The sequence below is a fragment of the Arachidicoccus rhizosphaerae genome (assembly GCF_900107765.1).
Classification (GTDB): Bacteria; Bacteroidota; Bacteroidia; order Chitinophagales; family Chitinophagaceae; genus Arachidicoccus; species Arachidicoccus rhizosphaerae.
Genome location: NZ_FNQY01000009.1, coordinates 115,343 through 173,013, shown reverse-complemented (window position 1 = coordinate 173,013; position 57,671 = coordinate 115,343). Strand labels below are relative to the sequence as shown.

At 39.0% G+C, this 57,671-nt stretch carries 42 protein-coding genes, 1 tRNA gene and 1 riboswitch (2 of these 44 running past the window's edge); of the genes, 8 read left to right on the top strand and 35 right to left on the bottom strand.

The window, feature by feature from the left end; all coding sequences use genetic code 11:
• The 10 genes from BLU80_RS09675 to thiS form a co-directional block, all read right to left on the bottom strand.
• Positions 1–628: the 5' portion of a deoxynucleoside kinase gene (locus tag BLU80_RS09675; protein ID WP_091397284.1), read on the bottom strand. Its footprint begins 14 nt before the window's first position; only the first 628 of its 642 coding nucleotides appear in the window; it begins with the start codon at positions 626–628; its stop codon lies beyond the left edge, outside the window.
• A gap of 77 nt (positions 629–705) precedes the next feature.
• A complete protein-coding gene (gene trpS, locus BLU80_RS09670; protein WP_091397282.1) occupies positions 706–1,713 on the bottom strand; it encodes a tryptophan--tRNA ligase in 1,008 nt (335 codons plus the stop codon).
• Between the two features lie 74 nt (positions 1,714–1,787).
• A complete protein-coding gene (locus BLU80_RS09665) occupies positions 1,788–2,579 on the bottom strand; it encodes a HesA/MoeB/ThiF family protein (protein ID WP_211481802.1) in 792 nt (263 codons plus the stop codon).
• Positions 2,580–2,601: 22 nt separating this feature from the next.
• Positions 2,602–3,771 carry a 2-iminoacetate synthase ThiH gene (thiH, locus tag BLU80_RS09660; RefSeq protein ID WP_091397280.1) on the bottom strand — a complete coding sequence of 390 codons (1,170 nt, stop codon included), beginning with the start codon at positions 3,769–3,771 and terminating at the stop codon, positions 2,602–2,604.
• Positions 3,772–3,824: 53 nt separating this feature from the next.
• Positions 3,825–4,679 (bottom strand): thiazole synthase, encoded by an 855-nt coding sequence (locus BLU80_RS09655; protein ID WP_262482923.1) that lies wholly within the window; start codon positions 4,677–4,679, stop codon positions 3,825–3,827.
• A 26-nt stretch (positions 4,680–4,705) separates the two neighbouring features.
• Positions 4,706–5,491, bottom strand: a complete 786-nt coding sequence (locus BLU80_RS09650; RefSeq protein WP_091397277.1) for a thiamine phosphate synthase — start codon at positions 5,489–5,491, stop codon at positions 4,706–4,708.
• A gap of 21 nt (positions 5,492–5,512) precedes the next feature.
• A complete protein-coding gene (locus tag BLU80_RS09645; protein WP_091397275.1) occupies positions 5,513–6,418 on the bottom strand; it encodes a bifunctional hydroxymethylpyrimidine kinase/phosphomethylpyrimidine kinase in 906 nt (301 codons plus the stop codon).
• Positions 6,394–7,128, bottom strand: coding sequence for a thiamine phosphate synthase (locus tag BLU80_RS09640; protein WP_091397272.1), 735 nt, complete (start codon positions 7,126–7,128; stop codon positions 6,394–6,396). Before BLU80_RS09640 ends, BLU80_RS09645 begins: the two co-directional genes overlap by 25 nt.
• On the bottom strand, positions 7,128–8,966 hold the full coding sequence (gene thiC, locus BLU80_RS09635; RefSeq protein WP_091397269.1) for a phosphomethylpyrimidine synthase ThiC: 1,839 nt from the start codon (positions 8,964–8,966) through the stop codon (positions 7,128–7,130). The genes BLU80_RS09640 and thiC overlap by 1 nt, the downstream gene beginning before the upstream one ends.
• A 58-nt stretch (positions 8,967–9,024) precedes the next feature.
• Complete coding sequence (gene thiS / locus BLU80_RS09630) at positions 9,025–9,261, bottom strand: sulfur carrier protein ThiS (RefSeq protein WP_091397267.1); 237 nt, start codon at positions 9,259–9,261, stop codon at positions 9,025–9,027.
• A gap of 71 nt (positions 9,262–9,332) precedes the next feature.
• Positions 9,333–9,428: riboswitch (TPP riboswitch) on the bottom strand.
• 412 nt (positions 9,429–9,840) lie between these two features.
• Between thiS and BLU80_RS09625 the strand changes: the two genes are divergently transcribed.
• Entirely contained in the window at positions 9,841–10,587 is a 747-nt protein-coding gene (locus BLU80_RS09625; protein WP_091397264.1) for a DNA-formamidopyrimidine glycosylase family protein, read from the top strand.
• Between the two features lie 33 nt (positions 10,588–10,620).
• Here BLU80_RS09625 and ligD read toward each other — a convergent pair whose 3' ends face one another.
• The gene (gene ligD / locus BLU80_RS09620; protein ID WP_091397262.1) at positions 10,621–13,518 is read right to left on the bottom strand and encodes a DNA ligase D; all 2,898 of its coding nucleotides are present in this window, start codon (positions 13,516–13,518) and stop codon (positions 10,621–10,623) included.
• 272 nt (positions 13,519–13,790) lie between these two features.
• On the opposite strand from ligD, the gene BLU80_RS09615 reads away from it, so the two are divergent.
• Entirely contained in the window at positions 13,791–15,068 is a 1,278-nt protein-coding gene (locus BLU80_RS09615) for an NAD(P)/FAD-dependent oxidoreductase (protein ID WP_091397260.1), read from the top strand.
• Positions 15,069–15,128: 60 nt separating this feature from the next.
• Here BLU80_RS09615 and BLU80_RS09610 read toward each other — a convergent pair whose 3' ends face one another.
• Together BLU80_RS09610 and BLU80_RS09605 are read right to left on the bottom strand one after the other, a co-directional pair.
• The gene (locus BLU80_RS09610; protein WP_244518853.1) at positions 15,129–15,746 is read right to left on the bottom strand and encodes a low affinity iron permease family protein; all 618 of its coding nucleotides are present in this window, start codon (positions 15,744–15,746) and stop codon (positions 15,129–15,131) included.
• A 48-nt stretch (positions 15,747–15,794) separates the two neighbouring features.
• Positions 15,795–16,286, bottom strand: coding sequence for a DUF421 domain-containing protein (locus BLU80_RS09605; RefSeq protein ID WP_091397256.1), 492 nt, complete (start codon positions 16,284–16,286; stop codon positions 15,795–15,797).
• A 183-nt stretch (positions 16,287–16,469) separates the two neighbouring features.
• Here BLU80_RS09605 and ku point away from each other — a divergent pair, with 183 nt between their 5' ends.
• Both ku and BLU80_RS09595 read left to right on the top strand, forming a co-directional pair.
• A complete protein-coding gene (ku, locus tag BLU80_RS09600) occupies positions 16,470–17,285 on the top strand; it encodes a non-homologous end joining protein Ku (protein ID WP_091397254.1) in 816 nt (271 codons plus the stop codon).
• A gap of 55 nt (positions 17,286–17,340) precedes the next feature.
• Positions 17,341–17,844, top strand: coding sequence for a CinA family protein (locus tag BLU80_RS09595; RefSeq protein WP_091397251.1), 504 nt, complete (start codon positions 17,341–17,343; stop codon positions 17,842–17,844).
• Positions 17,845–17,881: 37 nt separating this feature from the next.
• Here the strand turns inward: BLU80_RS09595 and BLU80_RS09590 are convergent, their stop codons facing one another.
• The 6 genes from BLU80_RS09590 to BLU80_RS09565 form a co-directional block, all read right to left on the bottom strand.
• Positions 17,882–18,580, bottom strand: a complete 699-nt coding sequence (locus BLU80_RS09590; RefSeq protein WP_091397248.1) for a histidine kinase dimerization/phospho-acceptor domain-containing protein — start codon at positions 18,578–18,580, stop codon at positions 17,882–17,884.
• A gap of 20 nt (positions 18,581–18,600) precedes the next feature.
• Positions 18,601–18,963 (bottom strand): response regulator, encoded by a 363-nt coding sequence (locus BLU80_RS09585; RefSeq protein ID WP_091397246.1) that lies wholly within the window; start codon positions 18,961–18,963, stop codon positions 18,601–18,603.
• Between the two features lie 11 nt (positions 18,964–18,974).
• Positions 18,975–22,970 (bottom strand): chemotaxis protein CheB, encoded by a 3,996-nt coding sequence (locus BLU80_RS09580; RefSeq protein ID WP_091397244.1) that lies wholly within the window; start codon positions 22,968–22,970, stop codon positions 18,975–18,977.
• A gap of 136 nt (positions 22,971–23,106) precedes the next feature.
• A complete protein-coding gene (locus tag BLU80_RS09575) occupies positions 23,107–24,453 on the bottom strand; it encodes a sigma-54-dependent transcriptional regulator (RefSeq protein WP_091397241.1) in 1,347 nt (448 codons plus the stop codon).
• 184 nt (positions 24,454–24,637) lie between these two features.
• Positions 24,638–26,650, bottom strand: coding sequence for a transketolase (gene tkt / locus BLU80_RS09570; RefSeq protein ID WP_091397237.1), 2,013 nt, complete (start codon positions 26,648–26,650; stop codon positions 24,638–24,640).
• A gap of 111 nt (positions 26,651–26,761) precedes the next feature.
• Entirely contained in the window at positions 26,762–27,298 is a 537-nt protein-coding gene (locus BLU80_RS09565) for a DUF892 family protein (protein ID WP_091397234.1), read from the bottom strand.
• 376 nt (positions 27,299–27,674) lie between these two features.
• Here BLU80_RS09565 and BLU80_RS09560 point away from each other — a divergent pair, with 376 nt between their 5' ends.
• The gene (locus tag BLU80_RS09560; RefSeq protein WP_244518851.1) at positions 27,675–29,867 is read left to right on the top strand and encodes a bifunctional alpha,alpha-trehalose-phosphate synthase (UDP-forming)/trehalose-phosphatase; all 2,193 of its coding nucleotides are present in this window, start codon (positions 27,675–27,677) and stop codon (positions 29,865–29,867) included.
• A gap of 36 nt (positions 29,868–29,903) precedes the next feature.
• Here the strand turns inward: BLU80_RS09560 and BLU80_RS09555 are convergent, their stop codons facing one another.
• From BLU80_RS09555 to BLU80_RS09540, 4 genes are all read right to left on the bottom strand, one after another.
• Positions 29,904–31,652 (bottom strand): glycoside hydrolase family 15 protein, encoded by a 1,749-nt coding sequence (locus tag BLU80_RS09555; protein WP_262482926.1) that lies wholly within the window; start codon positions 31,650–31,652, stop codon positions 29,904–29,906.
• 588 nt (positions 31,653–32,240) lie between these two features.
• Complete coding sequence (locus BLU80_RS09550; RefSeq protein ID WP_091397228.1) at positions 32,241–33,731, bottom strand: sigma-54-dependent transcriptional regulator; 1,491 nt, start codon at positions 33,729–33,731, stop codon at positions 32,241–32,243.
• Positions 33,732–34,003: 272 nt separating this feature from the next.
• Complete coding sequence (locus BLU80_RS09545; RefSeq protein ID WP_091397225.1) at positions 34,004–34,435, bottom strand: hypothetical protein; 432 nt, start codon at positions 34,433–34,435, stop codon at positions 34,004–34,006.
• Positions 34,435–34,854, bottom strand: a complete 420-nt coding sequence (locus BLU80_RS09540) for a hypothetical protein (protein ID WP_091397222.1) — start codon at positions 34,852–34,854, stop codon at positions 34,435–34,437. The genes BLU80_RS09545 and BLU80_RS09540 overlap by 1 nt, the downstream gene beginning before the upstream one ends.
• A gap of 147 nt (positions 34,855–35,001) precedes the next feature.
• Here BLU80_RS09540 and BLU80_RS09535 point away from each other — a divergent pair, with 147 nt between their 5' ends.
• Positions 35,002–35,235, top strand: a complete 234-nt coding sequence (locus BLU80_RS09535; protein ID WP_091397219.1) for a hypothetical protein — start codon at positions 35,002–35,004, stop codon at positions 35,233–35,235.
• A gap of 90 nt (positions 35,236–35,325) precedes the next feature.
• On the opposite strand, the gene BLU80_RS19395 is transcribed toward BLU80_RS09535, so the two are convergent.
• The 6 genes from BLU80_RS19395 to recD all read right to left on the bottom strand — a co-directional run bounded on the left by BLU80_RS19395 (position 35,326) and on the right by recD (position 45,247).
• The gene (locus tag BLU80_RS19395; protein WP_139188120.1) at positions 35,326–35,481 is read right to left on the bottom strand and encodes a lmo0937 family membrane protein; all 156 of its coding nucleotides are present in this window, start codon (positions 35,479–35,481) and stop codon (positions 35,326–35,328) included.
• 38 nt (positions 35,482–35,519) lie between these two features.
• Complete coding sequence (locus BLU80_RS09530; RefSeq protein WP_091397217.1) at positions 35,520–35,858, bottom strand: hypothetical protein; 339 nt, start codon at positions 35,856–35,858, stop codon at positions 35,520–35,522.
• A gap of 59 nt (positions 35,859–35,917) precedes the next feature.
• A complete protein-coding gene (locus tag BLU80_RS09525) occupies positions 35,918–36,106 on the bottom strand; it encodes a DUF6496 domain-containing protein (RefSeq protein WP_091397215.1) in 189 nt (62 codons plus the stop codon).
• A 566-nt stretch (positions 36,107–36,672) separates the two neighbouring features.
• Entirely contained in the window at positions 36,673–40,134 is a 3,462-nt protein-coding gene (locus BLU80_RS09520) for a UvrD-helicase domain-containing protein (RefSeq protein ID WP_091397212.1), read from the bottom strand.
• Positions 40,135–40,163: 29 nt separating this feature from the next.
• A complete protein-coding gene (recC, locus tag BLU80_RS09515; protein WP_091397209.1) occupies positions 40,164–43,442 on the bottom strand; it encodes an exodeoxyribonuclease V subunit gamma in 3,279 nt (1,092 codons plus the stop codon).
• 32 nt (positions 43,443–43,474) lie between these two features.
• A complete protein-coding gene (gene recD, locus BLU80_RS09510; protein WP_091397206.1) occupies positions 43,475–45,247 on the bottom strand; it encodes an exodeoxyribonuclease V subunit alpha in 1,773 nt (590 codons plus the stop codon).
• A gap of 202 nt (positions 45,248–45,449) precedes the next feature.
• Between recD and BLU80_RS09505 the strand changes: the two genes are divergently transcribed.
• Complete coding sequence (locus tag BLU80_RS09505) at positions 45,450–45,761, top strand: Dabb family protein (RefSeq protein ID WP_091397203.1); 312 nt, start codon at positions 45,450–45,452, stop codon at positions 45,759–45,761.
• Between the two features lie 378 nt (positions 45,762–46,139).
• On the opposite strand, the gene BLU80_RS09500 is transcribed toward BLU80_RS09505, so the two are convergent.
• From BLU80_RS09500 to BLU80_RS09490, 3 genes are all read right to left on the bottom strand, one after another.
• Complete coding sequence (locus tag BLU80_RS09500) at positions 46,140–50,189, bottom strand: T9SS type A sorting domain-containing protein (protein WP_091397200.1); 4,050 nt, start codon at positions 50,187–50,189, stop codon at positions 46,140–46,142.
• A 470-nt stretch (positions 50,190–50,659) separates the two neighbouring features.
• Positions 50,660–50,733, bottom strand: a tRNA-Arg gene (locus tag BLU80_RS09495).
• Positions 50,734–50,840: 107 nt separating this feature from the next.
• The gene (locus BLU80_RS09490; protein WP_091397197.1) at positions 50,841–52,439 is read right to left on the bottom strand and encodes a S41 family peptidase; all 1,599 of its coding nucleotides are present in this window, start codon (positions 52,437–52,439) and stop codon (positions 50,841–50,843) included.
• Between the two features lie 155 nt (positions 52,440–52,594).
• Here BLU80_RS09490 and BLU80_RS09485 point away from each other — a divergent pair, with 155 nt between their 5' ends.
• Positions 52,595–53,437 carry an N-acetylglucosamine kinase gene (locus tag BLU80_RS09485; protein WP_091397194.1) on the top strand — a complete coding sequence of 281 codons (843 nt, stop codon included), beginning with the start codon at positions 52,595–52,597 and terminating at the stop codon, positions 53,435–53,437.
• A gap of 86 nt (positions 53,438–53,523) precedes the next feature.
• Here the strand turns inward: BLU80_RS09485 and BLU80_RS09480 are convergent, their stop codons facing one another.
• The 3 genes from BLU80_RS09480 to rplI form a co-directional block, all read right to left on the bottom strand.
• Positions 53,524–54,777 (bottom strand): PepSY-associated TM helix domain-containing protein, encoded by a 1,254-nt coding sequence (locus tag BLU80_RS09480; RefSeq protein WP_091397192.1) that lies wholly within the window; start codon positions 54,775–54,777, stop codon positions 53,524–53,526.
• Between the two features lie 46 nt (positions 54,778–54,823).
• On the bottom strand, positions 54,824–57,229 hold the full coding sequence (locus tag BLU80_RS09475; RefSeq protein WP_091397189.1) for a TonB-dependent siderophore receptor: 2,406 nt from the start codon (positions 57,227–57,229) through the stop codon (positions 54,824–54,826).
• A gap of 193 nt (positions 57,230–57,422) precedes the next feature.
• Positions 57,423–57,671: the 3' portion of a 50S ribosomal protein L9 gene (gene rplI, locus BLU80_RS09470; protein ID WP_091397186.1), read on the bottom strand. The gene runs 201 nt beyond the window's last position; the window shows 249 of its 450 coding nt (coding positions 202–450); its start codon lies beyond the right edge, outside the window; the stop codon is at positions 57,423–57,425.

The window sequence follows — 57,671 nt, the reverse complement described above, 5'->3', positions numbered from 1 at the left end:
AGAGCAGGCTATCAATTTTATTGATAATCTCTCCTAAATGTTCGCTGTTTTCAGCAAAGTTGACGTTATCAACATCAATCACCAATAACGGGCCTTCTTTATAACCGTCAATCCACTTATCGTATAACTGATTCAGTTTTTTCAGATAATCCAACCGGATATTATCCTCATATTCTCTGCCCCGCTTTTGAATCTGTGCTACAAGTGCCGGCACCGACGCTTTCAGATAAATTAATAAATCAGGAGGCCTGATCATTTTTTTGAGGGTTTCAAAAAAATGATAATAGTTGTTAAAATCCCTGCTGCTCATCAGGCTCATGTCATGCAGGTTAGGGGCGAAGATATTGGCATCTTCGTAAATGGTCCTGTCCTGAATGACCGTCTCGGTTCCCTGATCAATCTCAATGAGTTGTTTTAAACGGCTGTTTAAAAAATAAATTTGCAGTTCAAAACTCCACCTGGACATATCTTCATAAAAATCCGTCAAATAAGGATTATGATCCACGTCCTCAAACTGTGGAATCCATTTATAATGTTTACTGAGCAGTTCGGTAAGGGTCGTTTTGCCCGCTCCGATATTACCCGCAATCGCAATATGTTTAGGTTTTTGTTTTGCTGCTTTTGCCATCAGGTTGATTTAGGTTACCGTTAGAAATATGAGGCCGGCAAGATTTACACCATTGCCGGCCATAAACTCATGCTAATTTAATACTTTATTCCCATTGCCTCGCGGACAATTTTAATGGTTTGGGAAGCGCTCTGGCGCGCTTTTTCTGCCCCTTGTTTCATGATTTTTTCCAGATACACCTTATCTTCTTGAATCGCTAAGGCTTTATCACGGATAGGCCCTACAAAACGGGCCATATCCTCTCCTAACTGCTTTTTAAAATCTCCGTAACGAATCTGGCAATTATTGTAATCGGCTTCAAACTTTTCTGACACAGCCGGCTCACTGACTAAAGAAGCCAAAGTAAAAAGATTCTGAATAAAGTCAGGCTTCGGTTGTCCGGCCTCTGTAGGGCCCTGATCGGTGGTGGCTTTTTTAAGTTTTTTCAGAATCAACTCATCGGAATCGCTCAAATAAATGGTGGCCATCTGGTTCTCACTCTTACTCATTTTGCCTTTTCCGTCCAGACTCATAATTTTAACCAGATCGCTGTTAAAATTAAAGGCTCTGGGCATCGGAAAGACATCGCCATACCGGTGATTGAATCTTTCCGCAAAATTCCTGGCCATTTCCAGGTGCTGTTCCTGGTCTTTGCCTACTGGCACCTTTACAGCCCGGTGGATCAGGATATCTGCAGCCATTAATACCGGATAGGTTAAAAGTCCGGCATTGACATTATCTGGACTTAATCGGACTTTATCCTTAAAGGTGGGCACTTTTTCCAGTTCTCCTTTATAGGCCAGCATATTTAAATAGAGGTATAATTCGGCGATTTCCGGCACATCACTTTGTACATAAATAGCAGCCTTATCAGGATCCAGGCCGCAGGCCAGGTTCTCTGCAATGACTCTATGTACACTATTGCGAAGTTCTTTGGTATCAGGATGCGTGGTCAGACTATGCCAGTCTGCCACAAAAAAATAGCAATTATAATCTTCCTGCATGCGCACATAATTGCGCATTGCTCCAAAATAATTACCCAAATGCAGGTAACCTGTGGGTCTGATCCCACTTAGTACAATTTCCTTTTTTGTGTCGTTTTGCATAGGGGGCGAAGGTAAGAATTTTGCCTATTTGCCACGCGGTCCTATGTCAAAAAATTAAAATTTGTGCTTCCGGGTTAAAAATTCAGCTTCCGGCATTCAAATCTTAGGGTATCTAACAGAACCAATTGATTATGAAGCACCGGAAGCCCCATTATTAGCTTTAAGGCTTCCTGAGCCATGATCAGGCCGATAATCCCGGGCAGGGTGCCTAACACGCCGTTCTCGGCGCAGTTGGGTGCATTGTCAGCTGAAGGAGGGCCGGAAAACAAATCTCTCAGGGTTTTTCCTCCATTATGCCCAAATACGGCAATCTGCCCTTCAAATCCTAAAATACTGCCATACACAACGGGAATATCCAACGCCTTACAAGTGTCGCTGACTATATATCTGGTCTTAAAATTATCTGAGCCATCTACGACCAAATCATAACCTTCCAGTAAGGACATGGCGTTAGCTGCCGTCAGACGCTCGTTTTTAAAATCCAGTGACAATGCGGGCCGCTTTGCGGCCAATACTTTTTTAGCCTCTTCTATTTTCTGCCTTCCCACGGATGCGGGATCATATAATAGTTGACGGTGTAAATTATGCAGTTCAATACGGTCAAAATCCACACATCCTAATTTTCCCACACCCGCACCGCATAGGTACTGCAGGACCGGACACCCCAGGCCGCCTGCACCCACTACCATAATTTTAGCCTGGCGAAGTTTCAGCTGGCCTTGAGCGCCGATTTCCGGTACCAGCATCTGGCGGCCATAATACATAAAATCCTCTTTAGTTAACTGATCAGAACAAATTCCACTTTTTTGCATCCTTTTATAGTCTATTGCTTTTACAAAACCATAACCAATTCTTTCCCCAGGCATTACATATATTTATAACTAACAATTATCTCCCTGTTATGCCATTATCCCAATCTTTAAAAACAGGATTGTAACCTGCAGCCTGAATCATCCGGCAGATCTGGGCAACTGAGCGTTCATCACTAATCTCAAATTGTTCCAGAGAGTCTTTAGCAGCACTATACCCTCCCGGATTGGTTTTGGATCCCGCACTCATGGTCGTAATCCCCAGCCTGATTAAATGATTCCTGAATGTTTCTGATTCTCTGGTAGACAGACTTATATCCAGATCCGGTTCCACCAGACGGTAGGCCAGAATCAATTGCACCAGTTCCTTATCTGTTACGGGGTACGCCGGTGGCAGAGCTCCTGCTGCCGGCCTAAGTCTGGGAAAGGATAAGCTGAACTGTGTCTGCCAATAATTTTTCCGCAAAAACTTCAGGTGCATCATCGTCATAAAACTATCTACACGCCAATCCTGCAGACCCAGCAGGACACCCATGCCTATTTTATGAATGCCGGCCTTACAAGCTCTTTCAGCAGTCTCCAGACGGAAGTCGAAATTCGCCTTGCGGCCTTTTAAATGATACTCCTTGTAAGCCTCTCTATGATAGGTTTCCTGATAAACTGTAATACCATATGCCCCGGCCATATGCAGCGCTTTATACTGATCCTCATATAGCGGTTGGACTTCCAGGGAAATCTGGGTAAAGTGTTTTTTCAACTGTGAGACCGCCCTTATAAAATAATCATTATCCACCTCCCTCGCAGCTTCCCCTGTCACCAGCAGTATCTGATCGAAACCATTTTGTTTTAATACGGCAGCCTCAGCTTCAATTTCTAGCGAAGTCAATGTCTTTCTTGGAATTTTATTATCCAGACTAAATCCGCAATAGGTACATATATTCTGGCATTTATTGCTTAAATACAGCGGCGCAAACAGCCGTATGGTTCTTCCAAAACGTTTTTGTGTCAACTGCGTGGCCTTTCTGGCCATTGGCTCCAGGTAGGCAGTAGCGCGCGCTGAAAGCAGTGACATAAATTCACTCAACCCGGGATGAGGATGATGGAGTGCCCGAAGGACATCCGCATCCGTTGTTGCTTGTATTCTCTTTTGAACTTCCACCCAGTCCCAGGCATTAAAAATTTTCAAAAAGGAGGAATCACTGCCTTGTGAGATCTTTTGAGTCTGTTTGCGTTCTTCTATTGTTTCCATTATCACACTTAAATTAGAAGTTATAATAAGCCCTTTTAATCAACCAATTTTAATCAACCAAGAAAATCCGTAAGCGGACTGCTACCCTCTCCTATCTGTCCCTTTAGGCCCAGTCCGGCCAGAAAGGCCATTCTTCCTGCTTCAACTGCCTTCTTAAAGGCAACGGCCATTTTTACAGGATCTGCGGATGTCGCAATAGCAGTGCTTATCAGTACACCGTCAGCCCCCAGTTCCATGGCCAGCGCAGCATCTGAAGGACTCCCGATACCTGCATCTACGATAACCGGCAACTTAGTACCCTGAATGATTATTTCCAGAAAATCCCGGCTCCTAAGCCCAAGATTGCTGCCTATCGGCGCCCCCAAAGGCATCAGTGCGGCAACGCCAACATCTTCCAGCCGTTTGCCAAGAACGGGATCTGCATGAATATAGGGCAGTACCTGAAAGCCCTTCTGTACAAGTTTCTCTGCAGCATGGAATGTTTCCACAGGATCAGGCATCAGATGCCAGGGATCGGGATGAATTTCAAGTTTAATGAAATTGGTACTCAGCAGTTCTCTGGCAAGTTCAGCAGCCAGTATGGCCTCCTTTGCATTACGGGCACCAGACGTATTGGGCATAAAATGCACCGGCCTGCATGCCGCGTTTTCAAGTTGTTTACTGCGGGGAATAAAATCAAGCAATTGTTCCTGCTGATTTTGCCCGTCCTGCGACTCATGAGATTCAATTCTTCGCAGTGCCATGGTAACCATTTCCGTTCCGGAAAGCTCAATAGCTCGCTGCATTTGGGATAAATTTCCATATTTGCCCGTACCCAACAGCAGTCTTGAATGAAACTCAGATGATCCGATTGTTAGCGGATCATGTTCCATAAGGTTGGTCTGCTCAGAGACAAGAGATAATTCCATTTTTTACAATTTATGAATAAAATAAATTATTGAAGTCCAGCCGTTGTTTGAACGCTGGTATTCTTTCCCAGAAGAGCAATCTTGGAGAGTATCTTTTCAGCGTCTGCAGCATTAGATATTTTCCATTTATTGTATTGTTCCACCACATTCTCAATGGTAAGAAGGGTTCCTGTCAGATGCTGCCACTCATCAAGTGCTACCATAGAGGTTACCCAACCGGAAACTGCGACGCCATCCACACCGCAGTTCAATAACTCCGGGATATCTTCAGGTGTTATACCACCGATCGCAAACACAGGGATATTCCTTTGCCCCATACCATTCTCAGATTTCAGTATCCGGTAATATCCCTGCAATCCGAGCACAGGACTTAATTGTTCCTTTGTCCGGGTAAAACGAAAAGGACCCAGACCTATATAATGAACCCCCTGCATAATTCTGGAGGCAACATCCGCTTCAGTATTAGCTGTCCCACCAATAATACAATGCTTATTTAATAGGCTTTTTGCTTCTGCAATCAGCATATCACTTAATCCCAGATGTACACCATGAGCCGTTACCTGGTCGACCAGATGCACATGATCATTTAAAATAAACGTAGCATCATAGGCTTCACAAAGTCTGTATACCTCCAGACCAGCCTTTATAATTTCTGGTTCACTAAAACCTTTAAGTCGGAGCTGCACCCATCTGCAGCCTCCCTCCAGAGCCAGTTGAATATAAAACAGATGTTCTGCAGTTGTATTGCCCTGAGAAATAAACTGCCAACCGGGAACACTGTCTCTAAGTATATTCCTATTCAGATGATGCATGACTGGTATTTATTTATTATACTAATAAAAATTATCCGGACAGACACTAAAAAAGGGGAGCCTGCCGTGCAGGCCCAATAATAGTTCCGTTGACTGTAAAAATTCCTCTATATAACACTTTGCCTGAAAGGCCGCTTCTTTCAGCGATTTATTTTTGGCGAGCATGGCGGTCAGCACACTGCTATGCACGCATCCAGAGCCGTGTTTTTCTTTTAGTAGACTGCGGCCTTGTCCGTGCACGACCTGAATTCCCTGCTTTAAACAACTACTTTTTTCAAACAACCAGTCAGCAGAGGCACCTTCCGACAGGTGGCCGCCTTTAAGTAGGACACTGGTGACTCGGGCCAGATGTTCCATACAGGGATTCAAAGCAGAAAGTGTAGGTGTTGAATCCGGCCCGATAGAAAGTCCTAAAAGCTGACCCAGTATAATGGCTTCATGGGCGTTTGGCGTTATCACGTCAATCAAGTTCAATATATTTTGCCAATCTGTTTTATTCTGCCCTTTCCGGTCTTGCTCGCTGAGATAAAAAAAGCAAGGACCTGCAGAAGCTTTTAAAACAGGATCCCATGCAATTCTGGCATCCGGCAAAAAACCGCGTATCGCGTTAACCACCTCTCGGAGCATGGCAAAATCCTGCATTGCCCCGACTTTCACGGCACGGATAAAATATCTGTTCTGTAATTTTTCAAGGGCAGCCACCATCCTTTTGGATGATTCCCAGTGGATATGATATAAAGCACAATCCGTCTGTACCGTATTGCAGCTCATAATCCCTAATCCGTAGACACCGCAGGATTCAAAGGTTTTGATATCAGACAAGAGACCTGCGCCTCCACTGGGATCCATCCCCCCGATACTTAGCACAAAAGGTATAGCAATTCCACTTCTTTTGAGATCCGTTAATCTTGCTCCATTGATTCCCATAGGTCAACGCATTTTTTAAATTGACAAATTATCTTCTCAATACTGTCCGTAAGGGCCTTCTGAAAACACCCCGCCCAGATGGCTCCCAGCATGGCAGCTCCCGCAAAACCGGCACGCTTTACCCTCCTTAGGTTATCTGGCCCAATGCCACCCAGGCCCACCAGTTTTTCTGAAATTGTATGATTAAAAGCAGTATCCAATTGGAGCAGATCGGGATTGCGCTTATATCCCGGCTTGGAAATACTGTCAAAAATGGGGCTGACAAAAATATACTGGTAATTTATTAAATCATTGTGTCCGCCCTTCAGTGCCCCGAGCTCATTTAGGTGATGTATGCTTGCGGATAACAAAAAGCCGCTTTGCTGCATTTTACAACAGAAGGGCACAAAATACGCTCCCAGTAATTTCCTAAACCAGGAAGAGATATGTATCCGCTCAAGATTCTGACTGTTCATAAAAGATTCCAATATAGTTATAGCTTCCATTAAAGAACATGATTGAAATAGCCATAATGGAGGATGTAGGGCTATGCGGCTGCGTTGAAGCATCGTAAAACGGCTCATTAAAGATGACAGATCTTCAAGACTTGCGTCCGGCTTTCTAAGATGTAATACGGGAAGGCCCTGATCCAGCAATGCAGCCATCATGGCGAATTCTTTATAACCGGCGTCTTGCTGTTCCCATTCTGGCTTGGTAAGAACAAGTATCATCAGCGGTAAATTTCCTTGCCCTCTTCTTTAAACCTCCCCGCCATTTGTTCCATTCCGGCTTTTGCCGTATTTCTTATTTCTTCTGTGATTTTCATAGAACAGAATTTTGGACCACACATGGAGCAAAAATGCGCCAGCTTTGCTCCGGCAGCCGGCAGCGATTCATCATGAAAAGAACGGGCCGTATCCGGATCCAGGGACAGGTTAAACTGATCTTCCCACCTGAATTCAAAACGGGCTTTACTAAGTGCATTGTCCCTGTACTGAGCACCCGGATGTCCTTTAGCCAAATCAGCTGCATGCGCTGCCAGTTTATAGGTGATCACTCCTGTTTTTACATCATCCCTGTTAGGAAGCCCCAGATGCTCTTTCGGAGTAACATAGCAAAGCATGGCTGTCCCAAACCATCCGATCATAGCGGCTCCGATGGCGGAGGTGATATGATCATATCCGGGCGCTATGTCTGTGGTCAGAGGCCCCAATGTATAAAAGGGCGCTTCATCACAGCATTCCAGTTGTTTTTCCATATTCTCCTTTATCATATGCATCGGTACATGTCCCGGACCTTCTACCATTACCTGAACATCATGCTCCCATGCAAATCTTGTTAATTCACCCAATGTTTCCAGTTCAGCAAACTGAGCCGCATCGTTGGCATCCGCAATACTGCCGGGCCTGAGGCCATCTCCAAGAGAAAAGGCAACATCATAGCGTTTCATAATCTGGCAGATTTCTTCAAAATGTGTATAAAGGAAATTCTCCCTATGATGAAACAGGCACCATTTAGCCATAATCGAACCGCCTCTGGAAACGATGCCCGTGACGCGGCTGGCAGTCAGATGAATATATCTAAGCAGCACACCGGCATGTATGGTAAAATAAGAGACTCCTTGTTCTGCCTGTTCAATCAATGTATCTTTGAAAATCTCCCAGGTAAGCGCTTCTGCTATCCCGCCCACCTTCTCTAAGGCCTGATAGATCGGCACAGTTCCGACGGGAACCGGAGAATTTCTGATAATCCATTCTCTGGTTTCATGAATATCATCTCCTGTAGACAAATCCATAATCGTGTCGGCTCCCCACCTGCAGGCCCATACAGCTTTCTCCACCTCCTGATGCATATCAGAAATGACAGCGCTGTTGCCAATATTAGCATTTATTTTAACCAGAAAATTGCGACCAATAATCATCGGCTCCAGTTCCGGATGATTGATATTGGACGGTATAATGGCTCTGCCAGCCGCAATTTCAGAGCGTACAAATTCAGGAGTAATGATATCAGGGATTTTCCCGGATTGAAAGGATTCACCTGCATGCTGACTATAAAGGGCATCGGTAAAGTCTCTATTCATGGCCAGGTGCTGATTTTCACGTATAGCCACATACTCCATTTCCGGCGTAATAATCCCTCTTTTGGCATAATGCAATTGGGTTACATTCGTACCCGGCGTTGCACATTTTGGTAAGTTCGTTTCAGGAAAAACAGGAATTTTCAAAGTACCGGATTTCAATGCACGAACCTTTGAATATTCAGCACTGGACGCTGACAAATTTTCAATATCCGGATTCTTATTCAGCCAACTTTCCCTGATACGCTTCAGCCCTTGATAAATATCGATCTCAACATCCAGGTCCGTATAAGGGCCTGAACTATCATATATAATTACGGGTTCATTCTTATGCAAATCTCCTTGAGAAGTCCTGGTATCCGACTGGGCAATGGCACGCATGGGTACTTTAATATCATGCAGACTTCCTTTTACATATACTTTACGGGATCCCGAAACAGGGCCGGTCGAAACGCCGCTACCAGACAATATCGTTACGTCTTTTTTCATAAATAAATGGTTGAATAAATTTTAATTATGGCCAAAGGAAAATTAAAAGCAGAACGACTCAGCCACCCTGCGAGGCGGTAAGAATCAATAACTTATCCTTAGTTTTAAGAAAGGTATTGGACCAGTCCGCTCTTGCTATTACCTGGTTATCAACCGCAACAGCTAGTCCTTGCTGATTATCCTTATATAAAAAAGCCATCACCTGTTTCAGGGACAGGCCCACATCCCCAGCCCCATAACTGACCGCTAAATTGTCAGGAAAATAATGTATTGTCTGATTGATTTCCAGTTCCATTCCTAAAGTTTTTATTTGCCGAATATAATTTCAGTACTTTAGGAATGACTACAGTATGCCGGACGGCACATAGAAGTATTTTCACTTTTCCCTACGCTAGTATGAACTAGATCAGGTTCAGAGGGTAAAATCTCAGCCTGCAATAGCAGACACCCCTAAAGCGCTTCAAAGATAGGAATCTTTCAATATCCACCAAAAACAATTACCCGTATTTTTAAAACAAGGATACGCTGGCTTGCAAATTCCGTTCTATGCAAAACAGTGAATACACCCATTACTTGTGAGGTGTAAATTCCGCATCCTGTTCCTTTAGCACCTCAACATCTATTCAAAATAAATAGGAAAAACTCCCCGGAAATCTTGCTATTGATAATATAAAAATAAAAAGCAATGGAAATCAAGCTCATGTTTCAATAAAATCTCCTGATCATTTAAAATGATATCATAATTATTTCGAAGTAGATAAAATTGGTTAATTATTCGCAATATGATGGGAAAGATGCCTACAAAAAACAGCATCCATGGAATTTTATGCATCGCAATTATAAGAAGAACTGAAGTACACTAAAAAATATTAAAATGCCGGAAGGCCCTACCCTAATCATATTAAAAGATTTATTACAGCCTTTTAAACACAAAAAAATATTAAAGGTAGAAGGCAATAGTAAACAACCCATTGAGCAGTTGCAGGGAAAATTCCTTCAGGATGTCAGAACATGGGGCAAGCAACTACTTTTATGTTTCAGTGGTTTTACCCTACGTATTCATTTTTTATTATTCGGCTCCTATTCTATTAATGAGCCAAAAGAAAACAGAGCTCCCAGACTTAGCCTTCATTTTAATAACGGCTCGATTTTCATTTATGCAGCCTCTGTCCGGTTTCTAACCGGGGATTTAGATTCCTTATATCCCTGGCAGGCTGACATCATGAGTGATCAATGGAATCCAGCCAGAACAAGAAAGCTACTTAAAGAACAACCAGAGCTATTCATATGTGATGCATTGCTGACTCAAGAATTATTTGCAGGCTCCGGAAATATTATTAAAAATGAAGTTCTTTTCAGAAGGCGGCTCCATCCGCTAAACAAGGTAAAGGATTTAACGCCCAAACAACTAAGTGCCTTAATTATGGATGTAAGAACTTATAGTTTCCTTTTCTTACAATGGAAGCAAAAATTTGAGTTACGCAAACACTGGTGCGTTCATAACAAATCCATTTGCCCACGATGTCTGATTCCTTTAAAACGGGCTTATCTGGGAAAATTTAACCGGAGAACATTTTATTGCGAAAATTGCCAGATCCTGTATCACAAAGATTTAAAATAGTAACAGATAAAATAAGAATTCAGCAAATCGCAATTATTCAATTTTTTTAAAAATTTCCTTTAAATTAATTCCTTTGCCCAAAACGGCCTTAAATAAGTCTCCCGTTTTTTTTACACGTTCCAGTGCATTGTTAATCGTAAAATCTTCCCTCTTAAGTCCCGGCTTGACTTCCGACCAATCTAAGGGCATAGATACGGTAGCTCCAGGTTTTGGTCTTACGCAGTAAGGTGCAGCAATAGTTGCCTGGGGCCGGTTTTGCAAAAAATCCAGATACATTTTGCCTTCCCGGTCCGCAACAGACCTTTCAAGCGTGGTTATGCCCGGAAGTTGGTCATGTACCATAGAAACAATAAGACGGGCAAATATCTTTGATTGTTCGTAACTGTATTTATTACCCAGTGGAATATAGATATGGATTCCAGATGCACCACTGGTTTTGGGGTATCCTTCCACTCCCAGTTGTTGCAAAATACCGTGGGTAACATTGGCGGCTTTAATTACCTCATCAAAAGCCTGCTGCCCTTTTTTCTTTTTATCAGGATCAAGATCAATTATACACCAGGTTGGATTATCAGGCTTTTTAACCGTACTACTCCATGGATTCATTTCTATACACCCTAAGGAAGCCATGTAAAGAAGGGAGCTCAAACCATCGACCACCAGAAAATGCTTATCCTTTTTATCCCCTTCACTGTGGTATAAAAAAAGTTGTATCCAATCCGGCACCTTACCTGTTACATCCTTCTGGTAAAAGTTCTCTCCAGAGATACCATCAGGGAACCGGTTAAGCGACTGTGGACGTCCTTTAAGATAAGGCAATATAAACGGTGCCATCTGGTAATAATAATTTATTAATGCTCTTTTTTCAATTTTTTCCTTTTTCCAGTAAAGTTTATCCAAATTTGTAAATTTCATTTCGTGTCCTCCCACTTTCTTTACCTGAGATTTTTCAGTTGGATTCAACAAAGACGAATCATTATCCTTTTGGACGGGACTGATGAGTTTCCTTTTTATGGAATTAACCTGGGTGTCACTATGATTGTCATTTTTCTCACTGTTTTTTGTCAATCTTTTCTGTTTTACTACATTTATCTTTTCAGCTGATTTTTTCATTGCTACCTTATTTTGTTTCAGGACATGGCTGGTAATTTCCTTCTCTTCCATAACAACTTTAGCAGGAGCCTTGTCAGGTCTCAGGCCTTTAAAGGAAGGGTGCCTGAAAAGACCGTCGGCAGTTCGCTCCCTATAGCTGATTTCACCTACAAAATGAGGCTCCAACCACGTGACGGTGCTACCGGGAGGAGCCGGCCTAAATCTGGAAGGCTGATCCAGCGCCGGAACATGGTTTAAGGGGCAACTCTTTGTAATAAAATCCTTAAATTCGTGAATAATATGCTGTTGGTCCTTTTCACTAAAACCAGTTCCTACCTTACCGGCATATTTTAATTTTCCACGATCATAAATACCCAGCAATAGGGAACTAAACTTCTTTGAAGAGCCTTTATTTAGGGTATATCCGATAATAACCACTTCCTGCCTTTGTTCAACTTTTATTTTCAGCCAGGATCTGGACCGATGGCCAGGCTGATAATTGCTATTTCTATATTTTGCCACCATTCCTTCCAGGCCAAGTTTTGCCGCACTTTCCAGAAACTGCTTTCCTCTCTCCTGAACGCAATAACCAATTCTTATATTATCAGATTCATTATTCGTTATCACTTCTTTTAGAAATGACTGGCGGATAGTAACGGGGAGGTCCATTAAACTTTTACCTTTAAGCCATAATAAATCAAAAACATAATAAATTAATTGCCCATCCGCTTCACTTCGCCAGTTTTGTAAAGCTCCGAATTGAGGAATTCCAGCCGCATCCACAACCACCAGTTCCCCGTCAAGTACCATTGAAGTATCAAATTTTTCCAAAGATTTTTTGATAGAGTAATATTTCCCTCCAAAATCTTTCTGATTACGACTTCTGATATCTACGCTCACTGGCGCTCTGGATGTTGTATTTACTTTAATGTAGGCAATCGCCCGGTACCCATCCCATTTAATCTCAAAATCCCAGTCTTTATCATCAAAAGGCTGATCCACTAATGTCGCAAGCATCGGCTCCACCTTATCAGGCATGGGAACGGCAGGCAGGCCTTCAAAGATTTCTTCCAGGCCGTTATCATCGTATTCATGGATATTTGAAACTTGTCTTCCATTGATACTATCTTTTTTTTTAGACGTTAGCTTTCCCTTTTCGGCATTCTTTGCTTTAATCTTCTGTTTTTCTATTTTGACGCCTGAATCTGAGGTGGCTTTGGAAGATGTGTTGCCATAAGTTTTATCAGGTGCTTTTTTCATTTGTTCAATGGATTTTCCACTAATGACAGATTTATCCAGCTTGGTTACATCTTTTTTACTAACAGCTTCATCTTTATGTTTTATTAATAACCATGCATTTTCCGCCATTTTACTGCCATGCGTCTTTACCAGGGCAAACTCCCCCTGAACTTTGTGGCCATGTAATCTGAACTTCAGATCTCCTGCATCCAATGCGTTTAATAATGCTTTTTCTTTTGCCTTTTTATTTTTACCGCTGCTTTCATTTATGGGTTCATATGTTCCTTCATCCCAAACAATGACTGTTCCTGCGCCGTAATTCCCGGCGGGGATAAGGCCTTCAAAATCCTTGTAATCATAGGGATGATCCTCCACCTGCATTGCCAATCGTTTCACAGCAGGATCAAGAGACAGCCCCTTGGGTATTGCCCAGCTTTTTAAAACACCATCCATTTCAAGACGAAAATCGTAATGCAATCTGGAGGCATCATGCTTTTGAATAACAAAATGCAAGTCCTGCCCTTTTGCATTCCCTCCTTTGGGTTCAGGTGTTTTATCAAAATGGCGCTTGTTTTCATATTTTTTAAGACTATTTGACATCGTAATTATTTTCTTAACAAAAGGAAAGTCTGATCTTAAAAATCTGCACATATTCCATGCCGATAAACGCATATTGAATGATTCATAAATAGTGTGGGATTATTTCTACAGTTACCCTTATCTAACGCACTTTAGTTCGCTTTGAACACATTTTCAATATGTTTAGTACATTATCCGCCATAATATTCAGAAATTATCGGTAATTTGCTTGATGAAATAATTTTATTTAAAATCCCTTAAAAAGAGATTTAAAGTCAAAAAATTTTAATGCCATGAAAGTAGTTATTCTCGGAGGTGGTTTTGCCGGCATACATTTAGCCAAAGCCCTGGTCAAACAAGACAATGTCGAAGTACACTTAGTCGATAAAAATAACTACAATTTCTTTCCTCCATTACTTTACCAGGTTTCCACCGCATTTATTGAATCCTATAATATTAGTTACCCCTTTCGCAGAATGTTCCAAAACAAAAAGAACTTCATCTTTCATATGGGAACTGTTTTAAATATAAATACTCAGGAACATTATATTGTTACTACGCACGAGCGGATAGATTACGACAAAGTCGTACTGGCAATGGGTTGTGACACCAATTATTTTGGAAATGAAACGCTCGCAAGAGAAGCCATGCCCATGAAATCCATTCATGACGCAATTAATCTTAGAAACCATCTACTTCTGATGCTGGAAGAAGCGTCCAGATTACCTGAAGCGGACATCCAACCCTATACTCAAATTGTAATTGCGGGCGGCGGCCCCACCGGTGTAGAAATTGCAGGTATGCTGGCGGAAATGCAACGTGAAATAATCCCTAAAGACTATTCTGAAAAAATATGCAAGCATATTAAGATTTACCTGGTAGATATGGACAGTGTTCTTCTGCGCGCAATGAGCGAAAAGGCCGGAAAAGAAGCCTTTGAGGTCTTAAGCAAACTCGGCATCCAAATCAAGTTAAACGTTGCTGTCAAGAATTATGAGAATAACAAAGTGTACTTTTCTGATAATGAAGTGATAGAATCACACACTTTAATATGGGCCAGTGGTGTCAGAGCTATAGATGTTCCTGGCATACCAGCATCCAGCATTGCCAAAAACGGGAGAATCTATGTCAATGAATATAACAATGTACTTGGATTGGAAGACGTTTATTGTTTGGGCGATCAATGCCTGATGCAAGGAGATCCCGATTACGAAAAAGGACATCCTCAATTAGCACAGGTTGCCATTCAGCAGGGTAATTTATTAGCTCAAAATCTAAGGCACCTTTCTAAAAATCAGCCTCTGGAACCATTCAGATACGTTAATAAAGGATCCATGGCCATTATTGCTAAATATAAAGCTGTTGTAGACCTTCCCAAAGGTTTTTTCAAGGGTTTTTTCGCCTGGCTTGTCTGGCTATTTATACACCTGATTCCTATTGCAGGCTTTAGAAACAAAGTAAAGTTATTCTTTTCCTGGAGTTGGTCCTTTTTGACAAACGACCCTACTTTAAGGCTCATCATTCGACCTAGGAAAAAATATTTCCCGGAAGAGCAGCCCCCTCATCAATAAAAGAAGCTTCAAATTGCGGCATAATTCCAGCCATTCTATAAACAGGACGTAACAGATACTTTAATTTCCATCCGTACTATTGTTGGCGTTTTTTCCAGGGTTCAGCTTCTTTTGTTTATCTTCCCGGGGTTCATTCTCTTCAATTGTCTGTTCGATTTCAGAGGTCTCCAGCTCTTCAATGGAATGGGAACGTTGTAACTCTTTTTCCTTCTTGGATATCGAAGAGAGTTTAATATAATAATCCTTGATCATGACCAGTTCATCCTCTGTAAGATCTTCTACATCTATCAGACGATTACTGGCCTTTTTATTAGATGCAATTAATTCATTCAACTTCATTTGCAATGCCATCGTATCCTTATTCTGAGATTGCTGAATCACAAACACCATCAAAAATGTCACGATGGTCGTGCCTGTATTAATCACCAGTTGCCAGGTATCTGAATAATGAAAAATAGGACCGCTAACCGCCCAGACAATAATAACCAGAAAGGCAACAATAAATGCCCAGGGCGAACCGGTAATAACGGTGACTTTACCGGAGAACCGATCAAATATCCGGCCTAATTGACTGGGCTTTTTCCTCCTTTTATCTGGCCCTTTCATTTTTTTAGCGACACTATGAATATCTGAGTTATTTTTCCTTGGAGGCTGTGTGGTTATATTACCCTCTTCCATGATTTTAATTTTTAATTAATTCTAAAACAATCGGCTTCATAATGACAGTTACCGGTCGGATTTTACTATAAAACTTATCCGTCCACTGCTTTCCAGCTGGGCTACTTCTATATCCTGCAAATCTTCTGTATTCATTTCTAGTCGCAGACTTTGCATCAAATGTTCATAACTAACGCTGGCGGCTATCATATTCTCCCAAAAAACGCGACCTTCCCCATATAATATCAGCGGTCTTCCTTCAATTAAATGACTGAAGCCTTTATAACGTGCACATAACCCTGAAATACATCTGCTTAACAATACCATCACGAGACATGCCATAGTCCCTGGGAAGAAGGCCGTATCCCCAATTATTATTTTAGCTAAAATGGATCCCATAACAATGATTATTACATAATCAAGCGCAGATTTCTTTCCAAAAATTTTCCAGCCGCCTATGCGTAAAAGAATATAACCAATGCAAAAAACAAGCGCACTTCTTAAAGCCATCTGAGCAACAGACAGATTATCATGCTGCCCCAATATGTCCATATTGGTCATAACATCTATTTAATTGAAAACAAAAGGAATAAATAAAATGTATCTAAATTCATACCAATCTATATTACCATGCTGATTAACCAGCTGCAACTTTAATAGACTCCACAATGGAACGATTTATGCAGTTCAAAAAATACCTGATTGTAATTTTAATATCCAATTTAATTACCAAAATCTTATCCTATGCGTGCAATCTGGACAGGAGCCATCGAATTTGGTCTGGTAAATATTCCGGTAAAACTTTTTTCAGCAATTGACGAAAAAGGGTTAGACCTGGATATGCTTGACAAAAAAGACCTCGGGCATATAAAATTTAAACGTATCAATGAAAATACAGGCAAAGAGGTCCTTTGGGAAAACATTGTAAAAGGATATGAAATTGACGGGAAATATGTGGTATTAACTGATCAGGATTTTGAAAAAGCCAGCCCCGAGAAAACTAAATTAATACACCTTGAGCTATTTACCCAAACAGCACAGATTGATGTCATCTTATTCGACCGGGCTTATTATATTGCACCATCCAAAGGAGGTGAAAGGGCATTTAACTTGCTGGAATCGGCATTAAGAAAAACATCCATGGCCGGTGTTGGAACATTTGTCCTACGTAACAAAGAAAGACCTGTAGTTATAAGGTCTGCACATAATGTATTGATTTTACATACACTCCGGTTTATTCACGAAATCAAAGACCCTTCAGAATTTACCATTAAAAATTCGTCTGCAAACAAAAAGGAACTAGACATGGCCGCCGGCCTTATTAAAACCTTAGCAGGGAATTTCAATATAAATCAATTCAAAGACACTTATACAGAACAGCTTTTAAAATTAATTAAAGCAAAAGCAACCGGGAAAAGGCTTCCGGCTCCTTCCAAAAAAATTGAAAGGCCAACTACCGATTTAATTCAACAACTCCAAAAAAGTCTGGAATTAGGAGTCAATAAAAAAGGCACTCAAAGAAAAACACCTAAAAAAAGTGCCCCGAAAAAATCAAAGTAATCCACTTATTTGCAATCGTAAATTGGCGAAATCATCTTCAACTATCACAAAATACATGAACCAGCAACCGGATAAATATCAGCAACTTGCAGAAGATTGTGCAAAACTCCTGGCCCAAAATCATAAAAAGGTGGCATTTGCAGAAAGTGCTACAGCAGGTTTTTTGATGGCCTGCTTTTCCTGTTGTAAACATTCAGAAGTCCTTAGTGGCGGTATTGTATGTTATGATGCTGCAATTAAGACCAGTCTCTTGGGAGTTGACCAGGCAGTCATAGATGTATATACAGCAGAATCCATTCCGGTCACCGAAGGCATTGCAAAGGGATTGTCAAATCTGATAAATTCAGATTATTATATTGGAATTACTGGGCTTCTGAAACCTGGAGGCAGCGAAACAGTAGATAAACCGGTAGGAACCATGTATGTAACGATCTATGAAAAAGATGACAAACTTACACATAAATATATATTCTCTGGCTCGCCTGAAAACATCAGAAATGAATGCCTGGCAAGAATCTGTATGCTATTGATAGAAAAAATAACACTGTCAGTACTTTAAAATTCCATTATAACTTATTGATAAACAAATTCCGATACTAACTTTCAATATCTGCTTTGAAATCATTTATAAGCCCTTCAATTTTACCTGTAGCAGATTTCAGCATTTTGCCAAGCTCGTAAAATTCGGAGTTTTCAGGTTCTTGTTGTAATAGACCGCTTATCATGGATACCGACGTCAGAGGTGTTCGCAGATCGTGTCGAAACGCCTTAAGTTTAAAGGTATAATCGTCCAGTTTTTGGAAGCAGCCAATCAAATTCAGAAAATTAAAAATTATATCAGATTCATTTTCAGTCAATTTCAAAGAATCTCCATCCTTTGCCATCAGGCAAAAGAAATTCAAAAAATCACCTTCATCTTTCTGTTTGAATATATGCTCATTGAGATTCAAATCAGTTTTTCCGCTTCCAGCATTAAGACCCAAAGGTAAAATAGCCATTAATCCAGGGAGAAAAGCAGCGTCGGTATTATCAGCATAAAAAAACGGTTGAGTCAACTCCGAGCAAAATTCATATAAAACCTTATAATCAATTGTATTCAATTGCATTGAAGGCGAACCAATCACTTTAAACTCAGGCTTAATCCCACCAGGCTTTTCCATTAAATCCACCTGTCTGATTAAAAACAAGGCTATTCTATCCGGCCAGATCAATTGCAGAATATCAAGAACATATTGCATTGCCTTAACAACCTTCAATTCATTGTCTGATTGATCCGTCCTTTGTAAATCCAGCATAAGTATTAAAAAATAAAGGATTAATTACACAAGTGTTTCTCAACCGTTTTCTTGAAATTCATTAGATCAAATGGTTTTTTTAAAAAATCATTTGCTCCTATATCATCGCTGATTTGCTCTATTTCAGCATTAGCAGAGAAGAGGATAACAGCGATATGGTCATTACTCTTATCTTCTTTTACAAGTTCAATGGCCTTTTTTCCGCCTATTTCAGGAATCCAAAGATCCATTAATATTAAATCAGGATGAAAGCGTTCAACGTCGCTGATTATATTTTCACACCTGTTAAATGTCTTAATAGTTCTTCCGGGCCCGGTAAGTATAATTTTGCAAAGCTCAAGTAAATCCCGATCGTCCTCGTATATTAAAATGCACTGTTCCATAGTAACTGGTTTTACTTTAATACTCCTTTTGACGCACCTTTTAACGGTAATGAAAAGTAAAATGTACTTCCCTGACCATAAATACTCTCCACCCAAAGCTTGCCACCGTGGCGTTTAATAATTTCACTGGTTATATATAATCCAATCCCCAGCCCCTGAAACTGAATAGCGTCCTGTTGATTTACTCTGTAATACCGGTCAAATATCTTTTTTAAATGATCTTTACAAATGCCAATCCCCTGATCCGTAACACTTACAATTACACGTTCACTTTCCTGCTTAATGACAACCTTAATTTCCTTTTGATGCGGAGAATATTTAACCGCATTGGAAAGAAGGTTTATCATCACCTGGGTCAGTCTGTCCTTATCTCCATTAAGATGTTGGGTAAGACGACCTTCTTTAATAATATGATAATCCGGTGCAACATAATGAATGCTTTCTATTGCACTTTCAACAAGATCATTAAAATCTATATCTTTAATCCGATAAGGTAACTTTCCATGTTGTATCTTACTGACATCCAATAATTCCGCTATTAAATCCGTTAAGCGATTCATGGACATTAGCGCTTTTGTTGCATAAATCCTGTTTGGACCTGAGGCTTCACTCAGATTTTGCTCAATTAGCTGAATATAAGCTATTGCGGTTGTCAGAGGGGTTTTCATCTCATGACTGGCAATACTTAAGAATTCATCTTTCTTTTGTTCACTTATTTTTTGTTCATTAATATCTGTTGCCGTTCCCACCCACATATGAATCTGATCATCTAAAAAAATCGGGATAGCCCTGTTAAGGTGCCATCTATACTGACCGTCTGTACCCTTATAACGGTTCTCCACTTCAAAAGGCGCTCCATTTTCAAGGGCCTTCTTAAAAGCACGCAGTGTATCTTTATAGTCCTCAGGATGAATAATTGACTTCCATCCGCTCCATTTTTGTTCATCAAAATTTACGCCAGTATAACGGTACCACTTTCTGTTGTAAAAAGTAATTGTTCCATCATTTAAATTAGTCCAGGTCATTACCGGCAAAGCCTCCAAAATCCTTAATAAATTTGACTCATTTTCGCGAATTTGCATCTGCGCCCTTACCAGATCCGTAATATCATAGGCAAATACCATAACGCCCTCAGGCTGTCCATCAATATCGCCAAAAATCTGGCAGGTAATATTCAGGCATTTCCGTTCTAATTTACCTTGGTCATTTTTGAGAATTACGGGGATTTCTTTGCCCACATACGGGGTCTTTGTATTATAAACAGTTTCAAAAATCTGTAAATATTTGTCCTCCAGCTCACTCAGCGCATCTTTTAAGGCCATGCCATAAGGATCACGGCCTCCAATCAATTGTATAAAAGCAGGGTTAGCAAATTCAAAAGTAAATGTCCTGCCTTTTAAAATGCAAATGGCAGCCGGTGTCTGCATGAAAAAATCATAATAAGTCTGTCTTTCTCTTGCTAAAATCAAATTCCGCTCATTCAGTTTCCGATCCGTTAAATCATCGATGGCCACTAAAAATAAGGGCTCAGCGGCCTGTTCAATAGGTTGTATATTAAAACAAATATCCCTAGGACCTAGTACCGGGAAAACGAAACTAACTTCCAGATCAATTGAGCTAACCTCTTTTTGCGACACTTTCATTAATGACTCCTTCAGCCCTGGGATATTCCACCCTTTTCCCTGAATATCAAATATGGATTTACCCAGCACTTCATTTTGAAGACAATGAAAATGCTTCAAAAACGCAGCGTTCACAGATTTCACCTGAAAATTATCATTCAAAATCAAAAAACTCTCATGCAATGTATCAATAATTGATTCAGTCAACTGACGATATTCATTTAGCTGTTCATTTCGCTCAGAAAGTTCATGATTGACAGTGAGCAATTCCTCATTGGCACTTTGCAACTCTTCTGCGCTAGTTTCCAACTCCTCGTTCAAGCTCTGAAGCTCCTCACTGTCACTTAGTAATTCTTCATTAGCACTCTGCAACTCTTCGGTTAATGCTTCCTGATCTTCACTTATTGCATGTATATCCTCCCGCAGACGCGACAGTTCCTTTTCAAGCTGCAGAATCCTTTTACTTTTATTGTCAAGATTCGCTTTGCCGTCATCTATGATTAATGACTGCTTTCTTTCCATGAAAAGAATTAAAAAATACGGTTCTATTGTATTGAGCAAAGGAATAACTTCCAGAGTTACTAACCGACCTCCTCCTAATGGAATATCAGGTTTTTCAAAAGGCTCATGGGACTTTTTCACTTTGTGTAAAGCACTGCGCAATTCAAAAGCCAATCCTTCCAAAATCATTTTCAGGACATTTAAACTGGCTTTTCCCGGCGATGGCTGCAAAAACCTGGAAGTAGCTCCACGAAATTGAACGATATCGAAATGATCATTAACGATTAATGCCGGAGGTGTATACTTGGACAAAAGAACACTGTCTGCATTGCGCTGAAAATCTTCATTTTTTCCCAGGTGCGTTTTTGCCGGAGTTCTATGTTTTAATAAAGGGGTATGTGTTTTCCCTGAAAGCTTAGGCGGATTCTCCGGCTTACGCTTCTTGGAATAAATCTTATTTTTCTTGTCATAAACAAAAAATAAATCAGAGGCATTTAAGGTAGTTTCAGATCGGCCTAGAATTAAAAAGCCCTTTTCTGACAATGCATAATGAAATATTGTAAAGGCTTTTTGTTGCAGAAAATTATTCATATAAATTAACACATTCCTGCAGCTGATTATATCCATTCTGGCAAACGGAGGATCTTTCAAAAAGTTGTGGACGGCAAAAATACACAAGTTGCGTATTCTTTTATCTATTAAAAATTTTCCGTCAGATTCTGTAAAAAACTGAGATTGCCTTTGGGAAGAAATCCCTTTTAATTCTTTTTTATTATACTGACCGCTCTTTGCTTTGGTAATGGCTTTTTCAGAAATATCAGTAGCAAAAATCTGTACTTTATACTGTTGTATATCTTCTCCCAGAAACTCAAACAAAGAAATGGCCATTGAATATACCTCCTGTCCGGTAGAACAGCCAACAATCCAGATCCGGAGCGGATCCACGGAGGCTTTATGTTCCAGCAAAAAAGGATAAATGGATTCTCTTAAAAAGTCGAAGGTATTAGGATCTCTGAAAAATTCTGTAACAGGAATCAGCATATCCTGAAATAACACATCCTGTTCTTCTTTATTTTCCTTTAAATAATGAAGATATTGATTGATGGTTTCCAGTTTTAAATGTCCCATCCTGCGAACAATTCTACGCCGGACTGTTGTTTGTTTATAGAATGTAAAATCAACATCCCTCCGTAACAATAACAATCCGTAAATTTGTTCAAACAGATTCTCTTCCAAAATATTATCAAGTTTCTGCTTGCCTCCCGTATCTTCCAAAGCACGTTTTATCAGCAATAACTGCCTAAAAATATCTTCAGGCGGCAAAACAAGATCTACAACTTCCGCCTGAATGGCACTTTCAGGCATTCTAGGGAACTGTGCGGATTCCAAATCCTGCGCAATAGTTAGTCCTCCCTGCGCTTTAATCGCATGCAACCCCTGAGTGCCGTCTTCATCTTTTCCTGACAGGAGCACACCTATTGCCTCTCCCCTATGCACTTCCGCCAGAGAAGTAAAAAAGACATCAATTGCTCTATTTTGACGCGTATACGTTGGTCTTTTACCAAGCTTAAGCACTCCATCAGTGGCAATCAATAATTTATCACTAGGGATAATATATATATGATCAGGCTCCACTTTCATATTATCCTTTATGGCCACGACAGGTATTTTGCTGAATTTCTCAAGAATGTCAGGCAAAATACTTTCATGCTCGGGTTGTAAATGCTGCACTAAGATAAATGCCATCCCACTTTCAGGGTCAATGGAGGATACAATCTTTTTGAAAGCATCGAGCCCACCAGCAGATGCACCTATTCCAATGACAAGAAACTTATTGGCGGATAGTTGTTTTTCTGGGGGATTTTGTGGATCAAACGGTGCCAAAATGCTTTAAATTAAACATGATTTGAATATAGCTTACATATAGAAAGGGTCAGCTTCTATCAAAATAAGCAGTAAAGAATTATCTGAACCCAATTTCATTGCCTTAACAAAAAATAAACGCTTTGCCTACTTAAAATCAAAGATTGATTTCTTTCAACTTATTATAGAGTGTTTTCCGGTCAATTTTTAAAAGGGAAGCAGCCTTTGTTTTATTATAATTTACTTTTTCCAATACCCGGATAATTTCATTTTTCTGAGCTTCCAGAATAACATTTTTCAATTCAACCGGCTGTTGGGATTTATTCATTTCCGAGAAATCAGTAATTTCTAAAGGCAGGCTATCCGCTTCAATTTGAGCTCCATCTTCCGTTAGCAAACAGGCTCGCTTGATTACATTTTGTAATTCTCTTATATTTCCCGGCCAACTATAATGATAAAACAACTCCTTCACCTGAACACTCAGACCCTTGATTTTTTTATCTAATTGAACTTCCGCCTGACTGATAAATGAATTCACCAGTAACGGAAGGTCATCTATTCTTTCACATAAACTTGGAACCTCTAACTTAAATTCATTTAGCCTATGATACAAATCTTCTCTAAAGGATTTTTGACGAACCTTTTCATACAAATCCTCGTTAGAAGCTGCAATTACCCGTACATCTACCACTTTCTCTTTAACCTCACCAATACATCTGACGGATTTCTCCTGCAAAGTCCTCAATAAATACATTTGAACCTCATAACTCAAATTTCCAATTTCATCAAGAAAAATTGTACCTCCGTCAGCAATTTCAAAAGCGCCTTTTTTATCCTGAAGCGCACCTGTAAAGGCGCCTTTCATATGTCCAAAAAGTTCACTTGCAGCCAACTCCTTTGAAAGGCTGCCACAATCAATTGCAACAAAGTTCTGACTTCGTCTTTTACTCTGTTCATGAATTAACCGGGCAAGCGCTTCTTTCCCGGTCCCTGTTTCCCCATGAATAATAACGCTATAATCTGTTGGAGCGACCAGTGCGACATGTTTAAAAAGTTTTTTAGCCGATGCACTGTTCCCTTTTACATATTTATCCTGATTAACTTGTTGCTTAGGCTTAGACTGACTTTTCTCCTTTTCAGGTTTTTTCTGGCTGAGAGCCTCTTCAATCGTTTTCAGAATAATGTCCGGATATAGTGGCTTTGTCAAAAAATGAAATGCGCCTTCCTTTACCAAATCGACCGCAGTCTGTATGTTTCCATATCCACTGATGAAAATAACGATGGTCTGTGGATACAGGGAGTTAATTTTAGACAAGACCTCTAAACCATTAATATCGCCAAGATTATAATCACAAACTACTAAATGGAAAGATTGCTTTTTCAGTAACAGAAGAGCCTGTTTACCTGAAAGTGCCGTAACAACCTCATAGCCACTTTTCTGTAAGAATTTACCCAGAATCTTACAGATAGAAGGATCATCGTCAATTATTAAAATTTTTTTCATGTTTTTCGCATTAGGTCCCAGAACATAAACAAATATAATTCAATTGTCCCGAAAATGCGAATCAATAACATTTCACTGAAGAATTTTTGTCTTATTTTATATGATTTTCAGCTTAATTTAAGCAACATTTTAAACTATCCAGTTTTGATTGGACTAAATACTAACGAAAAGAATATAAATACTTTTAAACTCGTCCTAATAAGGATTTGGCCGCCTGAACTACATTTTCTGCTGTAAACCCAAATTCATGCATAAGCTCTTTTCCAGGAGCTGATTCTCCAAAATGATCTAGTCCGATGACAACCCCCTCGTCCCCAGTATATTTACGCCATCCCATAGATGATCCAGCCTCTACTGCAATTCTTTTACGAAGGCGAATGGGAAATACCTGTTCTTTATATGCCTGATCCTGCTTGTCAAATAGTTCCCAACTTGGAAAACTAACAACACGGGCTCTGATAGCCACCTTGAATAATTCTGCCTGCGCTTCAATTAAAAGATGTACTTCGCTACCCGAGCCCATAAGAATAATTTCAGGATCCTGACCTTTAATAAACGAATCGGACAAAATATAGGCCCCTCTTTTCAGATGACATGCAGCCGCATAATGCTGCTGATCTAATATGGGTATATCCTGTCTGGTTAAGATGAGTGCAACCGGTCCATCATGATGGGTTATGGCAGTCTTCCAGGCATACGCAGTCTCATTGGCATCCGCTGGCCTTATAACCGTTAAATTCGGCACAGATCTCAACCCGATCAATTGTTCAACAGGTTGATGCGTAGTTCCATCTTCCCCTAAACCAATGCTATCATGAGTAAAAACATAAATCGGTCGGATACCCATTATAGCCGCCAGTCGCATGGGGGGCCGCATATAATCAGAAAAAATAAGAAATGTTGCGCCAAAAGCAATAAAACCTTTGGTCAGTGTAATTCCATTTAATATTGCTCCCATAGCATGCTCTCTGATGCCAAAGTGCAAATTCCTACCTAAAGGGTTTTCTTTACTAAAAGAACCCAAATTCTCCATAAAAGTATCCGTAGAAGGCGAAAGATCAGCTGCTCCCCCAACCAATAGGGGTAAATAAGTAGCAATAGCAGCTAATGCTTTGCCAGAAGCTTTCCTGGTAGCCATGCCTTTAACGGACGGTTCAAAGCTGGGTAAATCTATATCCCAATCTCCAGGTAACTCCCCTGCGGCAGCCTCATTATAAGTCTGCGCAAGTTCTGGATAATGATGACTGAAATTATCCCACATTTTCGTCCAGGTTTCCTGCTTTTCAACTCCTTGATTGCCAATCTGTTGATAATATGCAATTACATCACTGGGAATTTCAAAACTAACATCCGGATTAAACCCAAAATTCTCTTTAACCTTACGCACTTCCTCTACTCCAAGAGGTGCTCCATGAGCGGACGCCGTCCCGGCCTTATCAGGACTCCCATAACCAATCACTGTATCGACAATGACTAATGAAGGCCTTTCTTTTTCCTGTTTACCATTAAGAATTGCTGTTTCGATGGCTTTTAGGTCGTTACCGTCCTTAACATGCTGCACGTGCCAGCCGTAACTTTTAAATCTCATTGCTACATCCTCATCAAATGCCAGGGCTGTGCTGCCTTCAATAGTTATTTTATTATTATCATAGATGTAGACAAGATTGCCCAATCCTAAATGCCCAGCAATAGAAGCAGCTTCAGAACTTATACCTTCCATCATATCCCCATCGCTGCAAATTGAATAAATATTATAATCAAATACTGGTAAGTCTTTCTTATTAAACTTACTGGATAACATCTTTTGTGCAATCCCCATCCCGACACCATTTGCAAATCCCTGACCCAGAGGCCCTGTGGTCACCTCTATTCCCGGTGTCAGACCATATTCAGGATGCCCGGGGGTTATACTATGTAATTGACGAAAATTTTTGATATCATCCAATTGAATATCATAACCAGTCAAATAAAGATATGCATATTGTAACATGCAGGCATGACCACAAGAAAGCACAAACCTATCTCTGGCTGGCCACATTGGGTCTTTGGGATTATAATTCATAATCTTTCCCCACAGAACATGTCCGATGGGCGCCAAACCCATGGGAGTACCCGGATGTCCCGAATTCGCTTTTTGCACAGCATCCGCCGCCAATACTCTGACCGTATTAATGGCTAATTCTTCTAATTTATCCATATATTAATTTTTTGAAAACAATCCTTGCAACTCTTTAAAGCCTCCGATACCCATTTCCATCAAAGTATATGCCGCGTTAAGTATTAATTGTTAAACTTGAAAACTGCAGAATCACTCCCAACTTTCAGTCAATAATTTCAGCATAAGATCAAGATGCAGGTATTCATCTAAAGAATCTTCCAATAACTCCTGAATACCTAATAATTTCAAATATTTGCACCAACCGGCCATGGATTCATAATACACCAGCTTATAATGGATTAAACATTGTAACGCCAGCGTCAAATTCCAATGAGAAACCATTTCCTCAATAACGAAGTCATGAAGCGCAAGTTTTGAAAATTGCATCAATTGAACAATTTCTTCCTTAAAATCAAATTGAAAATATAAAGGTTCAATACTTAAAACCTCGCACATTTTTCTTAATCTCCTAATATTGTACTCTGCACCCAATAGCAATTGATGCACCAAACTACCCAGCCGGCCTGTTTCAATCTTTGCCTCACAAAACTGCAAAAATACCTGGCAATCAGTCTCAAGCCACCATAATCTGATTATCTGTCGCTCTAATAATTGTCCGCATTTGAATAATTGTTCATTTTTCGATCTTTTGTCTCCATTTATTTCATTTTCGCCTTGCTTATTCATAATTAATAAGATTTAAACTTCTATACCTTTAGTATAATGGCTAAAACAAAAGCCTTTCCAATAGAACCTTTCCGGCAACAACAATTAAAAAATACACACCATATTGATTATCAACAAAATACATAATAACCTATGCCGTAATTACTTTGGAGAAATATTTAACGACTGAAATCGGGAAATTAATTGGATGAAATGAGCAATCATGACATCACTTATTAGAAAAAGCCTCCATTTTAAAATCAGGTCCTGTCAATTCAGCACATCAAAAAAAGTCAGTGAATATGAATCATACATAAAAAAACTTCTGATAATAATTAAATCAGAAATTAAATATCTACAAATGGTACAGCGATTGCAACAATAAGCAGTGTTAATAATGGCAGAATCTATGACTCAGGGTAAACTTATAATTGTTTCAAATAGGCTTCCAATCAAAATAGAAATCAAGAAAAAGCAATGGCAAATAAAAACGAGTGAAGGTGGATTGGCTACAGGTTTAGGAAGTTTTTATCGTGAAAAAGGAGGGATTTGGATTGGATGGCCCGGTGCACAGATTAAATCTGAATCCACCGAAGCCGAAATCAAACTCACCTTAAGACAACAAGGACTTGAGCCCATTTTCCTCACGCATGCAGAGATCAATGATTATTATGAAGGATTTTCTAATCGAACCTTATGGCCGCTATGCCATTATTTTCCCTCTTACGCCAGTTATAGCGAAAAGAATTGGCAAGCCTATCAAAGCGTAAATAAAAAATTTGCAGAGGCGGTTATGAAAGTCGCAAAACCTGGCGACACCATCTGGATTCATGACTATCAGCTAATGCTCGTCCCCCAGCTTATCCGACAGCAACTTCCTGACGTGAGTATTGGGTATTTTCAACATATCCCATTCCCCTCTTATGAAGTATTCAGATTAATCCCTTGGAGAAATGAATTGCTGACAGGGATGCTTGGAGCAGATTTAATTGGTTTCCATACATATGACGATGTCAGGCACTTTATAAGTGCCATATTAAGAATTCTTGATGTCCAATCCAACATGAATGTAATAGAATTTGAAAAAAGGCTTATAACTGCTGAAGCATTCCCTATGGGAATAGATTATGACAAATATTTCAATCACGTAAAATCCACCAATACACAGAAATATAGCCGAAAAATCATAGCGCAATTAGAAGGCAAAAAACTTGTAATTTCAATTGATAGGCTCGATTATAGTAAAGGAATTGTACAAAGATTAAAGGGATATGAATGTTTTTTAAGGAATTATCCTCAATACCGGGAAAAAGTAATTTATTATCAACTTATAGTTCCTTCAAGAGATAAAGTTTTAGAATATGACCGTCTTAAGCAGGAAATAGACAAGCTTGTGTCCCACATTAACGCAGAATACAGCAGCCTTAGTTGGCAACCCATTCAGTACTTTTATAGAGCCTGGTCATTCGACATGCTTTCTGCTCTGTACAATGCAGCAGATATTGCACTGGTAACTCCCCTAAGAGATGGAATGAACTTAGTCTGTAAAGAATATATTGCCAGTAAATCCTTACGTCCCGGCGTATTAATTTTAAGTGAAATGGCAGGTGCTGCAAGAGAACTGACGGAGGCAACTATCATTAACCCCAACGATGAACAAGGGCTTGCGGAGGCCATCGCAGAGGCACTAAGAATGCCGGATACAGAGCAAGAACAACGTATTAAAATTATGCAACAAACCCTAAAAAAATTCGATATACATATTTGGGTAAACAATTTTCTAATGCATCTTAATTCAATTAAACAACAGCAGATAAAATTATCAACTAGGCGGATCAATCAGGATATCATGATAATATTTCGGAAAATGTATCAAAATGCAAACAAACGGATATTTTTCCTTGATTATGACGGGACGCTGGTTCCTTTTCAAAAAGATCCACAAAAAGCCATTCCTACAGAGCATTTGTTGAGTATATTAAAAAAATTGACTGAAATGCCACAAAACCATCTCGTAATTATTAGCGGCAGACAAAAAAATCAATTAGAAAAATGGATGCAGGGCCTTCACCTTGATATAATTGCAGAACATGGCGCCTGGTATAGAGAAGACAATGGCGAATGGGAGAAAAACGAAGATCTAAGCAATTACTGGAAAAAAGACATCCGTCCCGTATTAGAACAATTCGAAATACGTACCCCTGGATCATTTATTGAAGAGAAGGACTTTTCACTGGTATGGCATTACAGAAAAGTTGAATCTTCTTTGGGGGAGTTAAGAGCTAAAGAAATAACAGCACATTTAAAATACCTTGTTGCGGATAAAGGCTTACAAGTCCTGGAAGGTCATAAAGTAATTGAAGTCAAAAGTGCCCTGATTAATAAGGGAAAAAGTGTACAAAAATGGCTTGACAGATTTCCAGCTGAGTTCCATCTGGCCATGGGAGATGATACAACAGATGAGGATACTTTTATGGCAATGCCAAAAGGTGCCATCACCATTAAAGTTGGACAAGGAATGAGCAGGGCAGCCTATTACATCTCTACTCCCGAAGAAGCGTTGAATCTTTTAGCGGAACTAATTGAATAAAATATGTTTCCATATAAATACACTAATTCCCGAGTGTCAAAAGAAATTTGGGTTGTTAATTTTTTGCGCAATTCTATAAGCTGCATTCATTAAACCAACATGGCTATACGCTTGGGGAAAATTACCCCATTGGCTACCATTGGCTGCATCCACATCTTCACTAAAAAGACCAAGATGATTACCATAGGTAAGCAATTTTTCAAACTTCGAAATCGCCTCATCAACTCTGCCAACTGCAGTAAGTGCTTCAACATGCCAAAATGCAGTAATCAGAAAAGTCGTATCTGGATAACCAAAATCGTCTTTATGCAAATATCTGTAAAAAAGGCCCCCAGGTGCTGCAAGTTTACTTTCCACAGCTTTTAAGTGGTCCTGGGCTTTTTTAGAAGAAGGATCCAAATAGTGCATCATTATCAACTGAAGCGTGCTAGCATCCAAATAAGTGGAATCTGAGGCTTGCAAGTAAACCTTCCTTTTTTTATCATAGCAGGATTCAATTTTGGCAGCAGCTTTAGATTTTAATTTTTCAGCCCAGCTTTCTAGCTTCCTATCCTGAATGCGCCTGGCAATCTTTACGGCAGCTTGACATCCTGCCCAATGAAATAAATAAGTATAACAATGATAATTTCTAAAATTCCGAAACTCCCATAGACCGGCATCGGGCTCATCCATTACCATTTCAATTTTTTTTAATAAGGAGCCAATCCAAGCGGAGGAGTCTGATTTTTCACGCAATACAAAACGTTCATCAGTATAAAGGGGCAATAAAGAAAGCATTACCTGACCATAAATATCATTCTGAATATGAGTAGATGCTTCATTCCCTATCCTTACCGGAACATTGCCCAGATAACCTGATAATCCCAATATCTGTTCTTTTAAATTCTTTTCCCCTGCAATCCCATAAAGTGGTTGAAAACGCCCCTTCTCTTTAACAGATATATTGGCGATGTAATTAAAATACCGTTCCATTTCTTCAAAGTGACCAATATTATTAAATGCCAAAAGAATATAATACGCGTCTCTTAACCAGCAAAAACGATAATCCCAATTTCTACCTGTACCCGGGGCCTCGGGCAGTGAAGTTGTACTGGCCGCAATAATTGCACCTGTATCTTCATATTGATGAATTTTAAGTACCAATGCACTGCGTATAACCTGTTTCTGATACATATTACCAATGCTGGTTTTTTTCACCCATGCACCCCAATATAATTGAGTCTTGTGTAAAAAATCCTCTACCGTACTGGCGAGCGGTGCTTCCAGAGGACTACCATATGTCAATACCAGATATTTAGTATCATTAAGAACGCTAAAAGTTTCTGCTAAAATGTGGTTGATGGAAAAGTCAGTTGTCAATCTTACGGTAGCCTCGGCCCCAAAATAATCAATATGATTACTAGCGGGATTTGCTTTTAACTTCCTGTTTCCATATTCGGTTACAGGTTTGCAGATAATTTTTACCTGCGGTGTACCTTCAAGAGGTTCTATTTTCCGTACCAGCATAAGAGGCTTAAAATACCGATCATACAAATTAAAACGTGGCGCAAAATCCGTCACTTTATAACGCCCTTCCTCGCAGGTTATCTCGGTACATAATATATTCGTATTTTCTTTATAATATTGAGTGCTTGTGTATTTACCTTCAGGCAAAATCGAAAACTCTCCTCCTTTTTCGACATCCACAAGTCCTCCAAAAATAAAACTGCTGTCAAATCTGGGCATACATAACCAGCACACATTCGTATTTGTCTTAATATGGGCTAAATAAGAACAATTACCAATAATACCAAAAGGATAGCTATGCCTTTTAGCGCTTTTTACTGTCGCTGTTTTAACGACTTTTTCTTTACCTGCATGATCGGCCTTCCTGGCAGAAGATTTTATATCCTGATTTTCCTTTTTTCTAACCATAATTAATATTTAGCTTCGATAATTTAAACACAACAACGGGTTGGTAAAATAGTTCATTGCACATTCCTTATGAAAATACTGTCTTCAATAGGCTCATTATCTGCATTAATAGGAATGTCAGAGATTAAGGATTTCATCTGATTATCCGATGCTATTTTTGTTTTCAGCAAAACAGATGGATTCTGAACCTCGTTTCCGAAAAATAGACAGCATCACTTAAATATGACACATCGCTTTGTTTAAGCTTAAATAAAGCGTTTTTAAAGCTTGTATTTAGTATTTAAATCAGCACAATTGCCACTGGTGTTTTCATCAGGTGATACTGTCATGATATTTAATTTATAAATTTAAATACCACAAGCATCTTGCCTGAATTGGCTTTACCATATTTAAATCACTAATGCCAATTTGCCTTACTGTTGTTTAACACCAAGATTATATTTATACTATCAAAACCTTTTAGACATTAATCTTTTTCAATTTATTATAAAGCGTCTTTCTATCTATATTTAATATTTCAGCGGCCTTGCTCTTGTTAAATTTAACACTCCGCAACGTATGCATAATTTTATTAAGCTCAGCACTGGAGGCTATGTCTTTTAGCGTTTTATCTTCCTTCGGGTACATATCTGACCCGCGGGGCATCTCCATTAATTTCAATTCCTCACTTCGGCTATCTGTATTAACACCGGCGTTAAAATCAATTGCCTGCAAAAACTGATCAGACATTTTTATCTCATCAGGTAAATATTGTTCTGTTATAGCCATTCCATTCGGTGTAAAAAGACAGGCTTTTTTTATGGTATTAAGCAATTCTCTGATATTTCCCGGCCAGCTATAAGTTTCCAAAATCTCCATGGCTGATTTTACAGGGGGAAGAATATTTTTATCCAGACGTCGGCTGGCATGTGTTACAAAACTTTCAACAAACATGGGTAAATCAACTCTTCTATCTCTTAGTGCTGGCACTGTGATAGAAAATTCATTCAATCGATGATAAAGATCCTCCCTAAATTTCCGTTGAACTACAGCATTGGATAAATCCTCATTTGAAGCAACAATCAATCTCACATCCACCGGCTTCTCCAGTGTACTCCCTACTTTACGAACAACCCGTTCCTGAATTGCCCTAAGCAAAAAGAGTTGTACGCCGTAAGACAGGTTACCGATCTCATCCAAAAATAAGGTTCCACCATGCGCTAAGGCAAAGGCTCCTTCACGCGTTTGAAGAGCACCGGTAAAAGCTCCTTTCTCATGTCCGAACAATTCACTGGCTGCCAGTTCTTTTGAAAGACTTCCACAATCGACCGCTAAAAACGGCCCATCCTTCCTTTTACTCTTTTCATGAATCATTCTTGCAACAGATTCTTTACCAGTACCAGTTTCTCCATGAATAATAACAGTATAGTTAGTGGGCGCTACCAAATCAATGGATTTATACAATTTTTTACTTACCTCGCTGACCCCGGTTATATAAGGATAGCCCTGAGTAGCTAATTTATCACATTCAGTATTTACTCGCGACTGGCTATTTACCTGATTACTTAAATCATTAGAAGCTGCATTTTGATCTTTATTTGTTGTGTACCTATCCTTTAATGCAGATTCAACAACATCTAATAACCTTTCCGGATTAATAGGTTTCAGCATAAAATAGAAGGCACCACTTTTCATCAATTCAACAGCCGTTTGAACATTATTTGAATCGCTTATACTAATAATGGGAATACCAGGTTTTAATTTTTTAATTTTCAATAAAAAATCAACTGGGTAAGTATTTTTCAGCTCACTATCACAAAGAATTAAATCAAAATCGGAAGCCTTAATCAACTGTAACGCTTCCTTGTTGCAACTGGTGCTAGCTGCAACAAATCCATTACTTCTCAAGAAACTACTGAATTTCTGACACATGGCCAAATCCTTATCCAAAATTAAGATTTTACGCAACATAGGTTACTGAGTTTAAGATGATTGACTAAAAACAAGAATCTCGTTGGTCCCTTTTATAACGCTTCATAAGTAAACCAATTCCAGGAATAAACAATTTTAAATCCCCCATTGGTGTTTTACAGAAGCTTTGTTTTACCCCTAAAAAGCAATAATTATTCCATATTTAAATAATAAAGAAAGTTTTACATATATACATTTGTTAAACCATATATGGGTAATTTCATCTCATTTTGGGGAATATCTCTCCCTCAAAACAGGTCTATGAGATCAATTCAGCCGCCTATCAGTTTTTCCAGCTTCAATCGACACTCCCTTAATTCCGACTGCTGAGTTCTTATTCGTTCAAATAAATTATTATCTAATTCAGACCCATTAGCCAATAATGAATCATAAGTTTCCATTGCTTTTTTCTCATTATTAAACAGTTGGAGCAAAATAGAATGCTCACTTTGTTTTTCCTGCCGAGCATTACCAAACGGAGCGTTTCCCATTTTATGGCTTGCAGCCCGGCCAATGGAACCTTCGTACATTCTTATAATATATTCTAATTCCATCACATAGCCTTCACTTTGAGCCGCAATGCCTGCTAAATACTGCCTCATTTCCGTCGCATTTACCAGCTCTTTTGCATTTTGATACAGATACATCCGTTCCATATTTAATGCAATAAGTTCTCTAACTATATTTTCAGTATTCTTTTCCATCAAGGAACGGAATTTTTTTCATTATCATCATAAATATTAGAATCCGCTTCATCCTGATCTATATCCAAATCTTCACCCAAAAAATCATCCTCCTCGTTAAGTGGCGAACCATCATCGTCCTGATCATCCAGAAATTCCTGATCCAACAAATCATCTTTCCCTGGCATACGATTGGCCGCATTATATAAATCCTTAATTTCTTCTTCACTCACATTATCCTGATTGACGACCTGCTCCTCATCTACTGAACTTGCACCATCATCAGCATTTAAAAATTCAGGATTTTGTGCATCCTCTGAATCAACTTTCTGATTGATCAATTCAGTTTTTTGCTGCATTGATTCAGCATATTTTTGATCCGCGTTACTATCCAAGTTTACGGGATCAGTATCGGCAATTTTATTATCCTTCCTGGTCATAGTCAATATATTTTTTAAATTAAAAGACCAATAGCTATGCCAGACCCAAAAGAAAACCCAATCTTAACTTTCACCAAAGACAACAATAGCCTATGGAACAATTTTTGAATGAATTGTCCATATTGAAAACCATATAATTCTTCTAATATGAAACATACCAAACATTCAAATCAGGATTCAAATGGCAAAAAAGAAACTAACCAGGTTAACAAAATTCCTACAAATACTCTGTTAAGCCTTGGCACAGCAACCCTATGTAGCGCCTTAGCTATTAAAATGCTTAAAAAAGGGGAACTGGCAGCCTTATTAGCACTGATGGCTATCCCCGTAACATTATTTTGCCTAAGTAAAAACGACAAGAAAAGTTGCTGCAAATATTAAACGAACTGCCATCAAAAAAGGGGTATCCATCAAATGATAAATACCCCCATATATAACCCGAATAATTTAAGACTTAAACAATACCCTAAGCTATACAGCCTTGCCTCCTCTTATTACACGAATCAAAATTGCAATAATGGCAATTACGAGTAAAATATGAATTAAACCGCCTGCGCTGTATACAAAAAATCCCAAAATCCAACCTATAATAAGAATTACAGCAATTATATATAACAAATTAGACATAACTAAAATTTTAATGGTAAAATAAAAATGAACTCCAATTACAGATCAAATTCAATCTGATCTTCTCTTCCTTCTACAGGTACATTTCTAATAAAATTATTAAACTCCGGTCCCTGATTCGTATTAGCACCATAGGCATCTAAACAATAACCAATTAACCCGTCTTCTGCTTTAATCACATATAAAATAGAAGAATCATCAGGATTTGAATCGCCCTCAAATCTATACGTACGAATAATTGTCAAATTCTCAGGCTGATAAAACTTACCTCTGTCTGCTGTAAATCCCTGTTCTGACCATTTGAACTCTGTATCTAGTTTCTTTTCCCTCAGCTTATCCATTATGGAAGAAAGCGTTGTTAAATCTCCAGTTTTCATAAATGTGTTTATATTAGGTTATAAATAGGGTTTACTAAATTAAATCAGTAATCATTCCATTACTTCTTTTCACTGTTTTTCTTTTTCGGCACCTTCGCGCCTTCCTTTCTCGCCTCAGAAAGGCCAATTGCAACAGCCTGTTTAGGATTAGTCACCTTCTTACCACTGCCACTTTTCAATTTTCCCTCCTTCATTTCTTTCATTGATTTTTCAACTTTTTCTTGTGCTTTATGCGAATATTTTGCCATGACTATAAGCTTTAGTACTTCAGTAGTAGTTCAAATTATTTGCCAGAAAAAATATCAATAGAAACAAGTCGTTCAAACAATAGGAATGGGAAATCCGTTCTACACATGAGGCAAAACCATCAGCAAAATCGCTTATTAATTATGAATATAATCAACGGGACAACATTCAGCAGGTTGTTTGTAAACTGCCTAAAATCCAACAAACTAAACTACTAAAATTTAACTTAATTTCATGATAACCATGGCAACACTAAACAAATTGTTATTATAAACAGATAAATTTGTTTTATTCACTTATAAACCTGAACTTTATATTTCTCATAAGCAGTTAGTTTTGGTTGCGGCCCTGGTTTCTACCAGGGCTTATTTTTTTAAGCCTAATTGTATTGATCATGCTCAATCAAGATGCCTTTGCCTGCAAATAATAAATTATAATATTCCATTATTTTTAAACTCAATACGCTAAAGCAAAACGAAAGAATCCCGGCAATATTTTCACAAAAAGATCTTCGACTTCTACCCATTGTACCAGTGTTCGAAAACAGTTGAACAATATATTGAAGAATCTAGGTATTAGCCCCCGTAAATAGGTTAATTAATTCATATACCAACTTTTTATCAGGCCTGGTATAGAATACACCTGTTGTTTCACCTTTCCTGATACCACGCAGAAAATAATATAGTACTCCACCGAAATCACGTTCATAATTAAAATCAACCAATTGCTGCTCAAGATACTTAACCGTTGCAACCGTGTAAATTAAGTATTGAAGATCATAATTATGCATGGACATCTGAATATCAAGACTTTCCTTATTATAATCTGTCAAACTGCTCCCTAAATAAGTGGATTTCCAATCTAATAAATAATATTTACCACCGAATTCAAAAAACATATCAATCTTACCATTCATCATACCTTCCCAGCCACTCCCTCTTGCAACTTGCAATCTCGCACGTTCTCCTAAAAAACCCGACAACGCTTCCCTCTCAAAATACCTTACGGGAAAATCAAATTCAAATTCATTTAACCTCCTATGAGCATCCATTTCTCGTAAACTAAATGAGCCCTGGTCAGTTATGATACTGGCTTCGGACACATGTTGAAGTAAGTGGATTAGGTTCTTTTTATAAAGTCCTGCAACATGTGGGGCATATCGATTGACCGCTTTATCCACAACCTCAGACCAAAAGGCAGGTTGTTCAAAACTAATATGTTCAAATATATCATGAAGTAAATTACCAGTGATATTACCCCTTTTTAAGTCCTCAAACACAAACTGATCATATTCATTTTCAAAAATTGATCCCTCAAATTTATTATGATGAAAACCGGACGCCGCCAAATAGGTATAGCTGAGTTTACGCCAATCGTTTTCAATTAAATTAAAATACACCTCATTATTAGCAGGCACTGCTCTTTTATCAAAACCATCTGATTGTCTTTTGTATCGAAAACCCTTACTTATAGCTAAAGGCTCAGTAAAGTCAATTCCGGGAGGAAGCATATCTTTAAATGCCGTTAAAAAATCATGAATAGCCGAAGTTGCCTTCTTGTTTACACTGATTGAACTATATATAAAACACCCGTAAACGGCTCTGGTTAGGGAAACATAAATCATTCTACGATTCTCCTGTAATTGTTGTTGTGTATATTCTGCCTTATTTTCTTCCAACGCCATGTTTATCGGCAAAATAAAATTTTCACCAGACTCATTTTTTAATTCAATAAATTGCTTCTTATCCAAGCTGACATTCATATCCAGGGCATCTGTAAGCACAATATTAAATTGCAGGCCTTTACTTTTATGTATAGTCATAATCGTCACACACAGGTCATCACTTTCGACCCTCTGCTCATACTCATCTCCATCTTCCCTTGGATTTTCTATCCCACGTCTTAACCAGTCAATGAGTTCAATTGCAGACAAATTTTTGGAAATTTGCTGTTTATATAGAAGTTCAATAATTTGATATAAATTAGAAATAATGCGTTCACCACCCCTGGTCAAAGAATCTGTCAGATATGTTTCCACCTTATAATCCGCGATAAATGAAAACAAGGCTTTATAAACCCCGTCTTTTTCCCACTCCAATTTATAAGAACTAAACCTTCCTATGGTCATTACCTCATCCTGATTCATCATTTCATGCAGATTCAACCCTGTAAATGAAGTCAGAAGGGCCCTGTTGATTGTATTTCTGGTCGGGTTCAAAATGGCCTCAAGCACATATAAAACATTTTTGGCTTCTTCAGACCCAAGAATTTTAGATAAACCAATAACTACTGAAGGAATCCCTAACTTAGCCAAATCATTTTTAAACGGTATAGCATCATTATTCGCCCTAACCAGGATACCAATATCATTTGGGCGCACAGATCGTCTTTTCAAAACACGATTTCCATTTTCATTTCTATGAGCCTCCACTATTTCATAATCTCCCGCCAAAAGAGCAGCCACCTGAGCAACTAACGCAGCTTGTACTAATTTGGCATTATTTGCTTCCACTATATTAATAACAGGAAATCTGTCATTTTTATACAGCAAATTAGCCTTCTTATTTTCCGCCGGAGGGCTAACCTGATGATAATAAATCCCTGTAGGACTATTTTGATAATAAAATGTGTCAAAATTTTGATGCGGCATAAAAAAACTATTCATCGCATCAATAAAATCATCGGAGGAACGGTAATTAATATGCATTCCATATTTATTATCTACCTGTGAAGCAGCCATTAAATAGGTCGCAATATCCGCCTTTCGCCAGGCATAAATACTTTGCTTCGGATCTCCAATATAAAACACAACTGTATTTCGACCAAATGCTGAATTAAAGATATCATATTGTTTACGGTCAGTATCCTGAAACTCATCAATAAATACAACTTTAAATTTCTTTTGAATGGCCACAACCAATTCATCATTGTGTTCTACATAGAGTCTATTATGTAACTGATCAATTAAATCATCAAAGGACAACTGCCCATGCTTCTCTTTATAAGCATTTACTGCTGGGGCAATATCATAAATAGCAGCTGCATAGATAAATAATAACTGCCGCTCGGCCATATCATCCCGTTCACGGCTCAGTCTATTAAAAGATTCAGCTAATTCGAATAATTGTCCAAAATTATTTTTTATATATCCGGGCGGATTATCTAACTTTTTTAAAAATGCAGATAAAAAGAGTTCGGGATTATTAATAATACCTGCAAATGCATTTCGGCTATGCGTATTCTTATCAACTGCATTTAATAAAAATGCGTGTTCGTTTATACAAAAGTCCAGCATTTGCTGCTTTAACAGGTCTATTTGGCCATTCAAATGTGCTGATTCAGACCTGCACATCTCCCAGTAAGCATCATTTAAAATATATTGCTCCCCTTGCGTGTAATTCAAGATCGGTTTACCATTAAAAAAATCATTAACAACTTCACCCAAATTCTTGCGACTAAGCTTTTTCCCAAAATAAGACAACATATCAACTGGCATTACCGTTATTTGGCTACGCCAGAACTGATTTATCTGCTGTCTGAAAACATCAGATAAATCTGCAATCAGCTCTACGGAAAATGACTGTCTGGTCTCAAAAGCAAACTCTCTCAGAATTTGCTGACAAAAACTATGAATAGTTAAAACAGAGGTTTCATCCAAAAATTCAACAGCCTCTTTCAATTTCCTATCTACTTCAGATTTACCCTGGACATGAATAGCAGACTGTACAATATCCATAATTGTTTGATCTTCACAACCTAACCCTTGACTTACCCGATAAGCATTTCTTACAAATTGCCTTACACGTTCCTCAAGTTCAGCCACAGCAGCTTTTGTAAAGGTGACCATCAATATTTCCTTAATCGAAATATTTCTTTCTTTATCTTTTTCATCAACGGTCTTTTCTAATAATATCCTAAGCACAAGAATGGCTATTGAATATGTTTTGCCCGTTCCGGCACTTGCTTCAATTAAGTTAGTACCGGATAACCTTACAGTCTTGGCATCAAATTTCAATTCTTCCATGGGCATAATCCGTATATTTTACGATACTCTTTCTATTAATTATTCAATTTAAACCCGTCAAACAATTTGAGTAATGGCGCTTCGATTAACGCCTGTAACTGCTTGTATTGCTCAAAAGCTTCCTGAGTAAACATATCCAGCTCGTTAATCTTAATAAGATAATCATCTTTATAATCAGTACCTGAACACTTAGCCCTTACTTTATCGTACCATGTTTCATATTCATCAGTTTTCATTTCTAAACCCGAGATAAACGGCAATACATACTCATGTCCTTTCTGATACAGCTCCAATAATAATTCTATCTGCAATTTGGCTTCTTCTGATTTGATTTGCTTAGCCTTAAAAGCTTTTCTTTTATGAAATGACAATAACGTAAAAGAGACATCCTTTCCGCTGACCAATAACAACAAATATTTTATATAACCTTCCAAGACCTTTTTGAATTCATTTTTAGACCAGGAAACCAATATTAACTGATCTTCCCCATAAACATCAATAACACCTTTTAGTATTATCTCCTTAAAATTATAAGATACAGGAAATTGATGCAATTCCAGCCCTTTGGTTTCCTTAAGCAGCAATTCTCTTACAGGAGCAACTGTTTCCAATAAATCATTCATAGCAATTCTGGAACTATTTTTAAGGGGCAGCCTCCCTGTCTTAACCCCTTTATCCCGAAAATGTTCCCACGCACTTTCATCCGACAATTCCATTAAATCAACTCTGCACTGGTAAGATTCCAATCCATTAAGTTCAAATATTTCTTCTTCTTTTAACACATCATCCATCTGTTCATAATAAATACCAGCAACTGCATTTAGGTAACCTTTAATTGGATGTTGCAAAAATCTATAAAACGCCTCTAAAGATATTTCATTCGATTCATTATCTGGTAGTTCATGAGAAACAGCGATATCATTCAGGTTTTCGGCAACTGATTTCAAATGCAGATACTGAGGGATGCCACCCGGTTGAAATTTACTAAAATGATGCAAGGCGTGTTTAACAACCAATACATTTCTGGCATCAATAACCTTATCTTTTTTAAACTCAGCAAGGGATTCATCATGAGCTATAGCTGCCGAACAATTCGTATCTATAAAATCAATTAACTCATCTACTAAAATAGATGGTGGAATATCTGTATTATCTTTGATACTTCTGCCGATATAACTTATATAAAGATATTGTTCCGCAGATAAAATAGTTTCCAAAAACAAGTGTTTGTCATTTACCTTAACGTTTCTGTCACCTGCTCTTTTTTCCATTTCCATCAGATTAAACCCTAGTGCATGTTCTTTTCGGGGGAACTTATCATAGTCAAGTCCTAAAAGTGCAATAACCTTAAATGGAATACTTCTCATAGGAATTAAGGAACAAAAGGTAATGCCTCCGGAAGCAAAATTCGCCTCTCTAGTGGATAACAGGATTCGTTGTCCAAAACTCTGCATAAAGACATCAAAACTAAGTGTCTCAGACAAAAAAGCGGCAGAGCTGTTATAGTCCTTCAATAACATATCCAAATAATCAAATTCATCTCCCCCCTGTAATTCCTCCTTTAAAATAAATTGAGTAATTAATTCTTTTATAAATTCAGTCCATCCGTCAAGTGATCTGGGTTTTTGTCTGTTTTCAAGCATAGTCATCAAAGCTTCCACAAAACTAACAAAACGAATGACTTCTTCAGCACTACTACCTTCTACAAAATTCAAAGGATAAAACCCATCAGGGCCGGATCCGACTTCATCATCTCCTACCATACAAATTCCATACATAATACGCTGTAGACCATATTTCCAACTAACATAAATGGAATCATCTCTATGGGCTCCTTCTATCCCAAATCTAATTCCCGAAGCGTCCAACAAGTCTTTAATCAAACCTAATTGACTGATACCCAAATGACTTCTAATGTAAGAGCTATCCAATAATCTCATTATATTCTCTGAGGTAAATCCATTAGGTTCCAATAACAGCAAGCTTTCCAGCGCACTTGAAATACTATCAGCAGTTGTAAATTTTTCATCAGCAATCCGGTAAGAAAACTGGTACGGAGCATGATCAAACACCGCTCTGATATAAGCCGCATATAAGTCAATATCACTTACCATTACAACAATATCCCTGGGTGAAAGACTTTCTCTTTTTTGATCAATCAGATATATCAAAAAATTGTAAAGACTCTCCACTTCCCTAAGCGGACTATAACAGGCATGGATAGACAAACTTTTATCAATTAAATCCGTAGGCTCAAAAAACGCTGTTTCTTTTTGAGGTGTTTTATTTTCATATATGGAACGTTGCAATTTATGAAGCAGACTGTCAGGTTCCGGCCACAACTCCTCTAAAGGCTCATAACTATTTAAAATTTCATCATTTTTAAATAACATGACGAAAGCATCCTTAATTACTTTGCCCATACTATGTAATAAAGGATTTCCCTGTGGCTGTTCTTCCACGGCAGCTTTTCCTAATTTTTGCAAAAAAATGAGTCTTTTAACGCTGAGGTCATCATACCAATAATCTGCTGGTGCAGGATTCAACAGATAAAAATAAATCTGCATTCGGGAAGCCAATAAATCGAAAATCTTTAAATGAAACTCTGTCAGAAGGCTTATGCCAAAAATAAACACTGCAGGCATTTTTGACTGCAGAATATCCAATGATTCTCCGTTCTCCTTCAATGCATTTTTAATATAATCTGCTATTTCATTTTTATCAGCAAACGCTTTTCTATCAATTTGCTGTTCATCTCGCTGTTTATTTCTGGCCTTATCCCAAAGATAATATTGCCAGGCTTCCAGCTCTTGGATTTTATGATTTCCATTATTCCATTCCGTAATCATATCAGAACGGTAAATCTGATATTGATCAAATAAATCCGCTACTTTTTGAGCCAGGCCATACCTTTTTACCTTTGCCGCATCCAGATCAATTTCACTGGATGGCATTTCTCCATTTGAATTAACGGCATAATAATCCGCTATTTTAGGGAACTGCTCTAAAAATTCATTTTCCCCCATCAGCTGATATAGTAACCAACTTAAATTATCAGCGCTCATGGTAGCTATTGCTTTTCCGCCAAGTAGTAAATAAATTTTAAAAATAAGATCGTTGGGTTTCAGATATTGAATACCCGCGGCAATCCCCTGCCATTCAGCCAGCTTGGATCCTAGCCAATTATTCATTCCCTCGGTCTGGGTAACTATATAATGTGGCCTGAACACATGCCCTTTATATGCCTGCATATCCAGGCAAAGATTTTTTGCCAGTATCTTTAAAGAATTTGACGCCTTTAACTGAAATGCCATTATATATCAATTGATTTAATAATATTCTTTGGTTATTTACAAAGTCTTTTAATTACGCCTGACCCGCGATGAATCCCAATTGCTGCTGCTGAGAGAATTGCCTCTTGGCTGCCTTGAATAATTACTTTTTCCTTGGCCCTGGTAACTGCCGTATAGAGCAACTCCCTTGTCATCATTCGCTCCGCCTGTTTTTTCTCAGGTAATAGTATCATTACCTGATTAAATTCAGAACCCTGGCTTTTATGAATCGTCATCGCAAAAGCCGTTTCCATAGAATTAATAAAGCCAGGTAATACCGATTTTAAACTTCCGTCGGCAGCTTCAAACCAAGCCCGCATTATCCCATCTTCTGCTGCCCTTATAATACCAATATCCCCATTAAAAAGGCCTAGCTGATGATTATTACTTGTCACCATAATCGGCCGATTTTCATAAAAAATACTATATGGCTTGAGACCGGCCTTTTGCTTTAGTATCTTCTCAATTGCCGCATTTATAGCATGGACTCCCTGAGCTGTTTCCCTAACAGCTGCCAGTACCCTTAATTGATTTATCTTCTTTAAAGCAACTTTTATATCTTTTTCTTTTATAAAATCAAGATAGCCCATAACAAAGTCTTCAAACAGCCTTTTGTCATAGCTTGAGTCTATTTTTACTTCCTCATCCAGATTGTCAAAAAATCCGGCTATTTTATCTGGCTGATTATTCAATATAGCTTTACTGAGTTTACCAATTCCTTTTTGATCTGAAAATCGGTGGCTGTACTTTAATTCAACAATATGTTCATATAGTAAATGATTTGCACCCCTATTATCTCCCCGGGCGGGCAAAATTGTACCTTCAGGAAGCAAGGATTTCAAATCATCCAGATAACCGTTGCTAAATTCATTCAAAACAGGCAACGCTTTACATAAATCCCCGAACAGACTGCCGGCTTCTACAGAAGCGAGCTGATCTTTATCACCCAATAAAATTAGTTTGGTGCCCTGGCCAATAGCATCCATTAATTTTGCCATCAAAGCCACGTCAATCATGGATGCCTCGTCCACTATGACAATATCTGCCAGTAGTGGATTTTCACGGTTATGCTTAAACCGGACATTATGTTCTGAGCTACCCAGCAGTCTATGAATTGTGGCCGGTTTTAAGGCCTCAAAAACATCCTTAATAAATGGAGCACTATCCTTACCGGCATATCTTAATGATTCAGCCATTCTGGCAGCTGCTTTTCCTGTTGGGGCACATAAGGCGATTTTCAATGCTCTATTCATATGTAATAACAGCGCTAAAACCTTTGCAACCGTGGTCGTCTTTCCCGTCCCCGGTCCGCCTGTTATGATAGAGAAATCATGTAATACCGCAGTTAAAGCTGCCATCAATTGCCAATCAACCGGGCCCTGCTGCATATGCTTACTGCCAAATAATCCGGCAATGATTTCTTTAAGATCTAATATTTTTTTAAATCTCTCAGATCTGGTTTTATTTTCTTCTAGAATAAATTCTTTTATTCGCTCTAATACCAATGATTCGTAATAATAATACCTTTGCATATAAAGGTTATTATTAATGAGCACAAAAGGGGTATGTTGATTCCCGTCAGAAATTAAAGGTGATTTGGTAAGCGCATTCAAGTCTGGCAATTGATCATAACCAGCCTGTTTTAATTCTTCTACATCAATTAAGGTTGGATCATAACAGATATGGCCTTCTGCCAACATTCTTGATAATTCAAAAAGATAGGGTTCAATAGTCGGATCCTTAAAATATCTAGCAAAAACCTGATGAACATTTACCTGTGTACTCATGAATTAAAGGATTTGAACAAGGATAATAAAGGCTAAATTTAGACAATTTGAGTGCAAATTGAGCCAAATGTGCATAAGGTTTACCGTTTTTCTGATACTAATCCATCCTTTTAAGATACACACTTAACAATTACACGCTTATAATATTTTTTTTATTTAATTTAGGGACCATCTCTCAAACACATTAAATTTTATTATAATTATGAGCAAATTTGTGCATGTAGTAAATTTCTGGTTAAAAAAAGAACTTGATGCAACAGGAAGAGCCGCTTTTGTAAAAGGCGTCAACAGTCTTGGCCAAATTAAAAATCTGGCAGCATTTCATGTTGGAGAACCCGCTCCAACGGATCGACCTGTTATTGACAGGAGTTATGACTACGCGCTGGTATGCACTTTTGAGAATCAAGAGGATCATGATCTGTATCAGACGGACCCTATTCATGATGCCTTCAGAGATAATTGTGCCCAGTATTGGGATAAAGTATTAATCTATGATTCCATAGGTATAGAATAACCAAATAATATTTTCGCGGGAGGTAAGGAGACTAAAAGCCTGACCTTCCGCCATTATTTCTAGAAACAGGAAGTCAGATATTAAAAAATAATAGCATATGAAAGCAAACTCTTTCATTCAAATAAAAAATTGAAAATGAATGATACACATACACAATCTTTATATGCCATTAAGCAGCAATCGGTGACTTTTTTTTGATATTTTTATAAAAAGAGATTGATTCAGTCATTTAGGAGCAAGATTAACCTGCCTCTACAGTTCCTACTATTTATGTAATATTTATAATCCTAGTAACCTAATCCATTCCCTGCCATAAAATAAGGCTTGATTTAATACATAAATCAAGCCCTTTCTCATTATCAACTAAGCAGTGTTTTACTAATTTTTAATAACCTTTTTAGCCATTATCGCTCCCTTTCCACTTAAGCGAATCAGATATATCCCGTTAGGTAAATCAGTCAGATCTATTTCTTTTATGGTATCAGAAACATTCACAGACAATACCTTCAACCTTCGACCATTTAGATCCAGTAGTTCCAATAAAGAATATTTAGAACGACCAAATTCAACCCTTACGATATTCTTTACAGGATTAGGATAGATTTTGACTAAGGGTGCATCTTCCTTAAACACCACGTCCTTAACGCCTATATTTTTAGAGCTCCCATCCTGGTCCACTTCTATTAATTGATAGTAGTTATGGCCAGATACTGGATTAATATCGTAAAAATCATAATTCGCACCATTTGAAAAATTGCCTTTACTTGGCAGAGATCCTATTTTCGTAAACTGGACGCCGTCAGTACTTCTAAAAATATCAAACCTTTCACAGAATAGCTCAGAGCCTGTCTGCCAGCTCAGTCTTGCCTGATTATTCTGAGCTATTGCAATAAAACTAATCAATGATACCGGCAAAGCTACCGGCTCTCCCTGATACTCGTAGGCACCCATATCAATAATAAGTCCTTTATAGACCCTGGAGTTTCCTACGACATCTTTTGTATCCAAATTCAGACCGACAAAAAGCTGATTGCTTCCTTTATTAATAGCAGGCGAAGCGTCTAACAGACTAAAATCTCCGGTAGCAGGGCTATTGAAAACTTCCGTTAAGCTATATTTCGTACCATCCAGATTACCATTGGAACCGCCAGCGATGCCTTCCCGTAAACTATACTTCGATTCATAATTCCCGGTAATTCCACCATAGATAATGGAATTGTTGACCTCTGGCATTGAACCTAGGGTAGTGTAAAAGGCCGAAGCCTCCGACGCAGTATTACCAGCTATTGTCGCATTGGTTAATACGGGAACACCGGTTTCATTATAAATACCTCCACCACTGCCATCCGCCTGGTTTTGAATAAAAGACACATTTGTGAATGCGGGATTTGTGCCGCTATTGTAGAATCCTCCACCATTACCCGTAGCCGAATTATCCTGAAAAATACAATTCAGTAAATCCATAGACCCAAAGGAGCTAAAAACACCGCCGCCATCTCCTCCAGCCTCATTTCCAATAATACTACAACCAGACATATGAAAGCTAGACGCATCCATATACAGACCGGCACCATTCCCCTCACTATTATTATTTAGAAAAGAACAGTCCTTAAAACTGAGCTCTGACCCAGTAGCATAAAGACCTGCACCATAACCAGGAAAATATGTATCGGCAGATACCTCGTTTTGTTCTATAATACAATGCTCGAAAGTAGCATAAGAAAACTCTGCATAAATACCTGCTCCGGTAGCAGCCTTATTGCCATTTATAATACAGTTACGTAAGACCACGTTGGCCCCTACAGTTGATAAATAAACCCCGGCCCCCACATCATGAAAAATATACGTCCCAGCTCCTATTTGCTCAAAATCGATGTCATTATCGGCCATTCCGCCATTAATTGTAAAACCATCCAAAATAAGACTATCAGAGGCTGGAACTTCAGCCAGCACTAAAAGATGATAACTTGGAGAAGCAGGATAACCCTTTAAAATAGTCGGATTTGCGGTTATATCCCGCTGCCCTGTTGCCGAATTATATCCGCCCAAGACCTTCAGATTACTTCTGGTAATTGTAAAAGCATCCGTCCTTTCATTTAAAACTCCTTCCATACCCTGTGGATAATAAGTCCCTCCGGCCACTCTGATTTCTGTTACATTCGGGCAACTACTGGCCTGGGTCAGGGCATCCCCCAGGGTTTTATAAGCGGTGGCCCAGCTGGCTCCGTTTCCCGTTGCAGCGGCCAGATTAATACTTCCGGAACTGTTTAAACTTAACTGCCCATCCACGTATAAAATTGCCGTAGTGGCACATCCATCGGCTTCAAAAGCTCCCATATCCACCGATCCACCTATAATTCTGTTGTTTCCGGCAAGGTCAGTATTAACCCCTGCTGTGGCTATATTATTGTTACGCCCCATATTAATAACCGGACTTCCCGTTTTTAGTGAATAGTCTGAAGCTACAGGATCGGTAAATAAATCTGCGATTGATCCAGAAAATTGAATATTTCCGTTATCATCAAAACCGGTAAGGCCCTGAACCATACTATTATATATTAAATCTGCACCAGTTGCAGCCTTCAGGATACCTCCATTACCTAATGTCGCAGTATTTCCATATACGATGCAGTTAATAAGACTCGGATAAGACATATCCAAACTATTGATAGCGCCACCATAACCATCAGCATGGTTACTGACAATGGTACAATTCAGCAGACTTGGATAGGCATTATTCAGATTACAGATAGCGCCGCCATTACGTGCAGAATTATCATAAAAAAGGCAATTTATCAATTTGGGCTTGGACCCGCTATTACAAATGGCGCCGCCGCTTCCATCAATCAAGGTCGTCTGATTATCAAAAAAACGGCAATTAACGATTTTTGGAGAAGCGGTAAGATTATATATGCCACCACCATTGGAACTACTGTTATTTTTAATTACAAGATTTTGCAATTTGGGCGAAGCATTCTCATTATATATACCCCCACCGTTAGTGCCGATACCATCTTGAAGCGTAAAGCCGTCCAATATGGCCGTACTATCCATCTGAGAAGTACCATCAGCCACATTCCAGAGTACCGGCCTTTCATTCCTTCCATTCAAGACCGTACCGGCAGTTAGCTCATCTGGAAGGATTCTGGTATCTGACAATACAGCCACACCGTGGTCAGGATCAAATCCGCCATAGACACCTATACCTTTTTTCAAAACAAAACTACTTTTGGAGACGGGATACGTCCCTTTTTCAACAAATACCTGTTGTACATTCAGAACATTTACCGCCGCGTGGAGATCACCGGTAGCATCCTCCCAGCTACCTCCGTTCCCCATGCCGAATGCCCGAACATATACAATCCCTGTGCTACTTGCAACAAGGTCATGGTACTCGTAAGCACCCAAATCAATCGCGCTACCTGATAGTCTCGGGTATCCTGCTAAATCAAATGCCGAGGACGGTGAGCCAAACAGATTATCACTACCCTGATTTATGGCGGGGGAACCTGTTACCAGTCCATAATTACCACTCTGCGGATTCGTAAATACATGTGCTGGTAATACACCGGAACCGTTCAGATTATGATCATTGGTATTTAAGCTATTTTCAATCAATGAATAAGTGGCGGAATAATTACCACTAATATCCCCAAAAACAATACTATTATTCAAGACAGGCACGCTCCCCGCTGTTGCGTTATAAAAAGCCTTAGCTGTAGAAGCGCTATTACCCGCAATCGTGACATTCGTCAGGACCGGTATTGCACCGTTATTATAGATACCGCCTCCTTTATCAGAGGCAACATTATTTACAATGGCCACATTAAAGAGCTGCGGACTTCCACCATCATTATACATACCCGCACCGTTAGAAGCCGTATTTGAAATAATCAGCAAATTACGAAGTAAGGGAGAAACATCCTTGTTATAAATCCCTCCTGAGGAAGTTGTATTCAAAGCCTTTCCAGCCGTTAAAGTAAAACCATCCAATACAGCCGTAGCCGTCAAATTATTATTATAATTCCATACAACGGGTCTTTCACCCTTTCCATTTAAAACAGATCCTTGAAGGCCGGACCTAGGCATGACCCGGTTATCGGTAAGCGCCAGTATTGCTTTTTCAGGATCAAAACCACCGTAGATGGCCACCCCTTCTTTCATCACAAAACTATTTGAGGCTGAAACCTCATAATTGCCCACAGCCACAAAAACCTGATGAACTCCATTGGCATTAATGGCAGCCTGTAAATCCGTCGTTGCATTCAGCCAGCTGTCCCCACTACCACTACCGGATTTAGCATTGATATTTACATAAATAGTTCCGTTAACATCTGGCGTCTGAGCCTCACTATAAAGGCAGACTAATAACCCTAGACAAAATAAAACAATTCGGATAAAGCAATTCTTTAATGTAAACATGGACATCTTAACCCTAGTTTTGGTATTTCATCAAAATTAGTTCTCATGCCATCCATGATAAGAAATCCTAGCGTAACAATATCGTAACAACTTTTAAAACCATAGATATCAACAACTTATCTAATAAGAATTTTTAGAAAGTGAAGATCTGTAAGCAGTTAAAAATCCTATTTAATCATACTTTCTTTGAAGATTTTTATTCCTCTCTAATCAAATCAGCAAGGATGCAATTATAATCAGGCAAGCCTCAATGCATCCTAACTTTTAAAATACAATTTCGCCTAATGCTTATAATTTGTACTGTTTGAGTTTATAGAAAAAAGCAACTTATCTTCTAATTGCTTATCTGTTTAATTCTCATTTTACAACCTTTGAAGCGGAAACTGAAACTTCATTAATTTATTTCCATGGATGAAATGTCCAAAATAAAGGGATAAAAAAAGCCTTGAAAGTGAAACTTCCAAGGCTTTTGAGAGTGACCGCGTCAGGATTCAAACCTGAAACCTTCTGATCCGTAGTCAGATGCTCTATTCAGTTGAGCTACGCAGCCGTCCTATAAAGGAGTGCAAAAATAAGAAATAAAAGTAAACTACCAAATCATTTTTAAAAAAATCAGTAAAAAAATTAAGTCATCTTACTGATTTACAATCATACAACTTACTTCAATTGATTCATTATTTGCTCGCCTTTTCCAACAATATTATCATAGTGGTTATTGATTTCAAAATAACCTTGTGGGCCAAACATATCCTTGGCTAAAAATGCCCTAAATTTCTCTAAAACATTCTCCTTGGCTACGGATTGTATAGAATCAATATGGATGGAGTCAGCTAACGCAAATTGACCCAACTGCTCCCAGATCTGATCCTTTGGCAGCGGATAATCAAACAATGCGGTGGAATTGGTCAGACTATCCAGTGATGGCCTATTATGCATGTAATATTGGAAAGTAAACCGCGTTAAAGTTCCTTTCAGGAATAGATCCAGTGCACTAGGCGGTAATTTAGTTGTATCGTAGGCTACCAGGATATCAGGAGTAACGCCTCCGCCGCCATAAACGGTATTTCCATTGGGCGTTTTGTAGGCCTTACCTGTTGGAGAGGAAGTATCTCCTAATACTGTCTGGCCACTATGAAATCTTTTGGTCAATTCTCTTTGATATTCAGCCGTATTCTTATCATAGGGCTTTTGGATGTTTCTGCCAAGTGGGGTAAAATATTTGGCTACGGTCAGCCTCATCGCTCCTCCGTTGGTTAAATTAAATTGATCCTGGACTAATCCCTTACCAAATGTCCTTCTGCCAATAATAGTCGCTCTATCCCAGTCCTGCAGCGCACCTGCCAGCACCTCACTTGCGGAGGCAGAAGTTTCATCTACCAATACAGTCAGTCTTAAATCTTTATATAGGCCATCTCTCTTACAGCGGTACTCCGTTTTACCTACTTTATCACCTTCCGTATAAACGATCAACTGTTGATCCGCCAAAAATTCATTGGCAATTTCAGTGGCTGCAGTCAGCACCCCGCCACTATTTCCTCTTAAATCAATCATCAGGCGCGTCATTCCCGCCTTTTTCAGTTTTTCAAGTGCAAGCATAAATTCCCGGTATGTCGTTTCCGAGAATTGGTTAATTTTTACATAACCTGTCTTAGCATCCAGCATATAAGCAGCATCGATACTAAAAATGGGTATCATGGCCTTATTCAGCGTTGTAGTAAATTGTTTTTGCTGCCGCTTAACCAGGACCTTAAATTTCTTACCGACTACTTTTTCCAGGATATTTACAACCCCTAAATCGGAGCGGTTTGGCCCGGACATTTTAATTGTATCATTAAAAGTCAGAAACTGGTCCCCAATTTTAATCCCGGCCTTTTCCGCAGGGCTCCCCTTGACGATATCTGTAATGGCTACTGTATCCTGAATGACTTCAAAGCCTATACCTATTCCAATATAATTACCTCGAACCTTATCGTTGATTTCTTTGAGTTGTTGTGCACTAATATATACAGAAAAGGGATCCAACTGAGCCAAAAGCGCATTGATTGCTTTCATTTCAAGACTATCTTTATCTGTCCCTTTCACATACATTTTATCAATAATACGAACTACCTCTCCAATAGCCGTATTATGAGGATTTGCAATAAAAGAATCCGGACCTATGGTATCTTTTCTTAATTTATAGCCGATTACCATTCCAATGACCATCATGATGGACAACAAAAAAGGTAACCAAAGCTTCAGGTTCGTTTTTTTCATGTATTCACTGCATAATTTATAGCCGTGCGAAGTTCCTATTTTTTGCCGAGATTAAATTCTAAAAAATCTTTAGAAAATTAACACACTTAGATTAGGCTAAAAGAACAAAATATGATTAACTTAGAAGTACAAACGTATTTACAAAATTCTATTATATGTCTGTAAAACTTCTGGCGGATAACGGATCAACAAAATGCAGCTGGCTTTTACTCGATAACGGTACTTCCCGTAAAATATCAACGGAAGGCTTAAGTCCTTATTTTAACAGTGCAGAACAAATCTCATCCATATTATCAAAAAAACTAATACCCAAATTAAAGGGTGTCAATATAGATGAGGTTCATTATTACGGAACAGGACTAGCTGATCCTTCCTTTCAGAAAATGATGCAAAAACTTTTAAAGGCACTTATTCCGGGCGCAAAATGCACCGTACAGACGGATCTGGTAGGTGCCGCTCATGCGACCTGCGGACACCACAAAGGGATCGTATCTATTTTAGGTACCGGCAGCGGTTGTGCCTATTATAATGGGAAAATCATCAAAAAACAGCAAAATGGCCTTGGTTTTATATTGGGGGATGAAGGTAGCGGAGCATATCTAGGCAAAAAAGTATTGCAGTATTACTTGTATAATACCTTTGACGATGATCTCCTTCATCGTTATAAGCTTAAATACGAAACAGATAGAAATGCCATTATACAGGCTGTTTACAGAGCAGATAGGCCAAACCGTTATCTGGCAGGATTCTCCAGATTTTTAGCTGAAAACAGAGGCCATTATATGATTGAAAATATCTTAGAAGACGGACTAAACGATTTTATACTGCAACATATTTATAAATTTACGGAAGCCTGGACCTCCCCTCTTCACTTTGTCGGCAGTGTTGCTTATGCATACAGAGATGTACTTAAAGAACTTTGCAGTAATTACGAGCTGGAACTTGGGAATATCCTCAAAGAACCGGTAGATGGTCTGGCCATCTATTATGGTGAATAGCCCCGTAAAGATTAATTTTTTAAGAAAAGCTTTGTCAAAAGAGGAGTCATCCCAAATAGCCAACAAATAAACAAATTGCTGTTCAACTATCCTTTAATGGATTTAGTTGACAGAGTCGTTCCGTTTCTGGTTTTTTGGTATTTATTCCAGACTTTTAATTCCTTGGAATATTTTTTCTTCTGTTTTCTTTTCTTACCCCACCAGATATAAAATCCCGTTATGGGAAGGGAAGCGCATACAAGGCTAATCAAAAAGGCAATGATTTTGCCGATGAGACCGCCTATAGCACCGACATGAATGTCATAATTCATGGCTACAAGCTTATGCCCCAGGTTCTGTCTCTTATATAATTCCTGCCCCAGTTCCTTACCTGTTCCCTGATCAAAATAAAGCGTATTGGCATCATAATAAGTATCCTCGTGACCATAAGCAGAGACACTAATCGCAGCCGCCTTACTGCTGACAGGCGCTGTAGTATATCTTTTGGCATTGGGGTACACTTTGTGCGCTACTGCCAGTGCATAATCAATCGGGCTGGCAATGGAGGCAACAGCCGTCGTATCTGAGCTATAATCAGGATAACTAATTGGTTTGGAACTCAATGTGGCTGTTGCGTAAACGGCCTTATTAAACCATTGAAAAGCCCAGGTAAGTCCGGTTAAGGCTATAATCAAAGCAATAATAAAGGCATAAAAGCCCAGAACATTATGCAGATCGTAATTTAACCTTTTAAATTTTGCTTTCCAGCTAATCTTAAAGCTATTATCTATGCTTTTCTTATTCCATTTTTTTGGCCACCACATTATAAGGCCTGTAATAAGCAAAATAACAAATATTACAGTAGACCAGCCCACAATGCGCTGTCCGATGGCATCATTTAAATAAAGACTCCAGTGAATGCCCTTTACCACCATAAAAAAGTCTGTCCTGTAATCCACCATCCCGGTAACAGAGCCGGTATATGGGTTCAGGAACGCAGATTTATAGACTTTTGATGTTCCTCCATAAGTTAAAGCATCCGGATCTCCCGGTACGTAGCTCATGAATTCCCAGCTTCTGTCGCCATCCGCATAGGTGGTCATATAAGTAACGGGCGCATCCGGTCCAAGCGCAGCCTGCGCTTTACGCTGCAGGGCACTTAGCGGTAAAGCCACCTGGCTGGATGCAGGCGGCTCAACATAATAAGTCTTGTGATGAATAAAATGGGAGATTTCCTCTTGAAATACAAATAAACAACCGGTAATACTGACAATCAACACCACTATACCAGACACCAAACCCAGCCACAGATGTAGCCAGGTAATGATGTTATTCAGCCTTGATTTTTTATTAATCGGCATTACAAGTTAATTATTCTACTAATATATCTGTTTTTCGGCAATTAGCTTAAAAACGATAAGCAAAACTAAGTTTTAAATTTCTGCCCGCTTCTGCCTGATAATAGTAGAAGTTAGCATAAGGCGCTCCGGAATAAAGGTATCTGTCAAACAAGTTGTTTACATTCAGATTAACAGACAACTTCTGCCCTTTCCAGAACAGGCCACCATCCATTCTGAAATAATCAGGCAGGCCTTTTTGCGTTGTGGAAGCCCAGGCCCAGGTAGAACGGTCCCCCTGGAAAGTATATCCTGCAGAGATCCCAAAACCTTTGAGGGCGCCATTGCCAATGGTATAGGTTAACCATCCGTTAGAAACATGTTTGGCAAAGCCTGTTTCCTTCTGACCTATATTGGCCGGATCTATATCCTTGGTAACTTTAGAATCAGTCAAAGCATAGTTCAGAATAAGATTCAGGCCCTGAACAATTTCCCCATGGACATCAAATTCCAGTCCCTGCACTTTAGTCTGGCCAATCTGCAAAGAGTATTTAAAGTCCTGGTTGCCACCGCTGGTATCAGGATCGCTCACTAAATTTCCGTTTTTAAGAATCCTGTAAGCAGAGAGGGTTGTATTCCAACGTCCCCCAAACCAGTCTCTTTTGACACCAATTTCCATATTATTACCCGTCATCGGTTTTGGAGACTTATTGCCTCTTAAAAGACCCGATTGGGGATTAAAGGCCTGATCGTAAAGAGCATATACAGAAGTATTTGCATCAATAGTATAACTAAGACCAATTCTTGGGGTTACTTTTTTAGCACTATAGGTAGATCCATAATCGTTTTGAGTAACATAGGTATAACGCCCTGCCAGCGTTAAACGCAAGCTGTTATCAAAAAAACCTAACTCGTCCTGCAGGTAAAGGCCTGTGTATGACTGGCTGGTATAGGTTCCTGCGGCTGCTGACCTTTGCAATAATCCTATGGAGCGGTCAAATACCGGCAACCCGTTAGAAGGCGTGCCGTTTCCGGGATTATAGATATCAAAAGGCGCATAATCATCAGCTGTAGGGTCATTCTTATCTAAAATCTGGTTTTGCCCCCAGTCATAATAATTATTCTTATCTCCCATATCAAGCCCCACCAAAATACGGTGCTGTATACCACCTGTCTGTACTTTCCCATTTAGAAAAGCCTGTGCAAATTTTTGACGAATAATGGCATCGCTTAAAGAGATGGCACGAATCATTTTCCCATTAGAATCCAGCGAGCTGGGCCAAAGGTCTGAGGCTTCTTTATTCATGTTCATATAAGAACCCTGGACCGTCAATTTCCAGTTTGGATTAAACTGATGGTGCAAATACAAAGTCACGCTGTTGTCATTAAAAATATTGGGCTTAATGCCTGCAAAAGCGGTTGAAAAATCTCTGGGCAAATCTCCATAACCTTTTGGAGAATACACATAGGCAGCACCACCGTCCTGCATTCTGGCATATTGATATAAATATTCCACCGTCACATCGGTTTTATCATCTACCAGATATTTAATCACCGGTGAAATCGTAACACGGTCATTGTAACCATATTTCTGGAAAGAGCCTGCTGATTGCCCCATTATATTAAAACGGTACTGTAATCTGTTATTTTTATCCAGCTGACCATCCAGATCAATAGCACCTCTATAAAAATCATAACTGCCCAGAACTACAGAAGCTTCTCCCTTTGTCACGCCAGTAGGCTTTTTGGTGACAATATTAAAGATACCACTCGGTTCTCCATTACTCATCATGAAGCCGGCGGGTCCTTTTACGAATTCAATACGATCCACAACAGACATATCCGCTGTTAAAGGTCCCCAGGTGGAAGTTACATTCATTCCATTTCTGAATTCAGAGGCTCTGGAACCACGCATATTAATACGGGTATAATCCGCCCAGTGTTCCAATTTGGTAGCGCCACTAACATTACGAATCGCACCCTGATCAAATTGGGTAACACCTTGGTCAGCCAAAGCCATTGCGCTTACTTCCTGAATATTCTGAGGCACTTCTAAAAGAGGCTCATCCAGACGTAAGGTTGGTGAAGTATTATTGATTTTATAGCCATTGCGTTTAGAATATACGATAACATCCTTTAATTCATTGTGTGTCAGACTCAGATGCAAGGTTACCTCCACTTCTTTTTTCTCTTCAACTGTGACTTCCTGTCTGACGGGCGCATAACCGACATATGTCGCAATAAGCGTATAGGTACCCGGAAGCACCTTGAAGCTGAATTCACCGGCATCATCTGCCAGTGTATTATAATTTGTATGTTCAATGGAAACAGAAACACCTGCTGCTATCGCCCCATCGCTTGTCAGGACCTGTCCTTTAATTGTACCTCTTTTGGCATCATCATCTTTATCATTGCCACGGGCCATAGCAAAGACGGCCAGGCTGGACATAATTAGTAATAATAAGAGCTTTTTCATCGATTTTGTTTAACGTACGGAATAGAAATGATTGATTTGAGGTCGCAAAATTACTATGAGGCAATCCAAAGCATTTACGCAATCGGGAAAAACATTTTTGCAAGCCGATAAACTGTGCCAAAATACCGTTAATACATGCCAAAAAAGCCCGCCCTGAAACTCAGAGCGGGCAAAAAAAAAAGTGCGATTAGAATTATTCGCCTACCACTTCGAAGTTAACTTCAGTGGCATTGCCATTACCAAAATCGATATTGGCTTTGTAAGTACCCAGTTCTTTAACTTCGTCCACAATACTGATGTGTTTACGATCAATATCGTAGCCTTTTTGCTCACGGATAGCGCGTGCAATCTGTAAAGAAGTGACACTACCAAAGATTTTACCGGAAGTACCAGTCTTAGCACCCAGTTTCAGGGCAGGCTCAGCCTGTAAAACTTCGATAAC

Excerpts from the sequence above, each read along its gene's own strand:
- trpS (WP_091397282.1), bottom strand. The coding sequence starts at position 1,713 with ATGCAAAACGACACAAAAAAGGAAATTGTACTAAGTGGGATCAGACCC.
- BLU80_RS09665 (WP_211481802.1), bottom strand. The coding sequence starts at position 2,579 with ATGCCTGGGGAAAGAATTGGTTATGGTTTTGTAAAAGCAATAGACTAT.
- thiH (WP_091397280.1), bottom strand. The coding sequence starts at position 3,771 with ATGGAAACAATAGAAGAACGCAAACAGACTCAAAAGATCTCACAAGGC.
- BLU80_RS09655 (WP_262482923.1), bottom strand. The coding sequence starts at position 4,679 with ATGGAATTATCTCTTGTCTCTGAGCAGACCAACCTTATGGAACATGAT.
- BLU80_RS09650 (WP_091397277.1), bottom strand. The coding sequence starts at position 5,491 with ATGCATCATCTGAATAGGAATATACTTAGAGACAGTGTTCCCGGTTGG.
- BLU80_RS09645 (WP_091397275.1), bottom strand. The coding sequence starts at position 6,418 with ATGGGAATCAATGGAGCAAGATTAACGGATCTCAAAAGAAGTGGAATT.
- BLU80_RS09640 (WP_091397272.1), bottom strand. The coding sequence starts at position 7,128 with ATGATACTTGTTCTTACCAAGCCAGAATGGGAACAGCAAGACGCCGGT.
- thiC (WP_091397269.1), bottom strand. The coding sequence starts at position 8,966 with ATGAAAAAAGACGTAACGATATTGTCTGGTAGCGGCGTTTCGACCGGC.
- thiS (WP_091397267.1), bottom strand. The coding sequence starts at position 9,261 with ATGGAACTGGAAATCAATCAGACAATACATTATTTTCCTGACAATTTA.
- BLU80_RS09625 (WP_091397264.1), top strand. The coding sequence starts at position 9,841 with ATGCCGGAAGGCCCTACCCTAATCATATTAAAAGATTTATTACAGCCT.
- ligD (WP_091397262.1), bottom strand. The coding sequence starts at position 13,518 with ATGTCAAATAGTCTTAAAAAATATGAAAACAAGCGCCATTTTGATAAA.
- BLU80_RS09615 (WP_091397260.1), top strand. The coding sequence starts at position 13,791 with ATGAAAGTAGTTATTCTCGGAGGTGGTTTTGCCGGCATACATTTAGCC.
- BLU80_RS09610 (WP_244518853.1), bottom strand. The coding sequence starts at position 15,746 with ATGGAAGAGGGTAATATAACCACACAGCCTCCAAGGAAAAATAACTCA.
- BLU80_RS09605 (WP_091397256.1), bottom strand. The coding sequence starts at position 16,286 with ATGACCAATATGGACATATTGGGGCAGCATGATAATCTGTCTGTTGCT.
- ku (WP_091397254.1), top strand. The coding sequence starts at position 16,470 with ATGCGTGCAATCTGGACAGGAGCCATCGAATTTGGTCTGGTAAATATT.
- BLU80_RS09595 (WP_091397251.1), top strand. The coding sequence starts at position 17,341 with ATGAACCAGCAACCGGATAAATATCAGCAACTTGCAGAAGATTGTGCA.
- BLU80_RS09590 (WP_091397248.1), bottom strand. The coding sequence starts at position 18,580 with ATGCTGGATTTACAAAGGACGGATCAATCAGACAATGAATTGAAGGTT.
- BLU80_RS09585 (WP_091397246.1), bottom strand. The coding sequence starts at position 18,963 with ATGGAACAGTGCATTTTAATATACGAGGACGATCGGGATTTACTTGAG.
- BLU80_RS09575 (WP_091397241.1), bottom strand. The coding sequence starts at position 24,453 with ATGAAAAAAATTTTAATAATTGACGATGATCCTTCTATCTGTAAGATT.
- tkt (WP_091397237.1), bottom strand. The coding sequence starts at position 26,650 with ATGGATAAATTAGAAGAATTAGCCATTAATACGGTCAGAGTATTGGCG.
- BLU80_RS09565 (WP_091397234.1), bottom strand. The coding sequence starts at position 27,298 with ATGAATAAGCAAGGCGAAAATGAAATAAATGGAGACAAAAGATCGAAA.
- BLU80_RS09560 (WP_244518851.1), top strand. The coding sequence starts at position 27,675 with ATGGCAGAATCTATGACTCAGGGTAAACTTATAATTGTTTCAAATAGG.
- BLU80_RS09550 (WP_091397228.1), bottom strand. The coding sequence starts at position 33,731 with ATGTTGCGTAAAATCTTAATTTTGGATAAGGATTTGGCCATGTGTCAG.
- BLU80_RS09545 (WP_091397225.1), bottom strand. The coding sequence starts at position 34,435 with ATGGAAAAGAATACTGAAAATATAGTTAGAGAACTTATTGCATTAAAT.
- BLU80_RS09540 (WP_091397222.1), bottom strand. The coding sequence starts at position 34,854 with ATGACCAGGAAGGATAATAAAATTGCCGATACTGATCCCGTAAACTTG.
- BLU80_RS09535 (WP_091397219.1), top strand. The coding sequence starts at position 35,002 with ATGAAACATACCAAACATTCAAATCAGGATTCAAATGGCAAAAAAGAA.
- BLU80_RS19395 (WP_139188120.1), bottom strand. The coding sequence starts at position 35,481 with ATGTCTAATTTGTTATATATAATTGCTGTAATTCTTATTATAGGTTGG.
- BLU80_RS09530 (WP_091397217.1), bottom strand. The coding sequence starts at position 35,858 with ATGAAAACTGGAGATTTAACAACGCTTTCTTCCATAATGGATAAGCTG.
- BLU80_RS09525 (WP_091397215.1), bottom strand. The coding sequence starts at position 36,106 with ATGGCAAAATATTCGCATAAAGCACAAGAAAAAGTTGAAAAATCAATG.
- BLU80_RS09520 (WP_091397212.1), bottom strand. The coding sequence starts at position 40,134 with ATGCCCATGGAAGAATTGAAATTTGATGCCAAGACTGTAAGGTTATCC.
- recC (WP_091397209.1), bottom strand. The coding sequence starts at position 43,442 with ATGGCATTTCAGTTAAAGGCGTCAAATTCTTTAAAGATACTGGCAAAA.
- recD (WP_091397206.1), bottom strand. The coding sequence starts at position 45,247 with ATGAGTACACAGGTAAATGTTCATCAGGTTTTTGCTAGATATTTTAAG.
- BLU80_RS09505 (WP_091397203.1), top strand. The coding sequence starts at position 45,450 with ATGAGCAAATTTGTGCATGTAGTAAATTTCTGGTTAAAAAAAGAACTT.
- BLU80_RS09500 (WP_091397200.1), bottom strand. The coding sequence starts at position 50,189 with ATGTCCATGTTTACATTAAAGAATTGCTTTATCCGAATTGTTTTATTT.
- BLU80_RS09490 (WP_091397197.1), bottom strand. The coding sequence starts at position 52,439 with ATGAAAAAAACGAACCTGAAGCTTTGGTTACCTTTTTTGTTGTCCATC.
- BLU80_RS09485 (WP_091397194.1), top strand. The coding sequence starts at position 52,595 with ATGTCTGTAAAACTTCTGGCGGATAACGGATCAACAAAATGCAGCTGG.
- BLU80_RS09480 (WP_091397192.1), bottom strand. The coding sequence starts at position 54,777 with ATGCCGATTAATAAAAAATCAAGGCTGAATAACATCATTACCTGGCTA.
- BLU80_RS09475 (WP_091397189.1), bottom strand. The coding sequence starts at position 57,229 with ATGAAAAAGCTCTTATTATTACTAATTATGTCCAGCCTGGCCGTCTTT.